Source organism: Streptomyces sp. NPDC048416, from assembly GCF_043200435.1.
GTDB lineage: Bacteria > Actinomycetota > Actinomycetes > Streptomycetales > Streptomycetaceae > Streptomyces.
On the sequence record NZ_JBICXU010000042.1, the window covers coordinates 1 to 55,984 of the forward strand.

Annotated in this window: 47 protein-coding genes and 4 pseudogenes; 28 read left to right on the forward strand and 23 right to left on the reverse strand. The window is 70.4% G+C overall.

Annotated features, from left to right (window positions below; translation table 11 throughout):
* The first annotated feature begins 140 nt into the window (after positions 1-140).
* The 8 genes from ACGFW5_RS32700 (at position 141) to ACGFW5_RS32735 (ending at position 7,658) form a co-directional block, all read left to right on the forward strand.
* A complete protein-coding gene (locus ACGFW5_RS32700; RefSeq protein WP_393837962.1) occupies positions 141-785 on the forward strand; it encodes an HAD family hydrolase in 645 nt (214 codons plus the stop codon).
* A gap of 43 nt (positions 786-828) precedes the next feature.
* On the forward strand, positions 829-2,031 hold the full coding sequence (locus ACGFW5_RS32705; protein WP_393837963.1) for an MFS transporter: 1,203 nt from the start codon (positions 829-831) through the stop codon (positions 2,029-2,031).
* Positions 2,000-3,175: an acetoin utilization protein AcuC gene (locus tag ACGFW5_RS32710; protein ID WP_393837964.1), complete on the forward strand. Its 1,176-nt coding sequence runs from the start codon at positions 2,000-2,002 to the stop codon at positions 3,173-3,175. Before ACGFW5_RS32705 ends, ACGFW5_RS32710 begins: the two co-directional genes overlap by 32 nt.
* A 574-nt stretch (positions 3,176-3,749) precedes the next feature.
* Complete coding sequence (locus tag ACGFW5_RS32715; RefSeq protein WP_393837965.1) at positions 3,750-4,565, forward strand: phosphatase; 816 nt, start codon at positions 3,750-3,752, stop codon at positions 4,563-4,565.
* A 150-nt stretch (positions 4,566-4,715) separates the two neighbouring features.
* Positions 4,716-4,928: a helix-turn-helix domain-containing protein gene (locus ACGFW5_RS32720; RefSeq protein WP_162952545.1), complete on the forward strand. Its 213-nt coding sequence runs from the start codon at positions 4,716-4,718 to the stop codon at positions 4,926-4,928.
* A 119-nt stretch (positions 4,929-5,047) separates the two neighbouring features.
* Positions 5,048-5,146, forward strand: a complete 99-nt coding sequence (locus ACGFW5_RS32725) for a 30S ribosomal protein bS22 (protein WP_003948845.1) — start codon at positions 5,048-5,050, stop codon at positions 5,144-5,146.
* A gap of 191 nt (positions 5,147-5,337) precedes the next feature.
* Positions 5,338-6,474, forward strand: a complete 1,137-nt coding sequence (locus ACGFW5_RS32730; protein WP_393837966.1) for an NAD-dependent epimerase/dehydratase family protein — start codon at positions 5,338-5,340, stop codon at positions 6,472-6,474.
* Positions 6,475-6,488: 14 nt separating this feature from the next.
* Entirely contained in the window at positions 6,489-7,658 is a 1,170-nt protein-coding gene (locus ACGFW5_RS32735; RefSeq protein WP_393837967.1) for a 1-acyl-sn-glycerol-3-phosphate acyltransferase, read from the forward strand.
* Between the two features lie 200 nt (positions 7,659-7,858).
* Here the strand turns inward: ACGFW5_RS32735 and ACGFW5_RS32740 are convergent, their stop codons facing one another.
* The 3 genes from ACGFW5_RS32740 to ACGFW5_RS32750 form a co-directional block, all read right to left on the reverse strand.
* Complete coding sequence (locus ACGFW5_RS32740) at positions 7,859-9,037, reverse strand: DUF5667 domain-containing protein (protein ID WP_393837968.1); 1,179 nt, start codon at positions 9,035-9,037, stop codon at positions 7,859-7,861.
* A 275-nt stretch (positions 9,038-9,312) separates the two neighbouring features.
* Complete coding sequence (locus ACGFW5_RS32745) at positions 9,313-10,101, reverse strand: ECF subfamily RNA polymerase sigma factor, BldN family (protein WP_053724590.1); 789 nt, start codon at positions 10,099-10,101, stop codon at positions 9,313-9,315.
* Positions 10,102-10,549: 448 nt separating this feature from the next.
* The gene (locus ACGFW5_RS32750) at positions 10,550-11,491 is read right to left on the reverse strand and encodes an HAD family hydrolase (RefSeq protein WP_393837969.1); all 942 of its coding nucleotides are present in this window, start codon (positions 11,489-11,491) and stop codon (positions 10,550-10,552) included.
* Positions 11,492-11,630: 139 nt separating this feature from the next.
* Between ACGFW5_RS32750 and ACGFW5_RS32755 the strand changes: the two genes are divergently transcribed.
* From ACGFW5_RS32755 to hemB, 6 genes are all read left to right on the forward strand, one after another.
* The gene (locus ACGFW5_RS32755; protein WP_393837970.1) at positions 11,631-11,915 is read left to right on the forward strand and encodes a glutaredoxin family protein; all 285 of its coding nucleotides are present in this window, start codon (positions 11,631-11,633) and stop codon (positions 11,913-11,915) included.
* A 394-nt stretch (positions 11,916-12,309) separates the two neighbouring features.
* Positions 12,310-13,080 (forward strand): redox-sensing transcriptional repressor Rex, encoded by a 771-nt coding sequence (locus ACGFW5_RS32760; protein ID WP_393837971.1) that lies wholly within the window; start codon positions 12,310-12,312, stop codon positions 13,078-13,080.
* Positions 13,077-14,678, forward strand: a complete 1,602-nt coding sequence (locus tag ACGFW5_RS32765) for a glutamyl-tRNA reductase (protein WP_393837972.1) — start codon at positions 13,077-13,079, stop codon at positions 14,676-14,678. Before ACGFW5_RS32760 ends, ACGFW5_RS32765 begins: the two co-directional genes overlap by 4 nt.
* The gene (gene hemC / locus ACGFW5_RS32770; protein WP_393837973.1) at positions 14,675-15,634 is read left to right on the forward strand and encodes a hydroxymethylbilane synthase; all 960 of its coding nucleotides are present in this window, start codon (positions 14,675-14,677) and stop codon (positions 15,632-15,634) included. Before ACGFW5_RS32765 ends, hemC begins: the two co-directional genes overlap by 4 nt.
* Positions 15,631-17,277: a uroporphyrinogen-III synthase gene (locus ACGFW5_RS32775; protein ID WP_393837974.1), complete on the forward strand. Its 1,647-nt coding sequence runs from the start codon at positions 15,631-15,633 to the stop codon at positions 17,275-17,277. The genes hemC and ACGFW5_RS32775 overlap by 4 nt, the downstream gene beginning before the upstream one ends.
* 574 nt (positions 17,278-17,851) lie before the next feature.
* Positions 17,852-18,841 (forward strand): porphobilinogen synthase, encoded by a 990-nt coding sequence (gene hemB / locus ACGFW5_RS32780; RefSeq protein ID WP_393837975.1) that lies wholly within the window; start codon positions 17,852-17,854, stop codon positions 18,839-18,841.
* A gap of 126 nt (positions 18,842-18,967) precedes the next feature.
* Here the strand turns inward: hemB and ACGFW5_RS32785 are convergent, their stop codons facing one another.
* Entirely contained in the window at positions 18,968-19,789 is an 822-nt protein-coding gene (locus tag ACGFW5_RS32785) for an alpha/beta fold hydrolase (RefSeq protein ID WP_393837976.1), read from the reverse strand.
* 244 nt (positions 19,790-20,033) lie between these two features.
* Entirely contained in the window at positions 20,034-20,213 is a 180-nt protein-coding gene (locus ACGFW5_RS32790; protein ID WP_393837977.1) for a hypothetical protein, read from the reverse strand.
* A gap of 375 nt (positions 20,214-20,588) precedes the next feature.
* On the opposite strand from ACGFW5_RS32790, the pseudogene ACGFW5_RS32795 reads away from it, so the two are divergent.
* The 3 genes and pseudogenes from ACGFW5_RS32795 to ACGFW5_RS32805 all read left to right on the forward strand — a co-directional run.
* Positions 20,589-20,744, forward strand: a pseudogene (locus ACGFW5_RS32795) (SDR family NAD(P)-dependent oxidoreductase); the annotation flags it as partial.
* A gap of 165 nt (positions 20,745-20,909) precedes the next feature.
* Positions 20,910-21,470, forward strand: a pseudogene (locus ACGFW5_RS32800) (SDR family NAD(P)-dependent oxidoreductase); the annotation flags it as partial.
* Positions 21,471-21,679: 209 nt separating this feature from the next.
* A complete protein-coding gene (locus ACGFW5_RS32805; protein ID WP_393837978.1) occupies positions 21,680-22,381 on the forward strand; it encodes a DUF4232 domain-containing protein in 702 nt (233 codons plus the stop codon).
* Positions 22,382-22,387: 6 nt separating this feature from the next.
* Here the strand turns inward: ACGFW5_RS32805 and ACGFW5_RS32810 are convergent, their stop codons facing one another.
* From ACGFW5_RS32810 to ACGFW5_RS32820, 3 genes are read right to left on the reverse strand one after another with little or no spacing between them, the layout of a single operon-like run.
* Entirely contained in the window at positions 22,388-22,687 is a 300-nt protein-coding gene (locus ACGFW5_RS32810) for a DUF397 domain-containing protein (RefSeq protein WP_393837979.1), read from the reverse strand.
* Positions 22,688-22,727: 40 nt separating this feature from the next.
* On the reverse strand, positions 22,728-22,961 hold the full coding sequence (locus tag ACGFW5_RS32815) for a DUF397 domain-containing protein (RefSeq protein ID WP_393837980.1): 234 nt from the start codon (positions 22,959-22,961) through the stop codon (positions 22,728-22,730).
* Positions 22,958-23,782, reverse strand: coding sequence for a Scr1 family TA system antitoxin-like transcriptional regulator (locus tag ACGFW5_RS32820; protein ID WP_393837981.1), 825 nt, complete (start codon positions 23,780-23,782; stop codon positions 22,958-22,960). Before ACGFW5_RS32820 ends, ACGFW5_RS32815 begins: the two co-directional genes overlap by 4 nt.
* Positions 23,783-23,894: 112 nt before the next feature.
* On the opposite strand from ACGFW5_RS32820, the gene ACGFW5_RS32825 reads away from it, so the two are divergent.
* Both ACGFW5_RS32825 and ACGFW5_RS32830 read left to right on the forward strand, forming a co-directional pair.
* A complete protein-coding gene (locus ACGFW5_RS32825; protein WP_393837982.1) occupies positions 23,895-24,290 on the forward strand; it encodes an ATP-binding protein in 396 nt (131 codons plus the stop codon).
* 132 nt (positions 24,291-24,422) lie between these two features.
* On the forward strand, positions 24,423-25,610 hold the full coding sequence (locus tag ACGFW5_RS32830) for a PLP-dependent aminotransferase family protein (RefSeq protein ID WP_393837983.1): 1,188 nt from the start codon (positions 24,423-24,425) through the stop codon (positions 25,608-25,610).
* Positions 25,611-25,628: 18 nt separating this feature from the next.
* On the opposite strand, the gene ACGFW5_RS32835 is transcribed toward ACGFW5_RS32830, so the two are convergent.
* Positions 25,629-25,835: a hypothetical protein gene (locus ACGFW5_RS32835; protein ID WP_393837984.1), complete on the reverse strand. Its 207-nt coding sequence runs from the start codon at positions 25,833-25,835 to the stop codon at positions 25,629-25,631.
* 173 nt (positions 25,836-26,008) lie between these two features.
* Positions 26,009-26,566 (reverse strand): helix-turn-helix domain-containing protein, encoded by a 558-nt coding sequence (locus tag ACGFW5_RS32840; protein ID WP_393838002.1) that lies wholly within the window; start codon positions 26,564-26,566, stop codon positions 26,009-26,011.
* Positions 26,567-27,094: 528 nt separating this feature from the next.
* Between ACGFW5_RS32840 and ACGFW5_RS32845 the strand changes: the two genes are divergently transcribed.
* Entirely contained in the window at positions 27,095-28,522 is a 1,428-nt protein-coding gene (locus tag ACGFW5_RS32845) for an MFS transporter (protein ID WP_393837985.1), read from the forward strand.
* A 430-nt stretch (positions 28,523-28,952) separates the two neighbouring features.
* On the opposite strand, the gene ACGFW5_RS32850 is transcribed toward ACGFW5_RS32845, so the two are convergent.
* A complete protein-coding gene (locus ACGFW5_RS32850; protein WP_393837986.1) occupies positions 28,953-29,699 on the reverse strand; it encodes a DUF4232 domain-containing protein in 747 nt (248 codons plus the stop codon).
* 340 nt (positions 29,700-30,039) lie between these two features.
* On the opposite strand from ACGFW5_RS32850, the gene ACGFW5_RS32855 reads away from it, so the two are divergent.
* The gene (locus tag ACGFW5_RS32855) at positions 30,040-31,572 is read left to right on the forward strand and encodes a helix-turn-helix domain-containing protein (protein ID WP_393837987.1); all 1,533 of its coding nucleotides are present in this window, start codon (positions 30,040-30,042) and stop codon (positions 31,570-31,572) included.
* 29 nt (positions 31,573-31,601) lie between these two features.
* Here the strand turns inward: ACGFW5_RS32855 and argS are convergent, their stop codons facing one another.
* Entirely contained in the window at positions 31,602-33,368 is a 1,767-nt protein-coding gene (gene argS, locus ACGFW5_RS32860) for an arginine--tRNA ligase (protein ID WP_393837988.1), read from the reverse strand.
* 178 nt (positions 33,369-33,546) lie between these two features.
* Here argS and lysS point away from each other — a divergent pair, with 178 nt between their 5' ends.
* Complete coding sequence (lysS, locus tag ACGFW5_RS32865; RefSeq protein WP_393837989.1) at positions 33,547-35,298, forward strand: lysine--tRNA ligase; 1,752 nt, start codon at positions 33,547-33,549, stop codon at positions 35,296-35,298.
* 94 nt (positions 35,299-35,392) lie between these two features.
* Here lysS and ACGFW5_RS32870 read toward each other — a convergent pair.
* Positions 35,393-36,403: pseudogene (locus ACGFW5_RS32870) on the reverse strand (DUF2637 domain-containing protein); the annotation flags it as partial.
* Positions 36,404-36,873: 470 nt separating this feature from the next.
* Here ACGFW5_RS32870 and ACGFW5_RS32875 point away from each other — a divergent pair.
* From ACGFW5_RS32875 to ACGFW5_RS32885, 3 genes are all read left to right on the forward strand, one after another.
* The gene (locus ACGFW5_RS32875) at positions 36,874-37,416 is read left to right on the forward strand and encodes a hypothetical protein (RefSeq protein WP_393837990.1); all 543 of its coding nucleotides are present in this window, start codon (positions 36,874-36,876) and stop codon (positions 37,414-37,416) included.
* A gap of 633 nt (positions 37,417-38,049) precedes the next feature.
* Complete coding sequence (locus ACGFW5_RS32880) at positions 38,050-40,440, forward strand: hypothetical protein (protein WP_393837991.1); 2,391 nt, start codon at positions 38,050-38,052, stop codon at positions 40,438-40,440.
* The gene (locus tag ACGFW5_RS32885) at positions 40,421-41,182 is read left to right on the forward strand and encodes a hypothetical protein (RefSeq protein ID WP_358291035.1); all 762 of its coding nucleotides are present in this window, start codon (positions 40,421-40,423) and stop codon (positions 41,180-41,182) included. Before ACGFW5_RS32880 ends, ACGFW5_RS32885 begins: the two co-directional genes overlap by 20 nt.
* A 117-nt stretch (positions 41,183-41,299) precedes the next feature.
* Here the strand turns inward: ACGFW5_RS32885 and ACGFW5_RS32890 are convergent, their stop codons facing one another.
* The 6 genes and pseudogenes from ACGFW5_RS32890 to ACGFW5_RS32915 all read right to left on the reverse strand — a co-directional run bounded on the left by ACGFW5_RS32890 (position 41,300) and on the right by ACGFW5_RS32915 (position 47,452).
* Positions 41,300-42,970, reverse strand: coding sequence for a hypothetical protein (locus ACGFW5_RS32890; protein WP_393837992.1), 1,671 nt, complete (start codon positions 42,968-42,970; stop codon positions 41,300-41,302).
* Positions 42,971-43,680: 710 nt separating this feature from the next.
* Positions 43,681-44,013 carry a helix-turn-helix transcriptional regulator gene (locus ACGFW5_RS32895; RefSeq protein WP_358291084.1) on the reverse strand — a complete coding sequence of 111 codons (333 nt, stop codon included), beginning with the start codon at positions 44,011-44,013 and terminating at the stop codon, positions 43,681-43,683.
* On the reverse strand, positions 44,010-45,134 hold the full coding sequence (locus ACGFW5_RS32900; protein WP_358291043.1) for a tyrosine-type recombinase/integrase: 1,125 nt from the start codon (positions 45,132-45,134) through the stop codon (positions 44,010-44,012). The genes ACGFW5_RS32895 and ACGFW5_RS32900 overlap by 4 nt, the downstream gene beginning before the upstream one ends.
* Before the next feature lie 169 nt (positions 45,135-45,303).
* Positions 45,304-45,660 (reverse strand): annotated as a pseudogene (locus tag ACGFW5_RS32905) (DUF2637 domain-containing protein); the annotation flags it as partial.
* A gap of 104 nt (positions 45,661-45,764) precedes the next feature.
* On the reverse strand, positions 45,765-46,541 hold the full coding sequence (locus tag ACGFW5_RS32910; protein ID WP_393837993.1) for a DUF3558 domain-containing protein: 777 nt from the start codon (positions 46,539-46,541) through the stop codon (positions 45,765-45,767).
* 32 nt (positions 46,542-46,573) lie between these two features.
* The gene (locus tag ACGFW5_RS32915; protein WP_393837994.1) at positions 46,574-47,452 is read right to left on the reverse strand and encodes a DUF3558 domain-containing protein; all 879 of its coding nucleotides are present in this window, start codon (positions 47,450-47,452) and stop codon (positions 46,574-46,576) included.
* A 200-nt stretch (positions 47,453-47,652) separates the two neighbouring features.
* On the opposite strand from ACGFW5_RS32915, the gene ACGFW5_RS32920 reads away from it, so the two are divergent.
* Complete coding sequence (locus ACGFW5_RS32920; RefSeq protein ID WP_393837995.1) at positions 47,653-48,846, forward strand: RtcB family protein; 1,194 nt, start codon at positions 47,653-47,655, stop codon at positions 48,844-48,846.
* Between the two features lie 720 nt (positions 48,847-49,566).
* Here the strand turns inward: ACGFW5_RS32920 and ACGFW5_RS32925 are convergent.
* Positions 49,567-50,607, reverse strand: a complete 1,041-nt coding sequence (locus tag ACGFW5_RS32925) for a hypothetical protein (protein ID WP_393837996.1) — start codon at positions 50,605-50,607, stop codon at positions 49,567-49,569.
* Between the two features lie 607 nt (positions 50,608-51,214).
* Between ACGFW5_RS32925 and ACGFW5_RS32930 the strand changes: the two genes are divergently transcribed.
* On the forward strand, positions 51,215-52,042 hold the full coding sequence (locus tag ACGFW5_RS32930) for a helix-turn-helix domain-containing protein (protein ID WP_393837997.1): 828 nt from the start codon (positions 51,215-51,217) through the stop codon (positions 52,040-52,042).
* Positions 52,043-52,214: 172 nt separating this feature from the next.
* Here ACGFW5_RS32930 and ACGFW5_RS32935 read toward each other — a convergent pair whose 3' ends face one another.
* The 3 genes from ACGFW5_RS32935 to ACGFW5_RS32945 all read right to left on the reverse strand — a co-directional run bounded on the left by ACGFW5_RS32935 (position 52,215) and on the right by ACGFW5_RS32945 (position 55,199).
* Complete coding sequence (locus tag ACGFW5_RS32935; protein ID WP_393837998.1) at positions 52,215-52,979, reverse strand: SDR family NAD(P)-dependent oxidoreductase; 765 nt, start codon at positions 52,977-52,979, stop codon at positions 52,215-52,217.
* A 78-nt stretch (positions 52,980-53,057) separates the two neighbouring features.
* On the reverse strand, positions 53,058-53,393 hold the full coding sequence (locus tag ACGFW5_RS32940) for a YnfA family protein (RefSeq protein WP_393837999.1): 336 nt from the start codon (positions 53,391-53,393) through the stop codon (positions 53,058-53,060).
* Between the two features lie 111 nt (positions 53,394-53,504).
* A complete protein-coding gene (locus tag ACGFW5_RS32945) occupies positions 53,505-55,199 on the reverse strand; it encodes an FAD-dependent monooxygenase (protein ID WP_393838000.1) in 1,695 nt (564 codons plus the stop codon).
* A gap of 115 nt (positions 55,200-55,314) precedes the next feature.
* On the opposite strand from ACGFW5_RS32945, the gene ACGFW5_RS32950 reads away from it, so the two are divergent.
* Positions 55,315-55,896, forward strand: coding sequence for a TetR family transcriptional regulator (locus tag ACGFW5_RS32950; RefSeq protein ID WP_393838001.1), 582 nt, complete (start codon positions 55,315-55,317; stop codon positions 55,894-55,896).
* Positions 55,897-55,984: the final 88 nt, after the last annotated feature.

The window sequence follows — 55,984 nt, forward strand, 5'->3', positions numbered from 1 at the left end:
GCTAAGCCTTTCAGCGCCGATGGTACTGCAGGGGGGACCCTGTGGGAGAGTAGGACGCCGCCGAACAAATTGTGGGGAAAGCCCCGCACCAGACCCTTCAGGGTCACGGTGCGGGGCTTTTCTGCGTTTAAGGTCGAACCATGCGCTACGACCTCATCATCTTCGACAACGACGGCGTGCTCGTCGACAGCGAGCCCATCGCGAACACCATCCTCTCCGGGTATCTCACCGAGCTCGGCCATGCCACTTCGTACGAGGAATCCCTCCGCGACTACATGGGGGCCGCCGTTCACCGGGTGCATGACCTCATCGCGGAGCGGACCGGGCGGAAGCTGCCCGCGGACTTCGACGACACGCTGCACGCGCGGATCTTTGCCGCGTTCGAGCGGGAACTGCAGCCCGTCGCCGGCGTCACGGACGTACTCGGCAAGCTCGTCGCGGACGGGGTTCCCTACTGCGTGGCCTCGTCCGGGACGCATGAGCGGATTCGGGTGGGGCACCTCAGGACCGGGCTCGACGAGTGGTTCGAGGACGAGTGGGTGTTCTCGGCCGAGGACGTCGGCCGGGGCAAGCCGGCGCCGGACCTCTTCCTGCACGCGGCCGAGCGGATGGGCGTCGCCCCCGAGCGGTGTGTCGTCATCGAGGACAGCCGGCTCGGCGTGGAGGCGGCGCGGGCGGCGGGGATGGACGTGTACGGCTTCACCGCGATGACGCCGGCCGAGCGGCTTGCCGGGGCCAATGGGTACTTCGACGACATGGGACAGCTGCTCGAATTGCTCAGGTGATCCATCTACCCAGGGGTAGGGAGCGGCCCTAGGCTGTGCGGCCATGACAGACGCACGCCTGCGGCACGGCAGGGCGTCCCTGGCGGTGAGCTTCTTCGCGCAGGGAGTGGCCTTCGCTCTGCTGGTGACCCGCATACCGGCGATCCAGGACCAGTACGGGATATCCGACGGGCTGCTGCCCGTCTTCCTCGCTGCCGTGCCGGTTCTCGCGGGAGCCGGCAGCGTCTGCACCGAACAGGTGGTCAAGCGGGTCCGGCCGAGCGTGGTGCTGCGGTTCGCCCAGCCCGCGGTGCTCCTGGCGCTGCTCGGGGCCGCCGCGGGCGGCCAGATGTGGCAGGCCGCGCTGTCGCTGGGCGCGTTCGGGCTCTCGGTGGGGGCGCTCGACGCGTCCATGAACATGCTGGGGGTCAGTCTCCAGCGGACGTACGGGCGCAGCATCATGCTCGGGTTCCACGCCACGTACAGCCTCGGCGGGATCGGGGGCGCCTCGCTTGCGTGGGCGGGGGCGCACTGGCACCTGTCGCTGCTCACCTCGTATCTGCCGGTCGTGGCGGTCCTGTTGCCGGTATGTCTGGTCGCCAGTCGGCGGTACGTGGACGGGGGGCCCGTCACCGATGCGGCGCAGGGGGGTGCCCCCGGGGCCAAGCCCGTCGTCTTCCGGCTGCTGTTGCCGCTCTGCCTGGTGATGAGCTTCGCGTACATCGGGGACTCGACCGTCTCCAACTGGAGCGCGAAGTACCTCCAGGACACGCTGGGCAGTTCCGAGCAGCTGTCCACGGTTCCGTACAACGTCTACATGGTCACCACGCTGCTCGGGCGGACGGCGGGGGACTTCGGGGTGCGGCGGTTCGGGGCGGCGGCGGTGGTGCGGTTCGGGACGGTGCTCGCGGCCGTCGGGTTCGGTGTCGTGGCGGTGGCTCCCGGGCCGTGGGTGGGGATGGCCGGATTCACCCTGCTCGGGTTCGGGCTGTGTGTGATCGTGCCGCAGACGTTCGCGGCGGCGGGGCGGCTGTTCCCGAACAGCAGCGACGCGGCCGTGGCCCGGCTCAACATCTTCAACTACGTGGGGTTCCTCGTCGGCTCGCCGCTCGTGGGGGCGCTCGGTGACGCCTGGAGCTATCGCGGGGCGATGCTGGTGCCGATGGTCCTGGTGCTGCTGACGCTGGTGTACGCCCGCTCGTTCGGCTCGGCGGGCGCCCGATACGGTGGCGGGCATGAGCGGCCGCGCACTGTTGATGTGGGATGAAGCTGTCACGGGCTACGACTTCGGGTCGAGTCACCCGATGGACCCGGTACGGCTCGCGCTGACCATGGGTCTGGTGCGGGCGTACGGGCTCGACCAGCGGGTCGATGTCGTCGCCGCGCCGGCGGCGGGGGACTCCACGCTGCGGCTCGTGCATCGGCAGGACTACGTCGACGCGGTACGGGCCGCCTCCGCGAACCCCGCGGCGGCCGACGCCTCGTACGGACTCGGGACGGTGGACGATCCCGCGTTCGCCGGGATGCACGAGGTGTCCGCCCTGATCGCGGGGCAGTCGGTGGCCGCGGCCGAGGCGGTGTGGGCGGGCGAGGCCTCGCACGCGGTCAACTTCGCGGGCGGGCTGCACCACGCGATGCCGGGCGGGGCGGCCGGGTTCTGCATCTACAACGACGCGGCGCTCGCGATCGCCCGGCTGCTGGAGCTCGGGGCCGAGCGGGTCGCGTACGTGGATGTCGACGTGCACCACGGGGACGGGGTGCAGGCGGCGTTCTGGGAGGACCCCCGGGTGCTCACCATTTCGCTGCACGAGCACCCCCGGCTGCTGTTTCCCGGGACCGGGTGGCCCGAGGAGACCGGGGCGGACGGGCCCGGCGAGGGCTCCGCGGTCAATCTCGCGCTGCCGGCCGGTACGGGGGACGAGGGGTGGCTGCGGGCGTTCCACGCGGTGGTGCCGGAGCTCATCGCCGATTTCCGGCCACAGGTGCTGGTCACGCAGCACGGGGCCGATACGCACTTCGAGGACCCGCTGGCGCATCTCGCCGTTTCGCTCGATGCGCAGCGGGCGGTGCAGGAGGCGTGTCACTTGTTGGCGCACGAGTACGTCGAGGGGGCGAAGTGGGTCGCGCTGGGGGGTGGGGGGTACGCGGTCGTGGACGTCGTGCCGCGGTCCTGGACGCATCTGGTCGGGATCGCGGGGCATGTGCCGGTCGATCCGGCGTCGGTGATTCCTTCTTCCTGGCGGGATGAAGTGTTCGCGCGTACGCGGCAGTTGGGGCCGGGGCGGATGACTGATGGGCGGGGGGTGTCCTGGCGGTCGTGGGAGGCGGGGTATGACCCTGCGGACCGGGTTGATCAGGCGGTGCTTGCGGTTCGGCGGGCGGCGTTTCCCCTGCGGGGGTTGTTGGCGTAGGGGTTTGCCCCCCACCCCGCCCCTTCCCGAAACCCTCCGGGGGCGAGGAGGGAGGCCGCTTCCTGGGGCTGCGCCCCAGACCCCGGGCGGGTTTTCCCACCCACCCGCCCGTGCAGCGCATTGAATGGGCTGAGCCCTGGGGCTGCGCCCCAGACCCCATGCGGGGGCTCCGCCCCCTGCACCCCCGTTCGCGCCTGAACGGCGCTCGTCCTCAATCGCCGGACGGGCTGAAGATGCCTCCGCTAGCACCCTGCCAGAGGCGCGGGGAACTGCGCGAGTGGCCCCGCACGGTGCGAGGGCGGGAGCGGGTTTTGGGGGCGCGGGGAGCTGCGCGAGTGGCCCCGCACGGTCCGCGGGTGAGAGCGGGTTAAGGGGCGCGGGGAACTGCGCGAGCGACGCCGCACGGGCCGCGCCCGAAAGCCGGTCCGTCCAGGGGCGCGGGGAGCTGCGCGGGCGACCCCGGACGGGGTGAACGTGGGGGCGGGGGGCCGGGCGGGGCGGGGCCGTTACGCCAAGTGTGGGGTGGGGGGCGGAAATTGGGGCGGGGCGGGGGCGGCTGCGGGAGCATCGTCGGGTGTTGAGCATCGGGGCGCTGCGGGCGCATCTTCTGGCGGCTCGGCTGGCCGGGCCGGTGGCCACCTCGCGGGAGGAGAGCCTGCGCAGCTACCGGCTTTTCGCGGCCAGGGACCCCCGGGTCACGCTGGGACTTGAGCCCGAATGGGGCTGGGACGAGCGGGACTTGCTGCGGCTCATGGCGGACAAGTGCGGGGTGAGCGCCGACCCGGACCACGTGAGCGGGCCCGATGTCATCGATCCCGAGCGGACGCTGGCCGGGCTCGACGCCTTGGCGGGGCGGCTCGGGGAGGTCGCGTCGCGCCGGGGTGCGGTGCTGCTCGGCACCGGGCATCCGCAGCGACTGCTCGGGTTCTACGCCGCCATCGCGGACGCTTTGTCGGCGGCAGGATGCCCTGTTCTCACCCCTGCGCAGGGTGGCTCTGTCGACATAACGACCCGGTTCGGGGTACGCACGTACAACCTTGACTACGTACGAGGAGTCGCGTTGGTGCGGGAACCCGGCGCGCGGGGAGCCGCGAGCGAGACCGGCGTGCACACCCATTCACCGCTGCCGATCCGGGTCGCCCTGGGGGCCGTCGCGGGGGGTTCGGGGCAGCTTCCCGATCTTGTGATCGGAGATCACGGATGGGTCTGCGGGGCAGGTCAGCTGGGCATTGAGGCGGTCGGTCTTGCCGATACCGATGATCCCGCGCTGTTCGTGGGGGAGGCCGAGGGGCGCGTGGCCGTGGCCGTGCCGGTCGATGACGCCGTGCGGTCCGACTACTACCGGCCGCTTACGCGCTATGTACTCAATCGAGCGTGTCTGTCACAGTAGGCGGCCCGTACGGGGTCGTCGAGGTCGGCTCGGAGGCTCCTCTTCCCCACTCGCACCACCCGCCCCTACTCTGGGGAGTGAGCGCACAGCGACGTTGAGTCACCGGAGGGGAAGCCGGTGCGCGTTCGGTGCGGAAGGTACAGGTGGGTCATGACTGCTGGGAGTGACAGGCCTCTCAACGAGGTCAAGTTCCTGACCGTGGCGGAAGTCGCCTCGGTGATGCGAGTGTCCAAGATGACCGTGTACCGCTTGGTGCACAGCGGTCATCTGCCGGCGATCCGGGTGGGCAGGTCCTTCCGGGTCCCGGAGCAAGCAGTTCACGAGTATCTCCGCGAGTCTTTCGTGGGGGTGGAGACGGCCTGAGGGGCCACCTGCTCCCCTCGGATTACGTCCCTCACTCGGCGGCAGGTAGGCTAGGCCGACGTAGGTCGTGTGGGCCCAGACGCCCCGCACCGAGTGAGAAGAAGTGAGCGAGGGTAGTCGTGGGCTCTGTTATCAAGAAGCGGCGCAAGCGGATGGCCAAGAAGAAGCACCGCAAGCTGCTCAAGCGCACGCGCGTTCAGCGTCGCAACAAGAAGTAAGCGAACGCAGTTCGTGAGTTCACAGCCCTCCCGCCGCATTGTCGGCGGGAGGGCTGTGGCGTACGCGGACGCGGTTTCCCGGCAGTTTCTCGGCCACGCGGGCGTACGTGGTCGCCGCCGTGCGCCATGCAGCCGCTACGGTGGCGCGGAAGGTGTTGGGGCGTACCTGAGGCCGAAGGAAGGCGCTGATCTTGGGGAAGGTCGTGCTCGTCACTGGAGTGGCCCGGCAGCTGGGGGGCCGCCTCGTGCGGCGGATCCAGCGGGATCCCGAGGTCGACCGGGTGATCGGGGTCGATGTGGTCCGGCCGGGCCATGGGCTGGGCGGTGCCGATTTCGTCCAGGCGGACATCCGCCAGCCGGCGATCGCCAAGGTGCTCGCAGAATACGGCGTGGACACCGTCGTGCACATGGACGTGACCGGGACGCCGCTGAGCTCGGGCGGCGGACGCACCGCGGTCAAGGAGACCAACGTCATCGGCACCATGCAGCTGCTCGGTGCCTGCCAGAAGTCGCCGACGGTCAAGCGGCTCGTCGTGAAGTCGAGTACGAGCGTGTACGGGTCCGCGCCGCGCGACCCCGCCGTGTTCACCGAGACGACACCGCCCAAGTCGTTGCCCAGCGGCGGCTTCGCCAAGGACGCCGTCGAGGTCGAGGGGTATGTGCGCGGCTTCGCCCGGCGCCGGCCCGACGTCGCGGTGTGTGTGCTCCGCTTCGCCAACATCCTGGGGCCGAGTGCCGATTCGCCGCTCGCCGAGTACTTCTCGCTGCCGGTCCTTCCGACGGTGCTCGGCTACGACCCGCGCCTCCAGTTCGTCCACGAGGACGATGTGATCGACGTGCTGCGGATCGCCTCGGGCGAGGCCCGGCGCGGGACGCTCAACAGCGGGACCTTCAATGTCGCCGGGGAGGGCGTGCTGTTGCTCTCGCAGTGTTCGCGACGGCTCGGACGGCCCACGGTGCCGGTGCTCCTTCCGGCGGTGCGCTGGGTCGGAACCGCGCTGCGGTCGGTCGGCGTGACGGACTTCTCGCCCGAGCAGATTCGTTTGCTCACCCACGGCCGGGTGGTCAGCACCATCGAGATGCGCGGGACACTGGGCTACGAGCCGAAGTACACGACCGCCGAGACGTTCGCGGACTTCGCCCGGAGCCGGGGGCCGGGGCTGCTGCCGCCGGACTCGCTGGCCCGGGCGGTGGACCGGGTGGCGGGGCTGCCCTTCGCCCCCTTCGCCGGCGGGACCCAGGCCGGGGCCCACGCCGGGGCCGAGGCCCACCCCGGGTCCCACGCCAGGTCCCACGCCGGGACCACCACCCCTTCGAACGCGGAATGAGGAGCGCACCAACGATGGCGGACGCCAAGGTCATCCCGTTCGACGACGACCGCTCGCGCCAGGGCGCGCAGCGCGCAACGCGCAGGCGCCCCGCGACGGGCCGCCGCAAGGCCGAGCCGGGCGCCCAGCCGCTCCCGGGCCCCACGACCCCCGTCAGCGCCCTTCCGGGCGCGCGCGGGCCCGCCGAGCAGGCTCCCGGAGGGCACGTACCCGGGGGACGCGCCGGCGGAGAAGCACCCGGGGGGCAGGGCGCCGAAGGGCCTGCTTCCCAGGGGGTGGCGGGCCAGGTCCGCGAGGGGCAGGCTTCCGGAAGCCCTGCGGCGGGGTCCGGGGCGCGCGGCGGAGCCGGCTGGGACCGGCGGGTCGCGGGCGGCCTGGCGTTCCTGCGGCGCCGGATCACCGGCGAGTACGAGGTCGACGAGTTCGGCTACGACGAGGAGCTGACCGATCAGGTCCTGATGTCGATCCTGCGGCCGTTCTACGACAAGTACTTCCGGGTGGAGGTCAAGGGCGTCGAGAACATCCCGGCCGAGGGGGGTGCGCTGGTCGTCGCCAACCACTCGGGGACGCTGCCGCTCGACGGCCTGATGATGCAGGTCGCCGTGCACGACCACCACCCCGCCGGGCGCCACCTGCGGCTGCTGGCGGCCGACCTGGTGTTCATGCTGCCGATCGTCAACGAGCTGGCCCGCAAGGCCGGACACACCCTGGCCTGTTCCGAGGACGCGCAGGCGCTGCTCGAACGGGGCGAGGTCGTCGGGGTGATGCCCGAGGGGTTCAAGGGCATCGGCAAGCCGTTCGGCGAGCGGTACAAACTCCAGCGTTTCGGCCGGGGCGGCTTCGTGTCGACCGCGCTCAGGGCGGGCACGCCCATCGTGCCGTGCTCGATCGTGGGGGCCGAGGAGATCTACCCGATGATCGGGAACTCCAAGACGCTGGCCCGGCTCCTCGGCGTGCCGTACTTCCCGATCACGCCGACGTTCCCGTGGCTGGGGCCTGCGGGTCTTGTGCCGCTGCCGACGAAGTGGACGATCCAGTTCGGCGAGCCGATCCCGACGGACGGGTACCCGCCGGAGGCCGCCGAGGACCCGATGCTGATGTTCAACCTCACCGACCAGGTGCGCGAGCAGATCCAGCACACGCTGTACAAGCTGCTGGTGCAGCGGCGTTCGGTGTTCTTCTGAGGCTGTCGCGCCAAGTCCGCCAAGTCCGCCAAGTCCGCCAAGTCCGCCAAGTCCGTCAGGTCCGCCAAGTCCGTCAGGTCCGTGCGGACCGTGCGGTCTGTCCGAGGGCTGCGACACCGGAAACGACTGACTGGAGGGGGGCCGGATGTTCCGGCCCCCCTCCAGTCGCGTACGCACGAATCTCTTACTCCGCTACTCCGCTACTCCGCCTTGTCCGCGTCGATACCCAGGCCCGGCAGCAGACCGGGCAGGAGCGGGGGCAGCGTGACGTCCGGCACGGGTGGCTTGGCCGGAAGGGCGGGCGGGGCGGGCGCCGCGCTTCCGTTGCCCGGCTCGAACAGGCCGCCCGTGTTCCCGCCCAGCAGGCCCTCGTTGGAGGGCGAACCGGAAGGGTGCTGCGGCTTTCCGCTGGTCGCGGGGGCGCCATGGCTGGACGTGGCGGACGAGCGCGGCGCGGACGGGCGGGTCGCGCCCGGGGTGCCGCCGGGGTGGGCGGTGCCCTGCCGGGTGTGCGTGGTGGACGTCGACTTGGGCAGCAGCGACTGTAGCGGCCCGACCTCCTGGTCTATGGCGGCGAAGACCGAGCTCACCTTGTCGCCCATGTCGGTCAGCTGGGCGGGCAGCTTGCCCCGCAGCTTGCTCCAGCTTTCGCGGTGCGCCTGCGAGAAGGAGTTGAGCGCGGCGATGGCGCCGAGCGAGCCGTCCTTCGCGTAGGCCTGATGCAGCAGGCGGTGGCCCTCGGAGGCGTCGTGCTCCATGCCGCTGAGGGCGCGTCTGACCTCGCCGAGCTGCTCGTGGTCGAGGTCGCCCGCCCGGCCCCGCTCCATGAGGCGGCGTGCCTCGGAGAGCCGGGTCGAGGCCTGGTCGAGATAGATCTCGCCCCGGCTCGCGTCGTCGTCGGCCATGCCGAGCTTGAGGTCTTCCATGCCGCGTTTGAGCCCGTACAGGGAATCACCGGGGAGGGCGTCGGAACTGGCAGCGGCCACGCCGCTGAACGCTCCCGCGGCCACACCGATGCTGAGACCGCCCGCCGCGATGCCCTTGGACCAGCGGGAGCGGGGTCGCAATTTCCGGAGCGACGTCGCCCGGTGGGCGCCGCGGCCGGTCCGCTGCTCGGGCACTTGAGGGTCGGCGGCACCGCCGCCGGCGAACATGCGCTCCATCTCGGCCATGAGCAGCGTCCGCTGCTCGACCTTCACCTGCGGGTCCATCTCCGGTTTCGGCAGTTCGCCGAGCCCACCCGCCAGGGTCAACATCCTGCCGGTGTCGGCCTGTTCGGCCGGGCCGGTATCGGGTGTCTCCTGGTCGGCCGCCGAGGCTTCTTCCAGGGCCTGGGCGAAGGCGTTCGCCCGCCGGTGCGCCGATACGTTCGCGATCACTGGCGGCACCTCCTCTCGTCATCACGGTCGACTCCCCAAGGGGCCTGGAAGGTTGCACGCCTTGAGCACATCCACACGAACGAGTGAGCGGCCATGGTCATGGCGTGACCACAGGGAGCCTGCATCCCGCACAACGACGGACTCGGCACTTGGGTTACGGACGAAAGATGAGACGAAAGATGATCGGACCACAACGTCATCGGGTGCTCACGGACGGTGAATTGGACCCGCCTGCGGCGGGTCGGCGGCTGGGGTCCGGACGGGCCGGGGGGCGATCAGCGGGCGTCGTCCGGCAGGAGGCGGGCGAGGGTGCGCACGGCCCGGTACTGGAGGGTCTTGATCGCGCCCTCGTTCTTGCCCATGACGCGGGCGGTCTCGGCGACCGAGAGGCCCTGGAGGAAGCGCAGGGTGACGCACTCCTGCTGCTGTGGATTGAGTTTGCGTACGGCTTCGAGCAGGGCGGCGTTGGAGAGGGATTCCAGGACGGAGTCCTCGGGGGAGCGCTCGACCTCGTTGGCGTCGAGCATTTCGCCGGTGGTCACTTCGAGCCGGAACCGGCTCGACTTGAAGTGGTCGGCGACCAGGTTGCGAGCGATCGTGACCAGCCAGGCGCCGAAGTCGCGGCCCTGCCAGGTGAAGGTGGAGATCCGGCGCAGGGCGCGCAGGAACGTCTCGCTGGTCAGGTCCTCGGCCGTCGCCTTGCCGCCGACGCGGTAGTAGATGTAGCGGTAGACCGTGTCGCTGTACTGGTCGTAGAGCCGGCCGAAGGCGTCGGCCTCGCCGGCCTGTGCGCGCTCGACGAGATCCATCATGCGGGCGCTGTCGCTGTCGGCGGTGGGCCGGCGGGCGGTGGGCGTCGCGGACGTGCCCGTGCTGCGGCCGCCGCTCCGTCTACCGACTGCGGCACCACCGTCGGCCAGGGCATAGCAGGGCCCGACGGGTGTTGCGGTGGCGAAGGCAGGGGCGCCGGCGTACGCGGTGGGGACGAAGACGCGCAGGCGGTCGACGACCGCCCCGCGCAGCGTAGCCAGGCCCGAGGCGTCAACCCCGACGTGTGGGTACACGGGACTCCCAGAGGCAGAGCTTCCATCACGTGCAGTGCGGAACCGTTCACCCATCGTGGCGATGTACGGGTTCCGGAATGCGTCTGAGGAGAATAACGCTTCGTGCAGGGAGCGCTACACCCAGTTGCTCAAATCGTCGATTACGTCGCTTCTGTTACGTCTATGCGCCTATTCAAGGCACGCATCGTGAGCAGAAGTTGATCGCATTGCTTTCGAATTTGCCCGAGCCGTGGATCTGTTGTGCCCGGGTAGGGGCAACGGGGCAGGCGGGCCAAGGGGGGTGGGCCGAAACCCCCAGATTCGAATATTCCGGCGGCTGGGAGGGGCGGTGACGGACGGTGGCGATCACCTTCGCGGCTCCGCGACGACGCATGCGGCGGGTTGACCGCGGGTGCCCTGCCAGGGACGCGGGGAACGGCGCGGGGACGGCGCGGGCCGGCAGGTCCGTTCAGCGGCGGCGGCGGTGCAGGGCGACCGCGGCGGCGGTGCCGCCGGCGAGCGCGCCGACGCCGGCCGCGGCCGGGATGCCGACCTTCGCGGCCTTGCGCCCCGTGCGGTAGTCCCGCAACCGCCACTCCCGCTCCCGCGCGTGCTTGCGCAGCTTCGCGTCCGGGTTGACGGCGTAGGGGTGGCCGACCAGCGACAGCATCGGGATGTCGTTGTGCGAGTCGCTGTACGCCGCGCACCGGGACAGGTCCAGTCCCTCCGCGGCGGCGAGCGCGCGTACCGCCTCGGCCTTGGCGGGCCCGTGCAGCGGCTCGCCCACCAGGCGCCCCGTATAGACGCCGTCGACGGATTCGGCGACCGTGCCGAGCGCGCCGGTCAGGCCGAGCCTGCGGGCGATGATCGTGGCGGTCTCGACCGGGGCGGCCGTCACGAGCCACACCTTCTGGCCCGCGTCGAGGTGGGCCTGGGCCAGCGCGCGCGTGCCGGGCCAGATGCGGTCGGCCATGTACTCGTCGTAGATCTCCTCGCCGATGGACATCAGCTCGGAGACGCGGTGGCCCTTGACGATGGACAGCGCGCTGTCGCGGGCGTCCTGCATGTGTTCGGGGTCCTCGACGCCGGCCAGCCTGAACCACGCCTGCTGCCACGCGAAGCGCGCCAGCTCGCGGCGCTGGAAGAACTGCCGCTTGTAGAGGCCGCGGCCGAAGTGGAAGAGGGCGGCGCCCTGCATCACGGTGTTGTCGAGGTCGAAGAAGGCGGCGGCGAGGTTGTCGCCGACGACGGGGAACTCGGGTTCCGACGGAGTCTCGTCCGCCAGGGCGAGCGCCAGCTCCGCCAGTTCAAGCGACGACTTGCGGGCTGCCTCGGCTGCGGCCTCGCCGGCCAGCACGCTGCGTGCTGTCGCCGAGCGCCTACGAGGGGTGAGCCATCCCAGTACGGCCATGCCGTGAGCATAGCCAGTCCGTTCCAAGGCCCCTGACCCGCCGGGATGCGGTGGCGTGAACTCTGCGCGGCCGTCGCGTTAAACGGACGATCCGGGAGGTATGGGTCCAGGGGCGGCCGGGGGCTGGACAATGGGAGGTATGAGTCCCTTGCTGCGACGTACGAAGAAGCCGGGCGGGAACCCTGCCGACCGGGTGGTCACGCTGATCGGGAAGCCCGGCTGCCATCTGTGCGACGACGCCCAGGAGGTGATCGAGGCCGTGTGCGCCGAGACGGGCGCGTCCTGGGAGAAGAAGGACATCACCCAGGACGAGGCGCTGTACAAGGAGTACTGGGAGCAGATCCCGGTCGTCCTCGTCGACGGTGAGCAGCACACCTTCTGGCGCGTGGACCCCGCACGCCTCAGGGGCGCACTGGCCGGTTGAACGTGACGCACGCAGGTCCGAGCGGCGCGCTGGTGGATTTCGCGTACGGCCGGGCGGCGCGGGGATGAACTTCGCGCGGCGGTGAGCGGTGAGCGGTTGAACAGCCAAATGATGGGGTTCGCGATGGTTGCGGTTACCATCATGGTCGTTTTGCTGTGATTCGGGGGTATCGCTGTGAGGAGAGTGTGCGGCTTTGCCCCCTTCGGGTCCTGAACGGACTGAACCCGTCTGTGGTTCCGCGATTCTCTCCCCGACTCGCGTGAGCCCGGTCACTTTGCTCGGACAAAGCGGACACCATCTTTGTGCACGCGTTCACAAAGACATAGCCTGCATCCGACGGGGCGGCCCTGGGACATGTGGCCGCCTACAGCCCCGCTCATCCCGCAGGAGCACCGTGGCAACTGGCCGAACTCACCGACCGGCGACCCGAAGCCGAGGAATCCCCGAGGCCACCGTCGCCAGGCTTCCGCTGTATCTGCGTGCGCTCACCGGACTCTCGGAGCGCTCCGTGCCGACGGTCTCCTCCGAGGAGCTTGCGGCCGCGGCCGGCGTCAATTCCGCGAAGCTGCGCAAGGACTTCTCGTACCTGGGTTCGTACGGCACCCGCGGTGTCGGGTACGACGTCGAGTATCTCGTCTACCAGATCTCGCGTGAACTGGGTCTGACCCAGGACTGGCCGGTTGTGATCGTCGGAATCGGTAACCTCGGCGCCGCCCTCGCCAACTACGGCGGCTTCGCGTCGCGTGGTTTCCGGGTCGCCGCGCTGATAGACGCCGACCCCGCCATGGCCGGAAAGCCGGTCGCCGGGATGCCGGTGCGGCACACCGACGAGCTGGAGAACATCATCAGCGAGAACGGGGTCTCGATCGGGGTCATCGCGACTCCGGCGGGCGCCGCGCAGCAGGTCTGCGACCGTCTGGTCGCCGCCGGAGTGACCTCCATCCTCAACTTCGCGCCGACCGTCCTGTCGGTGCCCGACGGCGTCGACGTCCGCAAGGTCGACCTGTCCATCGAGCTTCAGATCCTCGCCTTCCACGAGCAGCGCAAGGCGGGCGAGGACGCCGCCGTCGCCGAGGCGGCCGCCGCCGCGGTGCCGCCCGTGCGCGCCGTCGGCAATGGCCGGAAGGGACCGGACGGGGACATGCCCGCCGTGATGCCGGCATGAGCCTCCTGGTCGTCGGCCTCAGCCACCGCAGCGCCCCCGTCAGCGTCCTGGAGCGGGCCTCCCTCTCCGCGGACGCGCAGGCCAAGCTGCTCCACGACACCCTCGCCGCCGAGCCCGCGGCCGAGGCGGCGGTGCTCGCCACCTGCAACCGCATCGAGCTGTACGCGGACGTGGACAAGTTCCACGCCGGTGTCGCCGAGCTCTCCACGCTGCTCGCCCAGCACAGCGGCGTCGGCCTCGAAGAGCTCACCCCCTATCTGTACGTGCACTACGAGGACCGGGCCGTCCACCACCTCTTCTCGGTGGCCTGCGGCCTCGACTCGATGGTGGTGGGCGAGGGCCAGATCCTCGGCCAGATCAAGGACACCCTCGCGCTCGGGCAGGAACTGCACACCGCCGGGCGGCTGTTGAACGACCTGTTCCAGCAGGCCCTGCGGGTCGGCAAGCGCGCCCACAGCGAGACCGGCATCGACCGGGCCGGGCAGTCGCTCGTCACCTTCGGCCTTGAGCAGCTGGCCGCAGGAGCGCCCGTCGAGGACTGGGCCAAGGGCAAGCGGGCGCTGGTCATCGGCGCCGGTTCGATGTCCTCGCTCGCCGCGGCGACGCTGGGCCGGACCGGGATCGACGAGATCGTGGTCGCCAACCGCACGCACGCCCGCGCCGAGCGGCTGGTCGAGATCCTTGGCGAATCGGGCACGGCCGCGCGGGCCGTCGCCATGGCCGATGTCGCACGCGAACTGACCCGGGTCGACATCGCGGTGTCCTGCACGGGAGCCACCGGCCTCGTGCTGACCGGCGAGGCCGTCGCCCTCGCGGTCGGCGAGAGCCTGACCGCGCCCGAGGCCGCCGCCCCCGCGAGCACCGCGGCGGCAGCGGGCTGCCCGGTGGGCTTCCCCGCCACGGCGGCCGCGGGTGCCGCGATGGCCGGGTTCGGGGTGGTCGACGAGGCGCTGAGGGCCGATGGCGCGGCCGCCGCCACCCCGGGTGTCGATGCCGACTCCCTTGAGCTGCACGGCAGTTGGGCCGAGAACACCGAGCGCAGGATCGCGCGGGTGCGCGGTGACGTTCCCGTACCGTCCGGGCCCGTGAAGCTGGCGCTGCTCGACCTCGCCATGCCGCGTGACATCGACGCCGCCGTGCACCGTGTGCCCGGCGTGCGCCTCGTCGACATCGAGTCGCTCGCCGAGGCGTCCGCGGACGCCCCGATGGCCGCCGATGTGGACCAGGTGCGCGCCATCGTCGCCGACGAGGTGGCCGCCTTCGGCGCCGCCCAGCGGGCCGCCCACATCACGCCCACCGTGGTCGCCCTGCGCGCCATGGCCGCCGAGGTCGTGGCCGGCGAGGTCGCGCGTCTGGAAGGCAGGCTCCCGGGCCTCGACGACAAGCAGCGCTCCGAGGTCACCCAGACCGTGCGCCGCGTCGTAGACAAGCTCCTGCACGCGCCGACCGTGCGGATCAAGCAGCTCGCCGCGGAGCCCGGTGGCGCCGGGTACGCGGACGCGCTGCGCACACTCTTCGACCTCGACCCGGACACGGTGGCCGCCGTCTCCAGGGCCGACCTGAACGACGCAGATGTCAAGAACCGAGGGCGGTCATGACCGAGAAAGCACTGAGACTCGGGACCAGGCGCAGCAAGCTCGCCATGGCCCAGTCCGGCCAAGTGGCCGACGCCGTACGGCAGTTGACCGGACGTCCCGTCGAGCTCGTGGAGATCACCACGTACGGGGACACCTCCCGTGAGCAGCTTGCGCAGATCGGCGGCACCGGTGTGTTCGTCGTGGCGCTGCGCGAGGCGCTGCTGCGCGGCGAGGTCGACTTCGCGGTGCACTCCCTCAAGGACCTGCCGACCGCCGGGCACCCCGACCTGACGCTCGCCGCGATCCCGGTCCGCGAGGACCCGCGCGACGTGCTGGTGGCCCGCGACGGGCTGACCTTCGCCGAGCTTCCGGCCGGCGCCCGCGTGGGCACCGGTTCGCCGCGGCGGATGGCGCAGCTCAACGCGTACGCCCGCAGCCACGGCATGACGATCGAGACGGTTCCGATCCGCGGCAACATCGACACCCGCGTCGGCTACGTCACCAAGGGCGAGCTCGACGCGGTGGTTCTGGCCGCCGCCGGGCTCAACCGCATCGGACGCAGCGACGTCGTGACCGAGTTCCTTTCGGTCGACACCGTTTTGCCCGCCCCCGGCCAGGGGGCCCTGGCGATCGAGTGCACGGCGGCCGACGCCGACCTCGCCGCCGCGCTCGCCGAGCTCGACGACCCGTTCACGCGGGCCGCCGTGACCGCCGAGCGATCCCTGCTCGCCGCCCTGGAGGCCGGCTGTAGCGCACCTGTGGGCGCGCTGGCCGACATCCTGGTCGACGAACGGGCTGTTCATGAGATGCGCCTGCGCGGAGTTGTCGGTACCACCGACGGTTCCTCGCTGGTGCAGCTGTCCACCACCGGTCCCGTACCCACGTCGCACGACGAAGCGATGGCCCTCGGACGCGAACTCGCGGACGAGATGCTCGCCAAGGGTGCGGCCGGTCTTATGGGGGAGCGAGCACTTTGAGCCCCACCACCCACCCCACCGCAGCCGGAATCGTCACCTTCCTCGGTGCCGGTCCCGGTGACCCCGGGCTGCTGACGCTGCGCGCCGTTGAGGCGCTGGCGTCGGCGGACGTCCTGATCGCCGAGCCCGCAGTGCTCGACGTTGTTCGCGCGCATGCGCGGGCAGGCGTGGACACGCCTCAGCTGACGGTCATTGACGAGGCGTCAACAACCGCCGGGATCCCCGTGTTGAGGGACGCCGCCAATCTTGTCATGGAGGCCGCGCGCTCCGGCAGGCGGGTCGTCCGTGCCGTCGCCGGTGACCCGGGTCTCGACGGCGACGCCGCCGGCGAGATGCTGGCCTGCGCCTCCGCGGGCATCCCCTTCGAGGTGGTGCCGGGCGTCGCCTCCGCGGTCGGCGTACCCGCGTACGCCGGTGTCCCGCTGAGCGGCGCGAGTGGCGCCGACGTCCGCTTCGTCGACGCCCGTACCGCCTCCGAGCGGTGCTGGACCGAGGTCGGCGCGAGCGACGGCACGGTCGTCGTCTCCACCACCCTGGAGACGGTCGCCGCCGCGGCCGGCGAGCTGGTGTCGGCGGGCCGTAAGCCCGACACCCCGATGACCGTGACGATCGCGGGCACCACCACGCGCCAGCGGACGTGGTCCGCGACGCTCGGCTCGGTCGCCCAGGTGCTCAAGCAGGCCAAGGTGCTGCCCTCGCCGGACGGGCACCAGGCGGTCATAGCCGTGGTCGGCGAGCGCAGCGCGCCTGCTCAGCGTGACCAGCTGTCGTGGTTCGAGTCCAAGCCGCTGTTCGGCTGGCGGGTGCTCGTGCCGCGGACGAAGGAGCAGTCCGCCTCGCTGTCCGACCAGCTCAGGTCGTACGGAGCCGTGCCGCACGAGGTGCCGACGATCGCCGTCGAGCCGCCGCGCACGCCCCAGCAGATGGAGCGCGCGGTCAAGGGCCTGGTGACCGGACGGTACGAGTGGATCGCGTTCACCAGCGTCAACGCGGTGAAGGCGGTGCGCGAGAAGTTCGAGGAGTACGGGCTCGACGCGCGGGCCTTCGCCGGGATCAAGGTCGCCGCTGTCGGCGAGCAGACGGCGGCCTCGCTTGTCGAGTTCGGCGTCAAGCCGGACCTGGTGCCCAGCGGCGAGCAGTCGGCCGCCGGTCTCCTGGAGGACTGGCCGCCCTACGACCCGGTCTTCGACCCCATCGACCGTGTCTTCCTGCCGCGCGCCGACATCGCCACCGAGACGCTGGTGGCGGGTCTGATCGAGCTCGGCTGGGAGGTCGACGACGTCACGGCCTACCGGACGGTACGGGCCTCGCCGCCGCCGGCCGACACCCGTGAGGCGATCAAGGGCGGCGGCTTCGACGCGGTGCTCTTCACGTCGTCCTCCACGGTGCGCAACCTGGTCGGGATCGCGGGCAAGCCGCACAACGTGACCGTCATCGCGTGCATCGGCCCTGCCACGGCCAAGACGGCCGAGGAGCACGGGCTGCGGGTGGACGTCATGGCTCCGGAGCCGTCCGTCCACAAGCTGGCGCAGGCGCTTGCGGACTTTGGGGCGGCTCGTCGTGACGCGGCGGTGTCTGCGGGCGAGCACGTCACTCGCCCCAGCGAGCGCCGCCCCGGCGCCCGTCGCCGCCGCACGACGTAACCCGGGGTGCCCCCCGACCCCCTGGGGCTCCGCCCCGGGGGGTTCTCCCACCCACCCACCCGTGCGGCTACTTGAGGGTGCAGCGCCCTGGGGCTCCGCCCCAGACCCCCTTTCGCGCCTGAACGGCGCTCGTCCTCAATCGCCGGACAGGCTGAAGATGCCCCCGCTCGCACCCTGCCAGGGGCGCGGGGAACTGCGCGAGAAGCGACCACGGTGCGCGGACGAGAACGGGTTTTGGGGGCGCGGGGAACTGCGCGAGAAGCGACCACGGTGCGCGGACGAGAACGGGTTTTGGGGGCGCGGGGAACTGCGCGAGGAGCGACCACGGTGCGCGGTCGAATGGCGGGGTTGCCGGGGCTGCGCCCCAGACCCCTTTCGCGCCTGAACGGCGCTCGTCCTCAATCGCCGGACAGGCTGAGGATGTCCGCGCTGATCGGCATCGAGTAGTTAGGGGCGCGGGGAACTGCGCGACCGGCCACCCGCGGTCCGCGGCCGGAGGCAGGCACCCCCGGCGGGTTTCGGGAAGGGGCGGGGTGGGGGAAAGCCCCCTTCGCGGCGGCGTAGCGTATACGCCATGACTGTGTACGGATCCTTCCCCGGGGCCCGGCCCCGTCGGCTGCGCACCACCCCCGCCATGCGCCGCATGGTCGCGGAGACCCAGCTGCACCCCGCCGACCTCATCCTCCCCGCCTTCGTACGGGAAGGAATCACCGAACCCGTCCCGATCCAGGCCATGCCCGGCGTCGCGCAGCACTCGCTCGACACCCTGCGCAAGGCCGCCGTCGAGGCCGTCGACGCGGGAGTCTCGGGGATCATGCTCTTCGGCGTGCCCGAGGACGAGAAGAAGGACGCGGCGGGCACGGCCGGTACCGACCCCGACGGCATCCTCCAGGTCGCCCTGCGCGCCGTACGCGAAGAGGTCGGCGACGACCTGGTCATCATGTCCGACCTGTGCCTCGACGAGTACACCGACCACGGCCACTGCGGCGTGCTCGACGCGCAGGGCCGGGTCGACAACGACGCCACCCTGGAGCGCTACGCGGAGATGGCCCAGGTCCAGGCCGACGCCGGCGCCCACGTCGTGGGTCCCTCCGGAATGATGGACGGCCAAGTCGGCGTCATCCGGGACGCGTTGGACCAGACCGGGCACGAGGACGTGTCGATCCTGGCGTACACCGCCAAGTACTCCTCCGCGTTCTACGGCCCGTTCCGCGAGGCCGTCGGCTCCTCGCTGCGCGGCGACCGCAAGACATACCAGCAGGACCCGGCCAACACCCGTGAATCCATGCGGGAGTTGGCGCTCGACCTGGCCGAGGGCGCCGACATGGTCATGGTCAAGCCGGCCGGCCCGTACCTCGATGTCCTGGCCAAGGTCGCCGAGTCGGTGGACGTGCCGGTCGCGGCGTACCAGATCAGCGGCGAGTACGCGATGGTCGAAGCCGCCGCGGAGAAGGGCTGGATCGACCGCGACCGGGCGATCCTGGAATCCCTGACCGGCATCAAGCGGGCCGGCGCCCACATGATCCTCACGTACTGGGCGACCGAGGTCGCGCGCGGCCTCTGAGCCCACGCGGGCGCCGAGTCCACGCGGGCGCCGAGCCCGCGCGGGCGCCGAGTCCGCGCGGGCGCAGCGCGTCGGGCGCCGGTACCTGCCTCGGCGTCCGCCGCTCCCCGCGCGCCGCGACGCGGTTCAGGCCGAGGGGAAGTCGGCCGTCAGGTGGGCCAACAGCTGTCCCGGCGCGTCCTCCTGGAGGAGGTGGCCCGCGCCATCGACCCAGTGCAGTTCCGCGTGCGGGACGCGTTCGTGCAGCCACTCCGCGTACGGCGGGGGAAGGATGCGGTCCTCGCGGCCCCAGACGATCCGTACCGGAATCGACATGCCGCCCAGCAAGTGCTCGTACGCGGCGGTGTCCGCCTGCCTGATCCGGCTGTACTGGCGGTAGAACGCCGCCTGCCCGGACTCCCCCCGCCACGGCGCGAGGAACGCGTCGAGAACTCCCGGCCTGAAGCCGAGGTGCGTGGCGTGCCGCAGATGGCTCGCGACCAGCGCTTCGTGCGCGTAGCCCGGAAGTTTCCGGAAGACGTCCTCGTGGTCCAGGAAGAGCTGGAACAGGCCGCGCTCCCACGCGCCGCCGCTCACCGCGTCGAAGAGGGTCAGGTCCCGGTAGTTCCGCTCCTCCAGGAGCAGGGTGCGGAGCGCCACCGCTCCGCCGATGTCGTGGGCGACGACGCTGGGGCGCGACAGCCTCCAGTGGTCGAGGAGGTGGGCGAAGTTCCGCGCGTGGGCCGCCAGGCCGAGGTCCTGGCCCTCGCGCTGCTCCGACTGCCCGAAGCCGAGATGGTCGAAGAAGTAGACCTTGCGGGTACGGGCGAGCGCCGGCGCGATGTCCCGCCACAGGAGAGACGAGTAGGGCGTGCCGTGCACCAGCACGACCGGGTCCCCGCTGCCCAGGGTGTCCCACCGCACCACGCCGTCAGGCGTCTGGAATTCCTCGCCGAGTACCCAGTCCATCACTGGCTCCCTTCCTGCCTCATGAACAACACCACCCTGGGCGCCTTCCACGGGGAAGATGCCGGGATGCCTCATCAGCACGAACTTCCCGCCGGGGAGCGAGTGGCCCGGGCGCAGGCGAATCGGTCCAGCACAGGCGGACCAGCCCCGGCACAGGCGGACCGGCCCCGGCACAGGCGGACCAGCCCCGGCACAGGCGGACCGGCCCGGGCGCAGGCGGACCGGCCCGGACCTGCCGGCATGGTCAAGGGCGTTGATCGCGGCGCGCCTCTTCGATGTCCCGCATGTGTTGTCGATCGCGATGGTCCGCATGACGCCGCATCCATGCCAAGACAGGCATGATCGCCAGGTAGCCGATGGCGAACATGAGGCACCGAGTCACCAGCGCGGAGCGGTCCCCTGAGCTGCCGTCGATCTGGGTCACCAGGACACCAGCCACGATCCCCAGGACGACCGGAGCACCCACCCACTTCCACCACCGCTTCATGCACGACGGGTACCCCCTCGCATGACGGCGTCACCTGCACGGCGCGGTCCGAGCGGGCCGCAACCCAGCCGGGCCGAGCGGAGGCGCGCCCGCTGAGCCGAGCGGGGGCGCGCCCGCTGAGCCGAGCCAAAGCGGGTCCGGTGTCCGGGTGCGTGGACCGGACGTGTCTGCCAGATCTGCCCGAACTCCGCGCTCCCGGCGTGCAGTTCCCCGCCAGGCGGAACAGGTGGCTGTGTTCGGCCGGTGTGAGCCGCAGAGCCTGGTACAGGTTGTCCCTGGCGGGGCACCCACGACCGGGGAATCCTGGGTGTCATGAATGAACGCACAGCTCTGGTCACCGGTGCCAACAAGGGCATCGGCCACCATATTGCCCGGCTGCTCGCCGCCGAGGGCTTCGTCGTGTACGTGGCTTCCCGTGACCCCGGGCGCGGGCAGCGGGCCGTCGCGGAGATCGGCGCCGGGGCCCGTCCGCTAGGGGGTGTCTGGTGGATCAGGGTCGGTCAGGGTGCGGCGCCTGGTGCGGTGCATCGCAAGGCGCCGGAACGTCGTGATAGCGGAGCTATCGGGGCGTTTCGGCAACGCCGCGAGGTGCCGTGCCAGGCGCCGCACCCCCGGCCATGATCCACCAGACACCCCCTAGTCCTGGACGTGACCGATCCCGAGAGCGTCGCGCGGGCCGCGGCCCAGGTCGACCGCCTGGACGTGCTTGTCAACAACGCCGGTATCTCGCCGTCACTGGCAGCGCCGGCCGACACCGGCATCGAGGAGTTCCGGCGTACGTACGAGACCAACGTGCTCGGCGTGGTCGCGGTGACCAATGCCTTCCTGCCCGCCCTGCGCCGGTCCCCGCGCCCGCGCATCGTCAACATCTCCAGCGGCACCGCCTCGCTGACCTGGAGCACCACCCCCAACCCCCAGTTCACCCCGGGAAGCGGCGGAGCCGCCGCCTACCGGTCCTCCAAGGCCGCCCTCAACGCCCTCACCCTCCTGTACGCCCAGACGCTGGCCGAGGACGGCTTCAAGGTCAACGCGCTCGCCCCCGGCCTGCGGGCCACCGGCCTCAACCCCCGTGCCACCGCTGCCGGAGGCGACCCGGCCGAGGCCGCCCGGGGTGCCGTCCGACTGGCCCTGCTGCCGGACGACGGCCCCACCGGCGGCTTCTTCTCCTGGGACGGAACGCCCGTGCCGTGGTGAGCCGTCACGTGGAAGCACCCCAACTGGTGTGTGGTGGGCGGTAGTTGTGTGGGCGCCCCGTTCCGGCGGACGCGGGCCGTCCTGAAGGCCGTTCATGTGAGACGCCTGTGACAGAACGAAGACCTTGTGGGAGACCTCTCGTAACTCGCTGCGAGTTACAAATAGTTCTGACCGAACGAACGAACGAACGCCTCTCCAGGGGGAACACCATGAAGCTCACCCGCATCGCCGCTGTCGCCGCCCTCGGTGTAGCCGCCACGTTCTCGCTCACCGCCTGCAACGGCGACGACTCCTCCAACGGCCAGGCCGCCACCGGCTCCGCGTCCTCCCCGGCCCCGAACGCCCCCGCCACGGGCTCCTCCGACTCCTCCGGCTCCTCCGCGTCGTCCAACGGCGGCGCGAAGACCTCGGGCGGCGGCGGCTCGACCTCCGGCAGCGGCAAGTCCGGCGGCGCCAAGGGCTCCGCCAACGGCGCCGTGAACGGCACCGGCAAGGGCGACGGCAAGACCACGTTCTGCAAGACGGCCGACCTCGCCATCGACGCCCAGAACGCCGCGCCCGACAAGACCTCCGGCCGCATCAACATCACCATGATCAACCGGGGTTCCACCACCTGCTCCGCCACCGGCTTCGCGGGCGTCGACATCAAGGACGGCGACCACACCTCGAACCCCATACCCCGGGGTCAGGCCCAGCCGCGCATCACCACCCTCAAGCCCGGTGACGCCGCCGTCTTCGACCTTGCGTACACCATCGACTCCAGCGGCAAGAGCCTGTCGCACCCGACCAACATCCTGGTGACCCCGCCGAACGAGACCCACACCATCACCCTGGCCTGGCCGTCGGGTGCGGGCGCCGTCAAGGGCTCCTACGCCGACGTCGAGGTCTACCCCACGCACAACGCCAACTGAGTCGGCTCAAAGCGCGGTGAGGAAGCCCTGCCAGGTGGTGGGGTTCAGGGTGAGGGTCGGGCCCTCGGGCACCTTGGAGTCCCGGATGTGGACGCAGGTTGCGGAGGGATGCGTGCCGACCTCGACGCACTGGCCGCCGTCGCTGCCGCTGTAACTGGACGTGCGCCAGACCCGTGCGATCTCGACGCAGGCGCCGCCCTCGTCGCTGCTGTAGCTCGACTTCCGCCAGTCGCAGGCGACTTCGAGGCAGTTGCCGCCCTGTTCGGTGCTGTAGCTGGACTTGAACCACGTACGTGCGATGCCCATGGCTCTCCTAATGGTCGGCCCGCGCCGGGGCGTTCCCGTCTCAGAGTGCGGTGAGGAAGCCCTGCCAGGTGGTGGGGCTCAGGGTGAGGGCCGGGCCCTCGGGGTTCTTGGAGTCGCGGATGTGGATTGCGGAGGGGTGGGTTGCTACCTCGACGCAGGCGCCGCCTTCGCTGCCGCTGTAGCTCGACTTCCGCCAGTCACAGGCGACTTCGAGGCATGCGCCGCCCTCGTCGCCGCTGTAACTGGACTTGAACCATGCAAGTGCGATGCTCATAGCTCTCCTAGCAGCCGGTCCAACAGGCCCCTTGTCTGCTCGGAGTTGAGGGCCTGCGTTCGCAGCATCGCATATTTCTGGGCGAGGATACTGACCTCGTCGGGCTCGGAGATGAGCTGGCTGCCCCGCTGCGTCTCGGCGTAGGCGAGGTGCTGATGGTCTGGTGTCTCTATGAGGATGAAGGGCCCGTTAAGCCCGGCGTGCGTGTGCCTGCCGAGCGGCATCACCTGGAGGGTCAGCCCCGGCAGGGTGGCGCACGCGCGCAGATGCCGCAGCGTCTCCGCGTACACCGCGTCGCTGCCAAGCCGGTCCCGCAGGATGGCCTCGGAGACGACGAAGCTGATCGTCGGCGGCTCCTTCCGGTGCAGTATTTCCTGCCGCTCCAACCGCGCCGCGACCTGCGCGTTGATCTCGTCCTCGCTCATCGCGGGCACCTTGCTGAGGAACACCGCCTGCGCGTAGTTCTCCGTCTGGAGCAGGCCCGGCAGTACCTGGTTCTCGAACCAGGACAGCGCGATGGCCTCGCGCTCCAGGTCCATGTACTCCTCCGCCCACGCCGGGATCAGATCAATCTCCGGCATGTTGGCGACGGCCGTTTCCAGCGCGCCCTTCGTCTCAAGGATGCCGTCCAGCGAGCGGGCCAGGTCCGGTTTCAAAGGGCGGCGGCCCTGCTCGATCGAGGCGATCATCTCCTCGTGCAGGAGGGCGTGATGGGCGAGCTCACGCTGGGTCATGCCGGCGGCTACCCGGAAGGTCGCCACGAGGGCGCCGACCATCCGCATCGCCGACGCGTTCTTCCGGGGTCGCTTCCTGGAGTGCATGTCTGTCAACTCCCCACCCCCACCCGTACGTTACGCGTCCACCACCCGTACAGAATTTGTGTACGGGTCGGGCCACTGCGCCTGGCCACCTCCCCTCCGCAACCCTCCCCCCATGACCGAGAACGAAATCCGCGAACACCTCTACGCTCGGCGGCGCCAATCCGTCCCCGCCGCAAGGGAGTTCGCGGAAGTGGCCCTCTCCGACTGGGGGTTCGCGCACCGGCGGGACGACGTGCTGCTGTGTGTCAGTGAGCTCTGCACCAATGCCCTTGTGCACGGGGTGCCGCCGGGGCGGGGGTTTCTGTTGCGGATGGGGCTGGTCGGCGGGGGCCTCCTGCGGGTCGAGGTGCAGGACAGCGGGGGCGGGGTCCCCCGGGTCGCGGACGCGGCGGACGAGGGCGGGCGCGGGCTGCTGCTCGTCGAGGCGGTGGCCGACAAGTGGGGGGTGGGGGAGCGGGACCCCGGGAAGTCGGTGTGGTGCGAATTCGGGTGCCCGGGTACGGGCTGAGCGGGGCAGGGGCCGAGGGGAGAGCGGAAATGAGACGGGCGCCCGGATGCTGGAATGGCCGGAAGTGGACTGGCCAGGGCTACGTAGGGTGCCGGGTAGTAGGACGCCCGAGCAACCGACAGGAGCCGCCCCATGCCCGCCGCCGCCGTGCCCCCGCTCGCCGCGCGTGCCATGTCCGTCGGGGCCTCGCCCGTACGGGAGATCCTGGCGCTGACCGCCCGGCCCGAGGTGATCTCCTTCGCGGGCGGGCTCCCCGCGCCCGAGCTGTTCGACGTCGAGGGCATGGCCGAGGCATTCGGGGCGGTGCTGCGGGACCGGGCGACGACGGCACTCCAGTACTCGACGACCGAGGGGAGCCCGGCGCTGCGGGCCGCCACCGCCGCGCGGCTGGCCAAGCGCGGGCTCGCCACCGACGCCGACGACCTCCTGATAACCACCGGCTCCCAGCAGGGCCTCACCCTCCTCGCGTCCGCGCTGCTCGAACCCGGCGACGTGGTCCTGGTCGAAAACCCCTGCTACCTCGCCGCGTTGCAGGTCTTCGGCTTCGCGGGCGCGCGCGTCGTCGCCGTGCCCTGCGACGAGGACGGTCCCGACCCCTCCGCCTTCGACGAGCTGGTCGCGCGCGAGCGGCCCAAGCTGTTCTACTCCGTGCCCACCTTCCAGAACCCCACCGGCCGCACCATGACCGCCGAGCGGCGCCGCGCGGTCGCCGACGTGGCGGTGCGGCGCGGGCTGTGGATCGTGGAGGACGACCCGTACGGCGAGCTGCGGTACGAGGGCGAGCACGTGCCGTGGATCTCCTCGTACGAGGACGCCGCCGACCGGACCGTCCTGCTCGGCAGCTACTCCAAGATCATGGCGCCGGGCCTGCGGATCGGCTGGCTACGCGCGCCCCTGGCGCTGCTGCGTGCCTGCGGGATCGCCAAGCAGGCCGCCGACCTGCACACCCCGACCGTCAACCAGCTCGCCGCCGCCCGCTATTTGGCGGACCGCGACCTCGACGCGCACGTCGCCACCATCCGGGCCGCCTACGGCGAGCGCCGGGATGCCATGCTCGCCGGGCTCCCCGACGCACTGCCCGCCGGCTCCACCTGGAACCGGCCCGAGGGCGGCATGTTCCTGTGGGTCAGGCTGCCGGGAGGTCATGACGCGACTGCCCTGCTGCCACGGGTGGTGGAGCACGATGTCGCCTACGTTCCCGGCGCGCCCTTCTTCGCCGGCGCCCCCGACGCCGCCTCCCTGCGACTCTGCTTCGTGACCTCGGCCCCGGACGAGATCCGCGAGGGACTCGCCCGGCTGGGCCGCGCCTTCAACGAGTGAGGGAACAGGCTCGGGTGATCAGTGCTTCTGCGGCTTGACCCAGCCCTTCTTCACCAGCTGGTCGCAGTGCCACTTGCCGTAGGAGGGGGACTCGCCCTTCTGCTTGGTGGCGGCCAGGCAAGACGCGTACGAATACGGCGGTGCGGGCTTGGAGACGGGGGCGGCGCTCGCCATCGGGGCGGCCAGGCCGATGGCCACGACCGCCGTGGCCAGGGCCATGCTCATGTGACGCACAGGAGTTCACCTCTCGCTCAACACGGGATGTTCGTGAACGCCAACGATTCCGGCCGCCCTATGACACGTTCTCCTGGCTGCGGGATCGCTCCGGCACGGTCCGGTGAGCGGCCCCGTGAGCGGTGCGGGGGAGCGGTGTGCGGGAGAGCGGTGCCGACCGGGCGTCAGGTCTTCGGCTTCGCCCGTACATGCATGCGCTCGCCCTGCCGGCCGAACAGGCTCAGTACCTCCACCGGGCGGCCGTCCGCGCTGCTGAACCAGTGCGGCACCTTCGTGTCCCACTCGGCGACCTCGCCGGGGCCCAGGACCAGGTCGTGCTCGTCGAGGACGAGGCGCAGTCTGCCGTCGAGGACGTACAGCCACTCGTACCCGTCGTGCGAGCGCAGGTCGGGTTCGGTGCCCCGGTGCGGGATGAGGAGCTTGTACGCCTGGAGGGGGCCCGGCGCGCGGGTCAGCGGGACGAACGTGCCGCCGTTGGGCAGGTGGCGTGGGGTCATCCGGACCCGGGGGTCGCCGACCTCGGGGGCGCCCACCAGGTCGTCGAGCGGCACCCCGTACGCCGTGGCCAGCGGCAGCAGGAGCTCCAGGCTGGGGCGGCGCTGGCCCGACTCAAGGCGGGACAGGGTGCTCTTCGAGATGCCGGTCGTCGCCGAGAGCGCCGACAGGCTGAGCCCGCGCCTGGCGCGCAGCCACTTGAGCCGGGGGGCGACCCCGTCGAGCACGGCCTGGTGGGGCGACGGCCGGGGGGACGGATCGGGGGGCGTGGCGTCACCTGGTGCGTCGCCATCCGGTGCGTCCGCGCCATCCGGTGCGTCCGCGTCCTCCGGTGCGTCCGCGTCCTCCGGTGCGTTCTCGCCGGCCGGTGCGTTCTCGTCATCCGGTACGTCCGCGCCGAGGGGGGCCGTTTCCGGCTTCGGGCTTTTCATACGGGCCATGGGGGCATTTCACCCCGACCGTTCCGGAACTGGCAACAAGCGTTGCTCATCCGGAGGCATGGGCGCACCTTCCTCGGCGGGAGCCCCGCCGGTGGGCTCGGTCGGAGAGCGGGGTTGATGGTGGAGTCCAACAGCACGTCCAGCAACAGAGAATCGCCTGAGGCGGCGGCGGGGCGACCCGCGCGCGGCCCCGGGCGTCCAGCGGCGGGAACGGGTTCGAAGGCGGGGGCTCGTACAGAGGTAGGGGCAGGTCCGGAGGCGGGGGCTCGTACGGCGGAAGGGCGCGGCGCGCAGGCGGGTTCGGTTCGGTGGGCGATGGCCGGGCTCTCGCTGTCGATGCTGCTGTCCTCGCTCGGCACCAGCGTCGCCAACGTCGCCCTGCCGAACCTGGCGCATGCGTTCGGCGCGTCCTTTGCGCAGGTGCAGTGGGTCGTCCTGGCCTATCTGCTCGCCGTCACCGCGCTGATCGTGGGCGCCGGGCGGCTCGGTGATCTGATCGGGCGCCGACGGCTGCTCCTGGCCGGCATATCCCTGTTCACGGCGGCCTCGGTGCTGTGCGGCGTCGCGCCCACGCTGTGGCTGCTGATCGCGGCGCGGGCCGCGCAGGGGCTCGGCGCGGCGGTCATGATGGCGCTCACCATGGCGTTCGTCGGCGAGACGGTGCCCACGGCGCGGACCGGCCGGGCGATGGGTCTGCTCGGCACCATGTCCGCGACCGGCACCGCGCTCGGGCCCTCGCTCGGCGGTGTGCTGATCTCCGGGTTCGGCTGGCGGGCGATCTTCCTCGTCGGTGTGCCGCTCGGCCTTGTGAGCCTGCTGCTCGTGCACCGCCATGTGCCCGCCGACCGGCAGCGGCCGGTCGGGGCCCGCGTCCCGTTCGACCGGGTGGGCACGGTGCTGCTCGCCCTGACGCTCACGGCGTACGCGCTGGCCATGACGCTGGGGCACGGCCGGATCGGCTGGCTCGGCGCGGTCCTGCTCGGGGCCGCCGGGGCCGGGGCCGCCCTCTTCGTACGGGTCGAGGCGCGGGCGGTGTCGCCGCTGGTCCGGCCCGCCATGTTCCGCGATCGGGCGCTGAGTGCGAGCCTCGCGATGAGCACACTTGTTTCCACGGTGATGATGGCGACCCTGGTGGTCGGCCCGTTCTATTTGTCCCGCGCGCTCGGCCTCGACGACGCCCTGGCCGGGCTCGTCCTGTCCGCCGGGCCCCTCGTCGCGGCGCTGACCGGTGTGCCCGCCGGGCGGGTCGTGGACCGGCTCGGCGCGCACCGCACGACCGTCGCCGGGCTCGTGGTGTCGGCGGCGGGCTGTGTCCTGCTGTCCGTGACACCCACCGCGCTCGGCGTCCTCGGGTACGTTCTGCCGCTCGCGGTCGTCACCGCCGGGTACGCGGTGTTCCAGACGGCCAACAACACCGCCGTCCTGTCCGGGGTCGCGCCCGACCGGCGGGGCGTCACCTCCGGGATGCTCCAGCTGTCGCGCAACCTCGGTCTCATCACCGGCACTTCGGTGATGGGGGCGGTGTTCGCGGCCGCGTCGGGGGCCGGGGCCGGTTTTGGTGCCGCGTCTCGTGCCGGGTCTCGTGCCGGGTCCGCCACGGGTGACGTTGCCACGGCGGGGGCGGGGGCGGTGGCCAACGGGATGCGGGTGACGTTCGCTGTCGCGGCGGTCCTTGTCCTTCTTGCGCTGGTTGTCGCGGCGGTGGGGTGGGTGCGGAATCGGGGTGCTGTGCGGGGGTGTTGAGGGGCATGGGCTTGGCGCCCTTGGGGCCCGCCTACGGTTGCGGGCCGCGGTGGGGCGGTGGTGGGCTGCGGGCCGTGCGTGGCTGGTCGCGCAGTTCCCCGCGCCCCTGGCTTCGCTTGCGGCTGCGGGCCGTGCGGGGTTGCTCGCGCAGTTCCCCGCGCCCCTGAACCCGTTGTCCTCTGCGGGGCGTGGTTGCTTTTCGCGCGGTTCCTCGCGCCCCTTGAGGGGCCGGTTTTCGGCTGCGGGCCGTGCGTGGCTGGTCGCGCAGTTCCCCGCGCCCCTAAACCCGTCGTCTTCTGCGGGGGCGTGGTCGCTTCTCGCGCAGTTCCTCGCGCCCCTGAGCCCGTTGTCTTCTGCGGGGGCGTGGTTGCTTTTCGCGCGGTTCCTCGCGCCCCTTGAGGGGCCGGGGCCTTTGCGTAGCGCCGGGCGGCTACCACGCGTCGATCGCGGACAGGTCCGACTGCCAGTACGTGACCATGGCCTGGCTGTTCACGACGGCGACGCTCTTGGCGAGCGAGGCGTGGGCCGCGGAGCCCGTTGACCCGTTGTCGTCCCGGTTCTGGAAGTACACCGAGACGTGCGTGGAGTTCTGCGGCTCGCTGCCGTCGTCCTCGCCCTGGGTACGCACCATCGCGTACGCGGAGGCGCCAGGAGACAGGGAGACCACCGCCTGCGGGGTCGTGTCCTTGTCCACGGCGATCGGCGACTGCTGGTCGTCGAAGAAGGCCACGGACGGCGCGTAGTACGCGTTGCACAGGGTCGAGCCGGTGTTGGTGACCGTCAGGAGGATGTGGTTGATCGGGCGGCTCACCGGCGTCGCCGTCAGCTTCACGTTGGCGCCGGTGCAGGACGCGTCGGAGGAGCCGCCTGCGGGCGCGGGCTTCTTCCCGGACTTGCCTGCGGAGTTCGCGGCGCCGCCGCTGCCGGAACCGCCGGTGTGCTGGGTGGAGGCCGAGCCCGCGCTCTTGCCGGACCCGGTACCCGTACCCGATCCCTTGCTGCCGCCCGACGCGGGTGTCGGGGCGCCGCCAGTGGCGGGGGTCGAGACGGCGGACGGCGCCGACGGCTTCTCGACCGCCGCCGAGGCGTCCGAGTCGTCACCGCCGCAGGCGGTCAGGGCGAGTGCGGCGACGAGGGTGGACGTCGCGGCGGCGGCGATGCGGAAGGTGGTGCGCATGATGGTCGTGCTCCCCGTGTGAGTAGGTGATGCCTGGGCGACGGCGTGAACGCGTCAGCGGTGGTAGTGGTGGATCAGCGTGATGAGAGTGGCGATGGACGCGGCCAGGACGACCACGGCCATGGAGTCCGCCACGTTGAACCGGATGCGGAATCGCATGGACTGCTCCCCGGAGCGAGCTGTTCGGCTGCTTGCTGCACCTACCTTGCGGGCCGGTCCGACGGCCCGGCAACGAGCAAGGGACAATGGGGGAAGCTGGAACGCTGGAACACCCATTGACCTGGGGAAACAACCTGTCCCTGGAATGCGTTCCTGGGATGGATGGGGAGGGAACCGGGGCATGGCGACAACCGAGTCCGAGCAGTTCGCGGCGCTGCTGCGGGAGTTGAAGGACCGCTCCGGGCGGAGCTACGGCGTGCTCGCGGGCCGGCTCCACATGAGTACGTCCACGCTCCATCGGTACTGCAACGGTGACGCGGTCCCCAACGAGTACGCGCCCGTCGAGCGGTTGGCCCGGCTGTGCGGGGCGAGCCCCGAGGAGTCCGTCGAACTGCACCGGCGCTGGATCCTGGCGGACGAGGCGCGCCGCCGCTCGCGCGCGGCGGGCCAGACGCCGGCCGCCGCCGAGGCCGCCCCCCGCGTCCCCGAGCCGGGGCCGGGGCCGGGGCCGGGGGCGGCCGCGCCCGGGCCGTCGCCGGTTCCCGGTCCCGGTCTCGCTCCCGGTCCCGATGCCGCCCGCCACGCCGGTCCCGGTGCCGGTCCCAGCGCCGCTTCCGCCGGGGAGTCGACGGCGGGCGGGCCCACCGGGTCCGCCGGGCGCGCCCCCGACGCCGAGTCCGGCGACGGCGAGCTGCCCGCCGTCGGCCCGGTCGTTCCGGCCCCCGGCGCGGGACGCCGTGGCCTGGGCGGGCTCGTCCCCCGTCGGCTGCCGGGGAAGCCGGGGAAGCTGGGGAAGAGGACGCGGCTCGTGCTCATCGGCGCCGCCGTCGTCGCGGTCGCGGTGCCGGTCACGGCTGTCGCCACCCTGTCGGGCGGCCCGGCCGGGAGCGACACCGTGGCCGACGCCAGGACGAGTTCACCCCCGGCCGGGGCCGGCGCCTCGCCGTCGGTCCGTACGAGCGTCGGCCCCAGCGCCGGAGCGAGCCGGAGCCCGTCCGGCTCGCCCTCCGCCTCCCTCGCCCCGGACGCGGCGAGCCCGTCCGGCGCCGCCGCGCCCAAGGGCGAGAAGAAGCACGTTCCGGCGGGGAGCGCGCCGGTGGGCGTCGGCATCAGCTCGTACGACTGGGACACGCCGTGCGGCAAGTTCTATCTGCTCGACCAGAAGCCCGGTGCGGTGCCGCCGCCCCCGAACAACGTGCAGGACCGGCGGTCCTGGGCGCGGGCGCTCAACGGTGTCGACGGCGGGAATCTGAAACTGGAGCTGACCGCGACCGGCAAGAGCCAGCAATCGGTGGTGATCACCGGGATCACCGTGCGGGTGGTGGGCCGTCAGGCGCCGCTCGGCTGGACGGCGTACTCGATGGGTTCGGGGTGCGGGGGCGGGGTCGTCCCGCAGAGCTTCGACATCGACCTGGACGCGGCCCAGCCGGTCAGCAAGCCGGTCGCCGGCCACCAGGGCGACGACAAGGTCCCGGCCCGCGACTTCCCGTTCAAGGTGTCCACGAGCGACCCCGAGGTCTTCGACCTGAACGTGCACACCGAGGCGCACGACGTCAGCTGGTACCTCGAGGTCTCCTGGAGCGACGGCGACCGCTCGGACAAGATCCGCGTGGACGACAACGGCAAGCCGTTCCGCACCAGCGCGACCAAGGGCCGCCCCGCCTACGAGTACCGCCTGGACACCAACGTGTGGGACCACCTGGACATCGGGTGAACCAGGCGGCCCCACACGGGCGTTGACCGTCAGAGGCGCTCGGGCGTCCGGATGCCGAGCAGGGCCATGCCCTGGTGCAGCGTCCGGGCCGTCAGGTCGCAGAGGAAGAGGCGGTTCTCCGCGACGTCGAGGGCCGGCTCCGGCTTGATGACCGGGCACTTGTCGTAGAACGTCGTGTAGAGCGAGGCCAGCTGGTAGAGGTAGGCGGCCAGCTTGTGCGGCTCGTAGGAGGCGGCCGCCTCGGTGACGACCTCGCCGAACAGGTCGAGGTGCAGGCCGAGCGCCCGCTCGGCCGGGGCCAGTTCGAGCTCGGGGTGGGCGGCGGGCCCCCGCTCGCCGGCCTTGCGCAGGATCGACTGGATCCGGGCGTACGCGTACTGGAGGTACACGGACGTGTCGCCGTTCAGCGACACCATCTGGTCCAGGTCGAACTTGTAGTCCCGCGCCGCCGACGTCGACAGGTCGGCGTACTTGATCGCGCCGATGCCGACCTGGGTGCCCCGCTCGGCGATCTCGTCCTCGCCGAGCTGCCCCTGCCCGTCCTTCTCGCGCACCACGGCCGTCGCCCGCTCGACCGCCTCGTCGAGCAGGTCCACCAGCCGTACGGTCTCGCCCTCACGGGTCTTGAACGGCTTGCCGTCCTTGCCGAGGACCGTGCCGAAGCCCAGCTGGTGCGCCTTGACGTCGTCGATGAGCCAGCCCTGCCTGCGGGCCGTCTCGAAGACCATCTTGAAGTGCAGCGACTGGCGGACGTCCACGACGTACAAAAGCGTGGACGCCTTGAGGTTCTGGACCCGGTCGCGGATCGCGGAGAGGTCGGTGGCCGCGTAGCCGTAGCCGCCGTTGGACTTCTTCACGATGAGCGGCGTCGGGTTGCCGTCCGGGCCCAGCACGTCGTCGAAGAACACGCACAGCGCGCCCTCGGAGCGCACCGCGACGCCGGACTCCTCAAGGAGGCGGCAGGTCTCCTCCAGCATGTCGTTGTAGCCGGACTCGCCGACCACGTCCGCGTCCGCGATCTCCATGTCCAGCTTGTTGAAGACCGAGTAGAAGTAGATCTTCGACTCGTCCACGAACCGCTGCCACAGGGCGAGCGTTTCCGGCTCGCCCGCCTGGAGCGCCACCACCCGGTCGCGGGAGCGGGCCTTGAACTCCTCGTCGGAGTCGAAGAGCACCCGCGATGCCTTGTAGAGGCGGTTCAGGTTGGACATGGCGGCCTCGCCGTCGTCCTCGGCCGCGCCCTCGTGGTCCAGCTCGTGCGGGTGCTCAAGCAGGTACTGGATGAGCATGCCGAACTGGGTGCCCCAGTCGCCGATGTGGTGGCGCCTGATCACGTTTTCGCCGGTGAACTCCAGGATCTCGACCATCGAGGCGCCGATCACGGCGGACCGCAGGTGGCCGACGTGCATCTCCTTGGCCACGTTCGGCTGGGCGTAGTCGATGACCGTGGTGCCCGCGTGCTCGGCGAACGGCACGCCGAGCCGGCCGTCGGCGGCCCGCGCGGCCAGCGTCTCGATGATCGCCCGGTCGGCCAGCGTGATGTTGAGGAAGCCGGGTCCCGAGACCTCGATCTCCTTGATCAGGTCGCCCTGGACCTGGTCGACGACCTTGGTCGCCAGCTCGCGCGGGTTGCCCTTCAGCTTCTTCGCGAGCGCCAGGATGCCGTTGGCCTGGAAGTCGGCCCGGTCGCTTCGGCGCAGCAGCGGGTCGGTCGGGCCGGCCTCCGGCAGGGCAGCCGAGAGGGCGTCCGCCAGGCGCTGCTGAACGGTGGAAGCGAGGGAAAGGACCGAGGCCATGAGGTGCCGTTCCTGTCGGTGGTGACGTGGGGTGACGATGATTGCTCCCCGATTCTCCCATGCGGCCCCCCGCCCTTTCTCCTGAGATACGGGCAACCCCGGAGGAGGTCGTTCCGTCTGGGAGAATGGGCCTGCCGGCCTCCCCCGGGCAGACGAGGGCATTACGAGAAAGAAGGACGTGCCGACCGTGGCTCAGAGCAGCACCGAGACCGACTGGGTCTCCCGTTTCGCGGACGATGTCATCGCCGAGTCGGAGCGACGTGCGCCTGGCGCTGCGAAATCTCCCGCCGAAGCCCCGGTGGTCGTCGTCGCGTCCGGCCTGTCGCCGTCCGGCCCGATCCACCTGGGCAACCTGCGCGAGGTCATGACGCCGCACCTGGTGGCCGACGAGATCCGCCGCCGCGGGTACCGGGTCCGTCACCTCATTTCGTGGGACGACTACGACCGCTACCGCAAGGTGCCGAACGGCGTCCCGGGCGTCGACGAGTCGTGGAACGAGCACATCGGCCGTCCGCTCACCTCGGTCCCGGCGCCGGTGGGCTCGGCGTACCCGAACTGGGCCGAGCACTTCAAGGCCGCCATGGCCGCGGCCCTGGACGAGCTCGGCGTCGAGTACGACGGCATCAGCCAGACCGAGCAGTACACCTCGGGCGTCTACCGCGACCAGGTGCTGCACGCGATGAAGCACCGCGGTGACATCGACGCGATCCTGGAGCAGTACCGGACCAAGAAGGCCCCGGGCAAGAAGTCGCAGAAGCCCCTCGACGAGGCCGAGGTCGAGGCCGCCGAGGGCTCGGGCGCCGCGGCCGAGGACGACGGCACCGGCTCGACGGGCTACTTCCCGTACAAGCCGTACTGCGGTGGCTGCGGCAAGGACTTCACGGTCGTGTCGGCCTACGACGACGAGAGCACCGAGCTGACCTACACCTGCTCGGTATGTGCCTTCTCCGAGACCGTCCGGCTCAAGGAGTTCAACCGCGGCAAGCTGGTCTGGAAGGTCGACTGGCCGATGCGCTGGGCGTACGAGGGTGTGATCTTCGAGCCGTCCGGCGTCGACCACTCCTCGCCCGGCTCCTCGTTCCAGGTCGGCGGCCAGATCGTGTCGATCTTCGACGGCGTCCAGCCGATCGGCCCGATGTACGCCTTCGTCGGCATCAGCGGCATGGCCAAGATGTCCTCTTCCAAGGGCGGCGTGCCGACCCCGGCCGACGCGCTGAAGATCATGGAGCCGCAGCTCCTGCGCTGGCTGTACGCGCGCCGCAGGCCCAACCAGTCCTTCAAGATCGCCTTCGACCAGGAGATCCAGCGGCTGTACGACGAGTGGGACAAGCTGGAGGCGAAGGTCGCCGACGGCTCGGCGCTGCCGGCCGACGCGGCCGCCCACGCCCGGGCCGCCCGCACCGCCGCCGGTGAACTGCCGCGCACCGTGCGCCCGTTGCCGTACCGCACGCTGGCCTCGGTGGCGGACGTCACCGCGGGCCACGAGGACCAGACCCTGCGCATCCTCAGCGAGCTGGACCCGGCCAACCCGGTGACCTCGCTCGACGAGGTGCGCCCGCGCCTCGACCGCGCCGAGAACTGGATCACCACCCAGGTCCCGGCCGGCCAGCGCACCCTGGTCCGTGAGGAGCCGGACACCGAACTGCTCGGCTCGCTCGACGACGAGGGCCGCGAGTCGCTGCGCCTGCTCGTCGAGGGCCTGGACTCGCACTGGTCGCTCGACGGGCTCACCACGCTCGTCTACGGCGTGCCGAAGGTGATGGCAGGCCTGGAGCCGGACGCCAAGCCGACGCCCGAGCTGAAGGTGGCCCAGCGCTCGTTCTTCGCGCTCCTGTACAAGCTCCTGGTGAGCCGCGAGACGGGCCCGCGCCTGCCCACGCTGCTGCTCGCCGTGGGCGCCGACCGGGTGCGCAAGCTGCTCGCCGCCTGAGCGTCACACAAGGCCGAGGGCCGCCACCCGATGCGGGTGGCGGCCCTTCGCGTATGCCTCAAGTCGGCTCAACGGTACGCCTGGTGACGCTTTGTCAGGCGATGTAGTCCTCGGCGTCCCGGGTCGTCTCGAAGTGGCGCTTGAACTGCGGGTACAGCTGGCGCAGCAGCGTGGCGCTGCCGGGGTAGCCGACGCCGTGCTCGTCCGTGAGCCTTATGTCGAGCGTTTCGACGGTGGGGTAGTCGCCCTCGGTGTTCACGTGCTGGCGAAAGACGTCGTAGGCGAGCTCCGCGAACGCGGCGAACTCGTCCTCCGTCGGCGCAGGTGCGGCGCCGGGCTCCTGCTCCGGCACGGGGTGCGGGCCGCCCGCGCGCGGGGCGGGCACGCCGAGCGGGCGTTCACGGCCGGGGCCCGACGGGACCATCACCGGCTCCGGCGCCTGCTGGGGAGCGCCCGTCTGCTCCGGGGCCCGTCCCTGCCGCGGGTCCGGTCCCTGCTGCGGGTCCGTCTCCTGCCGCGGGTCCGGCTCCGGCTCGGGTCCGGCTCCGGCGAAGGCCGGGTCGTACGTGCCCTCGTACACCTCGGGCGAGACGTGCTGGGCCGCGAACCACGGGCTCTCGTGCGTGGTGGGCTGCGCCGGCCCGGCGTACGCCTGCTCCTGCCCGGGGGCCGGTCCCTGGAGGGCGGGTTCCTCGGGCGCGGCCTGGGTGTGCGTGGGGGGCAGCTCCGGCTGCGGCTCGGGGCGCGGGGGCGCCGACGGCAGCAGCACCGGGTCCATGCCGGCCGCGGCGAGACCGGCGGGGGCGGTGTCGGCGAGCGGGACGCCGAACTTGGCCAGGCGCAGCGGCATCAGGGACTCGATGGGCGCCTTGCGGCGCCAGGCGCGGCCGTAGACGGCCTGGAGGCGGGCGCGGTAGACCAGGCGGTCCTGTTCGAGCTTGATGACCTGCTCGTAGCTGCGCAGTTCCCACAGCTTCATCCGCCGCCACAGCCGGAACGTGGGGATCGGCGAGAGCAGCCAGCGGGTGAGGCGGACGCCCTCCATGTGCTTGTCGGCGGTGATGTCGGCGATCCGCCCGACCGCGTGCCGCGCCGCCTCGACGCTGGCGGAGTGGCGTTATTTGTGAGGTGCGCTATTCATGAGCGATCTACCGCCGGATAGTGATCGTCTGTTGCGGTGGAGCGCCCTGATCACTGCTTGGGGTATGGCGGAGCGTCTGGCCCCTGCTTGGGCTGTCGAGAGGCATGGAGGACATAAGGCATCTCATCTGGGTGTTGGCGTAGCCGAACTGTCTGCCAAGCGATCTCGTGGGAGTAGGTTCCGCCATGCCCTCTGACCAGGCGTCGGGCTCGCCAGCTGCTGACAGGCGCCAGCAGCCAGCGGGTAGTTGATGTCTTCACTGTCCGAACTCTCGCACGCGGTCAGTGCTCAGGGGACTGTCCAGCATCTTGCCTTGCACTGATGTAGCGTTCTCGGCCAACTTCAGGGGTGTTTGAGGACGAGGACTTGTCCTCCTGATAGTCATAGGGGCACTCCGGCGTGGAGAACGCCGTGGCTTCACAGGGGTGGGCAAAGTGAGCGAATTGGACTTTCCGGTCTTGGCGGCGTCTGCTGCCACTCAGGCCTTCGGGTTCCTCTACGGTCAGCTGGGGGCTCTCTTGCAGCGCCGGCGAGACAGGCGAGCCGGAGTGGCCGTGCCGGCGGAGGAAGCTCCGGTAGCGGGAACAGAGATCGTGGCCTCGTCGGTTGACCGTTTCCGGCCCGATGACACGATCCTTGAACGGCGGGGTCAAGAGCTCGAACTCTTGGCGGAAGCCTTGGAAGAGTACGTAGGGGCGACTGAGCTTGACGGCCAGGATGTACGACTTCGACGCAATCTCGGGCGTGTGCGTCGTGCTCTGGAAGAGATCTACGGTCTGGAGTTCGCAATTTCTGCCGATGACTCATCCGAGTCTGGAATCAGGATCCGGCAGAAAGTCTCCAACGCTCACGACGAGGTGACCGGCATCGACGTGGAGTCTGCTGGGGCATCGGCTCGGGCCGAAGTGAACCAAGACATTGATACGGCGCACAAGGGATCGAAGATTGTTGGGGCCCGCATCAAGCGTCTTGGATAGCAGAGCGCCCTGCTGAACTATGGATAGTCGCTTGAAATTCGGGGGAATTGAATGAATACGGAAAATGAAGACCGCGACGGTGGGATCCCCATAGTTGGCAGGTCGGCCGGACGCTGGAGGCCTGGCTTCTTCAGTCGAGACGCCTCGGATCGTGCAGCCGATCAAGACGTTACGGAAGAGCAAGACTCGCAAGAAAATGACACCAGTGATGGTCACCCTCTCCCGGTAGACGGCAAGCGGGATATTGAGAATCCTTATGCCGCGCCGCCGAATGCCCCTGTGCCAGGGGCGGCATCTTTTCCCGGCCAGGCATACAGTGATCAGGCGCCAGGCCGAGACGGCTATCCCATTGGGCAGGGGCCGGAAAATACTGGGGTAGGCGCAGGTCTAAGTCGCGAAGGGGCTTCGGAGGTTGAGAAGCCGGACGAAAGTATGAATCCAAGCCCCTTTGGTCGATCCGGAAGAGGGTGGCTTGGTGAGAGCGCGGACGGAGCTGATCGAGCTTCTCCCGAGGTTAGCCAGACCGCTGTAACGGGAATCGATGCTGGAGAAGAAACCCAGCCCGATGACTCTGGGATCCCGCAAGATATTTCGGAAGAGTCGGGGAGTTATCTAACCCCTGCAGCTTCAGGAGTGGGTGCTGACGAATCTGCCACCGACGTGGCGGCGGCCTACTCCGACTGGGCGGCGGAGACGGCTGGAACAGTTGGGTCGGCAGATAATGCCGAACGCGCTTCGGAAAGCGGCGTGTGGCTCTCGACTCCGGAACCCGGTGATTCATCGATTCCAGTCGGTGGTAGCAATTTGCCGGAAGGTGAGAACTCCCTTCACGAGTCGCTGCCAGGTGTTCCGGCTGAACTGCTGACAGAGATCCCTCGCCTGGCGGAACTCGCTGCCCTGGTACGGCAGGCTGTTGGCTTCAACTTCGGCCGCGTTACTGGCGTGGAGCTCACAGCGGTAATCGATCAGATGGCTGATCATCAGCAACTGGATGATGATCACCTGGATCTGATTCGGGCAGTGTTTGTTCGTCCTCGAGGGTATGAAAAGGTCCGTGCGGACCTGGCGGCCCCCGGTTCCATTTCGGTCATCTCGGGTGACATGGGATCTGGGCGAAAGACGGCTGCAGTCCACTTGCTTGCTGAGCTCCGCCGCGCCGGAATGTCTGTTCGTACCCTCAGCTACGGCATTGACAGTAACTTTCAAGCGCGCCGAATGCCGCGTATAGACAACTGCGCGTTCCTGCTCGAACTACCTCCGGATGAGGACGAGTTCTCGGTTTCGACTAAGTTCGGGCGAACGCTGGATGAGATCGCTGGGATCCTTCGGAGTACGTCGTCCCGGCTCGTCGTCCTTACTGACACGGATCAGTGGGAACGCGTGGGAGGCGGCGCATCCGTCATTGCCCGGGAGCTGCAACGGCCGGATGCAGTCAATATCGCCAGGGCGTGGCTTCGCCTAGATCTCTCCGATGGCACTGCTCGCCGGTGGACTGATGACCACCGGATCCAGCCGTTCCTGGTCGGCCAGAGTCCGAGCGCGGCCATGGAAATGGTCGATCTCATTCTCCAGGCGTGCAGCGCATCATTTGAGGATCTCTCCGATGTCGATTCGGATGTTGAATCGACTGACGGAGCTTTGGGTGTGACGGATGATGAGGAATTCAATAGAAGAGTCCTCAGTGTTGTGTCAGCCCGCAAGAACTGGTTCTCGCAACTTCTCAAATGGCACAAGAAGCCTCAGCGCACAGGATTTGAGCGCAACTTCCTTGTGGTGGCAGCGGCCTTGCGCGGGGCGCCGATCGGCCATATCTACAGTCAGACCGGTGCGCTGGCAGAATTGATCGGAGGGCAGAAGCCCGAGCTGCAGGGGCAGGATGACATCGGCGTGATCCAACTCGTCGATTCCGTCGATGCCCGCCTGAGTGGTGATTACGTCGAGTTCTCCAAGCCTGGATGGGATGAGGCTGTCCTGGATTATTTCTGGCGAGATCGGCCCCTCGGGCGGGAAGGCTTTCTGAAATGGATGGCGAAGGCGCCTTTGCGGTCCACCACTCAAGGTGTCAAGGAATTCAACTCTGATGAGCGCGCTCTTCTGGCAGAGCGCATGGCGTTCTTCACCCTTCGGTGGGCTGCACGTCACGGCACACCGGAGAATCTGTCAACGATCGTTACTGCCTGGCGCAAGGAAAACACACTAGAGCAGGCCGTCGTGCGCCTGGTCACAGCAGCCGCGCTCCATCCTGTGATCGGTCGTGACACCCACCAAGTTCTCTACGATTGGGCGAGGAAGCCCAACGAGGATGCTTCGTTGAAAGCGGCCGTGGCCGACGTCTGTGCCGGAGAATTTGGAATTACCTATCCGGGCAAGGCTCTGGTGCGTTTGCGTCACGTCGCTACCTCTTCGGATCCGGACGTCATCAAGGCAGTGAACACAGCTGTCCAGAAGCTCTGGGAAGAAGACTCGGTACGCAGCACACTCTTCAGCGAAGTGATCAAATGGTGCGCTTCGACTGACGAAAGCCGCCAGGCCGCCGGCCGTCGAGGTTTCGTTGCGCTGGCCGAACTTGCAGTGGACGAGCAAGGAGCTCCGCTCCCGGCTCTTCTGGCTGGACAAGATTCCATGGGTTGGACACCGGCAAGAGATGACCTCTCCACGGGCTGGCGGGCCGCTCTTGACCCGAGCGTCGATGAGGAGCAATGCCGTGGCGCGCTGGACCTTTGGTTGAACGCAGCACTGGAAGATGCGGAGATCCGCGAGACCACGGTCAGAGTGCTGCGCAGGGCAGTCCAAGACGAACCTGGAGATACGCGGCAGGCTCGCCCGAGGCACAGGCTGATCGACCGCATGAACATCTGGCAGCCTCCGTTCCCCAAGACGGAAGAGCAGCGACGGAGGGAAGATCTCCGGCGTGAGATAGAAGATGCAGTGCACTCCGACAAGGCCCGCGCGCTTGACCTTCTCCCGCAGGCGCAAGGCCTGGACTCCCGCGAGGGAGTGGAAGTTGAGCGGGATGATCGGTAGGAGACAACGCCGGAGCGCCCAGGGTGATGTCATTAAGGAGCCTGCCCTCACCCCCAGGCAATGGGGGTACGAGTTCCAGGATCTCTGGCCAAGCCGGGACAGTGAGCTGCACTTTCGGGCATGCGTCCGTATTGAGTGGGAGGTTCTGGGAGAATTCGCAGGGACTGACTCTCGAGTTGCCGTCTCGATGTGGGTTCAATTGATCGCCGAGAAGATGGCCGGGGAGGCCACAGTTCTCCGGAGAGAGGCCACGGAGAATGCGATCAATCACGAATTGGCAATTCGACTTCCTCACGAAGACGGCTCGGTAAGGGTGTTGAGAGCTAGCGTCACCCTGGACGTCGAGGAAGGCGTCCTAGAACAGGCAGAAAGGCGCTTGGCTATGCGGCGCCAGCTGGAACTCGACAACCTGACCCGCCAGCAGAGCTCGGCCCAAGTCGCCTTCATGCGCGAGGAGATACTGCGCGATCCTGTGAATGCTCGCCTGCACTGGCTGCTCAGGAACCCAACGTCGGAGATTGCGGATGAGGGGACCTGGCTCGAGCTTGTTGGACAGGCGAGCATGTGGAGCAACGACAGCCGGTGGGTCCACGTCGCGCACCTGGTGGAGAAGTTCCTTTCCGGGCTCAGCGTAGAGAATCGCCGTGATCTGCTCGGCGTCCTGAAGAAGGTATTCGCCGGCTACGGAGGAGAGGATCTGGCCGCGGAGATCCCGGACGAGTGGGGGCGTGACGACGAGTAGGTAGCACGGCGCATTCGGGACCCGCCGTTGCACGGGTGCGGTGCAAATGCGCCATGCATGCGCAGGGTTGGCGATCTGCCCCGCGCTGGCGGTGGGGACCCGGTGGGCCACCATCCACTAGCCGCCGGGAGTACGCACCAGCGTTGGCGTGCCTGAGTCGCTGGAGCCTGCGCGATTCTTGGTGTCTTCGGTGCGCGCGGCGACGTAGGTGGCCCAGTCCTTGCGGATGTAGTTGACCCAGCGGGTGGTGGTGCTGATGTGCATGCCGAGGTAGTCGGCGACGATCACGGCGGGGAAGTCTGAGGCGAGGGCGACGAGGGCTGAATTGCGGGTGGGGCGTGCGGTGATGCCCAGGCTCTTGAGGCGGGAGCGGATGGTCTGCGGGCTGACTGGGCGCCCGGGGGAGACACCGGGGAACAGGTAGGCGGGCTGCGTCTCGCCGTCGGGGGACTGGAAGGCCGAGCGGCGGCGGGGCGGGGGAGCGGTGGCCAGGCGGGTCAGGAGATCGGCGAGCGGGGGCGGCAGGGGCAGCGGGCTGGAGCCGATCTTCAGGACGGTGTCGCCCTTCGCTGTCCGCTCCAGTTGATCGCACGTCAGATGCCGCAGGCGTTGCAGGGGTAGGCCGTACAGCAGGCTGAGGGCCGCGATGCAGCGGGTGTCGAGGGGCAGGGTGGTGTCGGTGAGGCAGCGTTGCAGGAGGGGCCACTGGTTGTCTTCGTCGAGGAAGGAGGTGGGCTGGTCCGCGGGGCGGGGCGGCACCGTGAGGGATCCGGTGAGGCGGCGTGCCGCGGTCCAGGTCAGGAAGTAGCTGATGTCGCGGCGGGCGGTGGTGCCCTCGGAGAGCCAGATGTCGAGGACATGCTGGTTCAAGGCGTTGAGGGCGAGGTACTGGTCGTCTAGCCACTTCAGCAGGTGCAGGGCCTGGCCGAGGCGGGCGCGCAGTCCGTATTCGTCGCTGGCCTTGTAGGGGCGGTTGGTGGCGCGGCGGCGGGCGCGCTTGAGGAGGAACCAGTGCAGGAAGGGGCGCATGAGGGTGCCGTGGTGGGCGGGGCGGGTGGCGAGCTGGGTCTCCAGCCAGGCGGGGATCCGCTCGACGTCATCCGCCTGGGGCGGCAGGACGCGGCTGTGGACAAGCAGGTCGCGGAGGTAGTTGACGCTCATCCCGGAGCCGAATGCGTCCAGGCTCTCGTGGGTCAACGGTTCCCCGGATGCGGCTAGTTGGGCGAGCAGGCGAAGGGAGGGGCTGCCGGCGCAACGCTCGATGGCATCGGCAGGGTTGTCGACCTGGGAGAACACCTCTAGAAGTGGGAGGAGTTGCGCGGTGATCTGTCCGTCGGGGCCGGTGAGTAGTGTGCGCAGGCGGTCGTCGAGGACGCAGTAGGCGCAGCGGCCGGCGGCGTGGAGGTAGCCGGTGCGGCCGCAGCAGGCGCAGGCGTAGTCGACGGGGTATCCGGCGCACGGTCCGCACAGTCCGGCTCCGCTTGCGGTCCGGCCGGTCAGCGGGTGGGTGCCGTGGCAGAGGGCGCACTCGGCCGGGGTGTGCAGGATCTTGAGGTAGCAGGTCTGGCATACGGCGCCCAGGGGCCAGTGTGCGGAGATGGGCCGCTGGCGACGGCAGCGGGTGCAGGTGGCGGCGGGGCGCTCCGTGCAGGGGCCGCACACCGGTTTGTCGGTGCGGGCGTGGTAGCAGGGCCGGGTGCGTCCGCAGCGATGGCATACGGCTTCGGGGGTGCGGTAGCAGTCCTGGCAGAGGGCGGGCTCGCCGTTCCGGGCACGCTGGACGATCACACGCGGCTCACCGCAACCGCCGCAGAGGAGGCGAGCGCGGCGAAATCCGCTGAAACACTTCGGGCATACCTTCGCCGGGCGTGCCTCGGTGGGCGGCGAGCCCGCGCAACTGTCGCAGGGTTCTTCGGGCTTGGCGTGACAGCGTGGGCACAGCGACGTGCCGTCGGGCAGCCGGGTGGACACGCGTTGGTTCCGGCCGCACTCCCGGCACGGTTCCCGTTTCTGGGCTAAATAGCAGGCCTGGCACCAGTCGCCGCCCGGCTGCTTGGAGTGCAGACGAATGTTCTCGCGACCACACCGGGCGCACGTGCCCACCGTGTGGCGCGCCTTGCTGATGCAGCCATTGCACAGGCGGCCCTCCGCCCGCACGAGGGGCAGGTCCTCGCGTACCTTTCCGCAACCCGCGCACGCCGGGCGCGTCACTGGGTACCCGGCCGCGTACAGCACCCAGATCACCTTCAGCAGCAGCTTCGGCCCGCTCGAGCGGCCTGACGTCAGCGCATCCCCGTGAGCGCCCAGGTGGGCGGCTAGATCCTCCAGGGTGCGCGTGGTGAACGGTCGGGACCGCTCCAGCAGGTTCACCGCGGCAGGTTGGGTCAACCCCGGAACAGCGGCGGCGAGTTGGGACGCGACCGACGATTCTGCATCCTCGCGCCTCTGCGCTGACGCTGCCCGTTTCGCTGCGTTCCGTGCGGTCCGGTCGACCACTCTCACATCCCCTCCGGACGCCGGATCGACGTACGCCGCACCATCGGAATGGGCGCTGACGGCTCCCCACCGCCGTCCGCGGTCTTGCGGACCTGTTGGTTGACGACCTGCACTTCCACGAGGTCGTTCGGGGTGCAGCCGAGGATGTCGCACAGCGCAGCCAGGGTGTCCATGGACATTCGCTGTGGTGGCTGAGTGACCAGCCGGAATACCTGCTCGCGCGAGAGCACGATCCCGCGCTCCGCGAGCAGCGGTACCAGATCGGTCGTCTGGTACATCTCCTGCTCGGCCATCAGACGGCGCAGATGCCACTGATAGCCCATCTTCTTGATCACTTCGAATCCTCCCATAGGCCGGGGTACCTCTGGGACAACTGCTTGCGCACTAGCCGGTTGCGGAAGTCGTCTCCGACCCCGGAATAAAGAGCCGTGGTGCTGGCGTAGGCGTGGCCGGCCTGGTCCTGCACGAACTTCTCCGGGTACCCGAACTCGATCGCATGCGTGATGTACGAGTGCCGCAGGCAGTGCAGGTCCAACTCCTTCTCCAGACCCGCCGCGTCCCGGGCGGCGGCGAACGCCTCGTTAACCGACCGCTTCGAGATTCGCCCCCGCCGCTCGGTCATCCAGATGGCAGGATGCGCCCCCGGGCTGAATCGGGGCCGTACCTCGGCCAGGTAGTGCTCCAGCACCTCCACGATCCAGTCCATCTCCGAGATCGTGAACACCGTGCGCCGCTTGGGCGGGCTCCCCTTCGACGACTTGCCCCACCGTACGAACACCGCCCCGTGCTTCCCGTACTGGGTGATCTTCGGGTTGCGCCGTAGGTCCGCGAGATCGAGCCCCAGGCCCTCACGACGCCGCAGCCCGTAGGCGTAGTAGGTCTTGATCATCGCGGAGTCCCGCAGCGCACACAGCACCCCCTTGCGCTTCAGCGCCCGGATCTCCTCCACTCGCCCGTCGAGCGCGTCGAACAGCTTCTGTACCTCGTCGTACGACAGCGGCCGACGGCGAGGGTCACCTTCGTACTCGGACGTGTGCGTGGCGGTGTTCAGCTCGTGCCAGATCTGCACCGGCACCCGCCCGAACTGCTCATGGCACAGCGCGAGCCACCCGTAGCGCGGATCGGTCACGTACTCGAGGAACATCTTCAGCTGGTTCTCGTACCCACGCCCGGTTGAGCTCGCCAGCCCCTTCTCCCGGGTCTGCAGCTGGCTGATGAAAGCCTCGCCCTCAGCCGGCTCCCACTGCCAGGGGTACTGGTTCGTGTACCGCCAGAATCGGCGCACCATCTGCAGCCGAGGCTTGATCGTCGAATCCCACTTCAGGAACCGCGACCGTTGCTGCCGGGCCCAGCCCTCCAGCATCGCATCGAAGACCGCCGACTCCGGGTTGAGTCGCATCTCCACACCGGCCAGCACGAGGTGCGCGGAACCCGTCAGATCCACCGCCTGATTCATGTTGCTTCTAACGCAACATCGTTGAATCGGTTACGCGAGCCTATGAAAGCCCAGCTCAGGCCGCTACCGCGAGCCGCCCACCCTCGTTGACCCCGCCGAGTTGACCTGCGCTTACGTTTATCACTCGCATCGTGCGGAATGCCGAACCAGATGCAACTCCGCCCATTCCGGAGACCACGAACAGGACCGGGATGACGGCGTGCATGCCCACACCCAGCGGGTCCGGCCAGGCGGCGGCGCCGTTGAAGGCGATCGTGGCGGCCGTGAGCAGCCAGGCGGTCTGGCGCAGCAGCGGGAACGGGATCCGCATCCAGGTGAGCAGCAGGTCGAGCGCGAGCAGCACACAGATGCCCGCGTCGACCCCGACCGGGAAGACGTAGGAGAAGTTCCCGAAGCCCTTGTGCAGGGCGAGCTCGCGGACCGCGGCGTACGAACCCGCGAAACCGATCCCGGCGATCACCACGGCACCCGCGACCACCACGCCGATCAGAATGCGGTGCGTCCGTGTCAGCTGAGTCGCGGCCACCCGCGTCCCCTCCCCTTGTCAAGCAACTGGCGGGCACAGCCTGGCACATGCGTACGGAGTCCGGCCCACAGGGGAGGGCCGGACTCCGTACGGTTGCGCGAGCGCTACTTCTTGTTCGCGGCGGCCACCGCCGCCACCGCCTCCTTGGCCGCTCCGGTCGCGCCGTCCTGCACGTCCTTGGTCTCCGGGGCGTCGGCGCCCTGGTAGCCGGTGCCGTTGTAGTCGACGGCGACCACGGCGTTGGCGGTGCGCACCACGACGACGGCGTACCTGAAGTCCGCGTCGGTCTTCTTCAGGTCGAACGTGACGGCGGTCGCCTGGTCGCCGAGACCGGCGACCGGGGCGGTCTTCACGTACTGGGCGTCGGCCGTCGCCTTGGCCGCCGAGACCGCGTGCTCGAACTGCTTCTGCGCCAGCGCCTCGCCGCTGCCGAGCCCCGGCGTGGAGTCGTAGCGCTTGAGGTCGACGTCGAGCCAGCGGTACTGCGAGCCGTCGACGCCCTTGTCGTCCAGGCCGTTCCAGGTGCAGCTTGCCTGGGACTGCGGGTCCGACGACTTGCCGACCTCGCCCGCCTTGGTCTTCGCCTTCGGTACGTACGTGTCGATCGAATCCTCGCTGATCGACTGGCACGCCTCGGGGAGCTTGGTGAACTTCGCCGGCGCGAGGGAGGGCGAGGCGCCGGGCTGCTTGCTGCCGGAAGCCGACGCGGAGGCCGAGGCGGACGCCGGGTCCGCCTTCTTCTTGGCGCCGCCGGAGTCGGAGGAACAGCCCACTGCGACGAGCATCACAGGGACGGCGGCACAGGCGAGGACACGGGCGAGCCGGATGCGCGGGGCCGGGGCGTGGGCCTTTTCGGGGGTGGCCGGGGCTGATCGGTGCATGATTCCTTCGCTTCGTTCTTCGCGCTGGAGCGCTATTCGCTGAACTGCTCGACGAGCCGGCCGGCCAGGGCCTGGGCCTGCTCCTGCAGCTCCTTGCTGTCGGGGACCGGGGCGGGTGCCATGGTCTGGGCGGTGTACTCGATGGTCACGATGACGTTGGACGTACGGAAGACCACTGTGACGGTACGTTGTCCGCCGCCCTGGCCGGCGCCTGCGCCGGACGGGGACGATACGTCGTCGAGGAACGCGGCGTCGCCGAGCCCGCTGAGCCTGCGCGGCTGGAGGCCGTCCGTGCCGGTGCCGTCCGACGGGCTGGGCGACGTGGAGCCGGCGGTGGAGGGGGACGCGGAGCCCGCGGTGGACGGCGGGGCCGAAGAGCCGGGGCTCGCGGAGGCGCCGGGGGGTGTGGAGGCGCCGGGGGAGGCGGAGGCGCGCGGGCCGGCCGGGGGCGTGACGGGCGCGGAGCTCTGGGGGGCCGGCAGGTCGGCCGCCGACTCCTTCTTCCCGTACAGCTCCTTGGTCTGGTCGTCGTCGCTCACCGTGGGGTCGTACGACACGACCCGCTCGAAGTCGACCATGAGCCTGCGCACACCGTCGGGCGTCTCGTCCTTCCAGCGGCAGCCGACCCTGCGGTCGGTGTCGTAGGTGAGGTCGGCGGTGCCCGCGTACTCCTTCTCCGCGTCGGCGTCCGCCAGTCCGGCGGCGCCCGGCAGCATGTCCTTGAGCACGGTCTTGCTCACGGCGTGGCAGGGCTCGGGCAGCGTGCGGTACTTGCCGGGCGGCGCCGGGGCGCCCTTGGTCACACCGCCCTTGGAATCGGTGCTCGAACCGTTGGATCCGGACGCCGCGGAACAGCCCGACGCGAGGGCCACCAGGAGCGCGAGACCGGGCACGTACGCCTTTCGCTGCACGGTTCGAAGGCTCCTTCCAGCGGGACGACGGAGAGAAAAACGGTTGCCGCCGCGGGGCGGTGGCCGAACACAATGTGTATCGCACGCGCACCTGTGAACGCCGGTCCACTGTCCTTGTTGTGGGGTTTGGCGCCGTTTTTTGCCCTACGCGCGGTTTCGGGCCTTGCTGCCGTTTTTCACTCTCGGGGGATCGAAGAATTATGTCGTACACGGAAATGCCCGGCGCACGGGTGCCCATCAGGATGTGGACGGACCCGGCGTCGGTCGACGCGGGGGCGATGCAGCAGCTGCACAACGTCGCCACCCTGCCGTGGATCAAGGGTCTCGCGGTGATGCCGGACGTCCATTACGGCAAGGGGGCCACCGTCGGCTCGGTCATCGCGATGCACGGCGCGGTGTGCCCGGCGGCGGTGGGCGTCGACATCGGCTGCGGCATGTCCGCCGTCAAGACGACCTTGACCGCCAACGACCTGCCGGGCGACCTCTCCCGGCTCCGCTCCAAGATCGAGCAGGCGATCCCGGTGGGGCGCGGCATGCACGCCGACCCGGTGGACCCGGGCCGGCTGCACGGCTTCGCGGCCTCGGGGTGGGAGGGGTTCTGGGAGCGGTTCGGGGGGATCGCGGAAGCCGTTAGGTTCCGTGCGGAGCGCGCCGCGAAGCAGATGGGGACGCTCGGCTCCGGCAACCACTTCGTGGAGTTCTGTCTGGACGAGTCGGGTGCGGTCTGGCTGATGCTGCACTCCGGGTCCCGCAACATCGGCAAGGAGCTCGCCGACTTCCACATCGGCCAGGCGCAGAAGCTGCCGCACAACCAGGGCCTGGTCGACCGCGACCTCGCCGTCTTCGTCGCGGACACCCCGCAGATGGCGGCGTACCGCAGCGATCTGTTCTGGGCGCAGGAATACGCCACGTACAACCGGGCGATCATGATGGCGCTCTTCCAGGACGTGGTCCGCAAGGAGTTCAAGAAGGCCAAGGTCGGCTTCGAACCGGTCATCTCCTGTCACCACAACTACGTGGCCGAGGAGCGGTACGACGGCATGGACCTGCTGGTCACCCGCAAGGGCGCGATCCGGGCGGGCGCGGGGGACTTCGGGATCATCCCGGGTTCGATGGGCACGGGCTCGTACATCGTCAAGGGCCTCGGCAACAAGGCGTCCTTCAACTCGGCCTCGCACGGCGCAGGACGCAGGATGAGCCGGAGCGCGGCCAAGCGGGCGTTCTCCACCCGGGACCTGGCCGAGCAGACGCGGGGCGTGGAGTGCCGCAAGGACTCCGGCGTCGTGGACGAGATCCCGGGCGCGTACAAGCCCATCGAGAAGGTCATGGACCAGCAGCGCGACCTGGTGGAGGTCGTCGCGAAGCTCAAGCAGGTGGTCTGCGTCAAGGGCTGACGGGGACGGGCCGGGACCGGATTCGGGGCGCGTGGCCGGGCCGGGCCGGGGGCCGTATTCGTTCGGCGGGGGAGCACGGGCGCGTCGAGGGCCGGATTCGTATGCGGGCGCGCGGGCGTGCCGGAACGGCCGGATTCTTCGGGGGAGCGCGGCCGGGCCGGGGGCCTGGGCCCCCGGCCGCCGCCTCTTCCCGGCCCGCATGCCGGGAAAGCGCCGGATGTGGCGCACGGCTGTGCCTTCGGCGAGCCGAGGCCTGCCGAGCACTGCCCGTATCACGAGGACGTACCGGGGAGGGGTCCGGTTTTCGTCCGGGCGGCACTGGCAGAAGCCGCTCGGTGTCCGCGGGACGCCCGGCAGGGCATCGTCTGCCCATGCCCTGCACTGCCGGTTCTGGCGTACGCGGACAACGTCCTCGTGACAGCGGACGTAGGGACGGTCCAGCACCGCCCGGTACGGGATGTGCCGTTGATCGTCCTCACTCAGCATGCAGGAAGCGGCGATGGTTTTCCGCTGAAGATTTATCCGCTGAAAAGCCGGGTGGGAAAAGATCCGGCCTGGTCGGCGGGATACCGGTGAGCGGTGGCCGAGATTCCCGGGCCGGGACCGGACCCGGGTTGGGGTGCTGGCCCGAGGTCGGATCGGTGCCGGATCGGTGCTGGTTCGGTGCCGGACCGGGGCTGGTTCGGGGGCGCCGCGCCGCGGCCCGGTCGTGCGGGTGTCTCAGGCCGTGGCCCGGCCCTGGCGGGGCGGCCGGTCGTCGATGAGCCGTTCGTCGGACAGCGCCCACTGGTAGGTCAGTTCCTGAAGGGTGGACGCTCCGAACAACTCCCGCAAGGTGTGCACCTCCTTGGAGAGGCTGCGCAGTCCGATGCCGAGGCGCTGGGCGGTGAGCCGCTGCTCGATGCCCCGCGCCATGTCGCGCAGGATCTCGCGCTGAAGCAGCGTCGTGCGCGTGCCGCGCGCACCCGCCGGCCCCGCCGCGCCGACGTACGGATCGCCGTTCCAGGGGTCGGCGCGGCGCCAGCACTCCTCGAACACCTCGGCGATGAACGCCACCACCGCCCGGTCCCGCACATGCCAGGAGGCATGGCCGGGCGCGGAGTTGACGACGTGGTCGGAGATGAACGCCTGCCGCCTGTCGATGATCACGCAGCGCTGGAACTGGGTGACCTGGGTACGGAACTGCGCGCCGCGCCCCGTCATCGCGGTCACATACCCGCGGGTCACCGCGTCGTCCCGGCAGGTGTCCAGGTAGAGGCTGCGGATGTGGACACCCCGGGTGAGCGCCGCGCCGTCGCGCTCCTCGACGGCCGTCAGCCGCTCCCGGGTGCGCGGGCCGCAGGGCTGCGCGGTGAGCAGTTCGGCACGGGCCCGGCCGACGGCCTGCTCGATGCGGGCCTCGACGAGTTCGGGCTCGCCCAGGAATTCCGAGCCCCGGCCCGAACGCCATTTGGCCCGCTCGAAGTGCAGGCCGAGCTCGTCGGTGACCTGGGGGATGCGCGCCATGAGTGCGGCGTTGGCGGCCATCCGGCGCAGCTCGTCGTCCAGCCGGCGCCGGCCCGCCTCCTGGGGGTCGAGCGCGATGACCAGATGTGGCAGCTGCGGATCGGTGCTGACCAGGCCCCATGCGGTGAGCTCGGCGAGCGCCCGGGCATCGCGCTGGGGGTCGACGTGCTCGTGGCGGGTCACCCGGCCGTAGACGTCGACGGCCTCCGGCGACAGCGCTCCGGCGTCGGCCGCCCGGCCGTCCGGTTCGCCCATGTCTGCTCCCGTTGCGCCGCTGCGTGTGTGCGCCCTGCGTACGTGCGCATCCCGCTACCGCTTGCTCCGTGCAGGGCCCGTCGGCCAGCGTACCCGTGGGGTCTCTCGTGACGGGTGCCTCGGCGGGCCCTGAGCGGCGGCCGCCAGGGGGTGTCCGGTGTCCGCAGGGCCGCCCGAACCCCGACCCATCCATGAAAGGGCACACCTCGCCAAGCACCTCCCGGCCCCCGATGCGCCCGCGCCCGCCGTCGTCCCCGCCCTGCCCGCGGTGACCGGTCCCTCAGCCCCGACGCCCGCGCCCGGGGCCGTCGTGCTGCCGTACGCGCCGCGCCCCGCACGGCCCCCGGCGGCCGGCGATCACCCCGCGGCCACCCGCCGCGTACCGGCCAAGAAACCCGCTCGGGCCACGGGGCGTACATCGATCATGGAACGTACGCCGACAATGGAACGTACGCCGACCATGGGGCACGCGCCGACCGCACGGTGCGCGCCGACGGCCCGGTCCGGATCCGATGGCAGAGTCGGGGCAGGAGGCCGGGAGCGGCTGTTCCAACCGCGCGGCCGACGGCGACGTCGCCGGCCGCCCGTCACCGGGGGAGAACCACAGATGGACAAGCCCGCTCTGCGCTCTCTGCTGCGCGAGCGCCGCGCTCTGATCAAGCCCGAGAGCCATGGGCTGAGCAGACCCACCCGGCAGGGGCGGCGAGCGCCCGGCCTGTCCCAGGCCCAGATCGACCAGATCCTGCACCGCGCCCCGGACACGTACGGACGCCTTGAGTCCGGCCGCTACCCCAACCCGCCCGCGGACCTGCTCCAGGACGTGGCGCGCCTGCTCGGCATGAACGAGCAGGAGTGGATAGCGCTCTGGCGGTACTGCCTGGGCCAGGACCCGCCGTTCCCCCTGAACTCGCAGTCGGGGGAGGAGATCCCCGGTGTGTGGCAGGAGGCGGTCGACGGCATCGTGCACATGGCATACGTCAACGACCGGTCCTGGAACCTGCTCGCCCACAACGAACGCTGGACGCAGATGTTCCCCGGCGGGAAGGTGCCGCAGAACATCATGCGGTGGATGGCGCTCGACCCGTGCGCGCGGGAGACGCTGGCCGACTGGGAACACTCCTGGGCGCCGCTCGTGCTGCCGCAGCTGCGGGCCGCGCTGGCCGCCGACCCCGCCGATCAGACGCTGGCGCAGATCGAGAAGGAAGTCCTTGAGGACCCGCTCGCCTCCCGCATCTACAACCGGGCCAGCGCCTATCTCCATCTGGACGGCGACGAGCGGCCCCTCAACCACGCCGCCCAGGGCCCGGGCTGGGTGACGATGTGCGCCGCCCAGCCGATGGCCGCGCCGGGCGCCCGCCTGATCATCCTGGTGTTCCACGCGGGCGAGAAACGCCGCCACACACGGACGCCGGTGCTGCGGGCGGCCGAGCGGTAGCGAGAGCTGGAGCTGGAGCTGGTGCTTGAGGGGGCGCGGGCCGGGCTGGTTCGTGTGTGCCGGGGGCCGGGCTGGTACGCGTGCGACACCGGGCGGCCCGGTTCGTGTGCGACGGGGGCCCGGCCGGTGTCGCGGGGAGGGGCGAGCGGGCCGGCGCCCTGGGGCCGTCGCTCTACAGCTCCCGGTGGACCTTGGAGTTGGAGGCCTGGGCGCGGGGGCGGACCACCAGCAGGTCGATGTTGACGTGGCTGGGACGGGTGACCGCCCAGGTGATGGTGTCGGCCACGTCCTCGGCGCTGAGCGGCGCGGCCACGCCCGCGTACACCTTGGCGGCCTTCTCGGTGTCGCCGCGGAATCGGGTCGTGGCGAACTCGTCCGTCTTGACCATGCCGGGCGCGATCTCGATGACCCGTACCGGACGGCCGACGATTTCGAGCCGAAGCGTCTCGGCGAGCACCCGCGCGCCGTTCTTGGCGGCCACGTAACCGCCGCCGCCCTCGTAGGTGGCGTGGCCCGCCGTGGAGGAGAGGATGACGACCGCGCCGTCACCCGACGCCTCAAGCGCGGGAAGCAGCGCCTGGGTGACGTTGAGCGAGCCGATGACGTTCGTCTCGTACATCTGCCGCCAGTCGTCCGGGTTCCCGGTCGCCACCGGGTCCGCGCCCAGCGCGCCGCCCGCGTTGTTGACCAGCACTCCGATGGCGCTGAAGGCGGTGGCGAACTCGTCGACGGCGGCCCGGTCCGTCACGTCCAGCGGGTACGCCGTCGCCTGGTGGCCCGCCGCGTTGATCTCGGCGGCCAGCGCCTCGATGCGGTCCTTGCGGCGGGCGGTCAGCACCACGCGGTAACCGGCGGCGGCGAGGCCGCGGGCGGTGGCGGCACCGATTCCGCTGCTCGCTCCGGTGACGACGGCGATCGGGGTCCCGGCGGCAGTCATGTCGTGCTCCTCGCGCGTGTGGTGAGTACGCCGCCAGGATAGGCGGGCCGGGGTGCGCCCGGCCGGGGCGGGGCGCCTTCAGCGGCCACGCGGCGCGTACATGATGACGGCCATCCCGGCCAGGCAGATCAGCGCGCCCGTGACGTCCCAGCGATCGGGGCGGTAGCCGTCCGCGACCATCCCCCAGGCGAGCGAGCCCGCCACGAAGACACCGCCGTACGCGGCGAGGATCCGGCCGAACTCGGCGTCGGACTGGAGCGTCGCCACGAAGCCGTAGATGCCAAGCGCGAGGACGCCGGCGCCGATCCACACCCAGCCCCGGTGCTCCCTGACACCCTGCCAGACGAGCCACGCGCCCCCGATCTCGAACAGGGCGGCCACGACGAAGAGAAGAGCTGAGCGTGCGACGAGCATGAGGTCAGGGTGGCACGCCACGGCCCGGCGCCGGGCGGGGCGGGCACCCCGGTGCGCCCGGCGCCGGGCGGGCACCCCGGTGGCGTCTTGGAAGGGCGCGCCCGCCGGGGGTCACCGTTGCGCGCGCCCCGTCCAGCGCCTGAGGGCCGCGTGCAGCCCGGCCGGGTCGGGTCGGTCGCTCGCCCAGGCCACGTATCCGTCGGGCCGCACGAGCAGAGTGCTGCCGCGCCCGCTCCTCCAGTGCGCGCCCACCACTCCCTCGGGCGTCACGGGCCGGCTGTCCCGCGGCGTCACCAGGACGAACTCGGCCCGGCGCAACATCTCGTAGAGGCGGCCCCCGGTGAGGTCCAGGTCCGGGGCGCGCTTTCCGGTGAGCGGGTGGGCTCCCCGCTCCGCCCGGTAGGCGATGCCGATGCCGCTGATCATCCCCAACGCCTTGTCGGCGGCCGGGCGCACGGCGCCGAGGACCCCGACGGCCAGCGAACGGACGGCGCGTTGCAGGGGGCTGTGCGCCATGGCGAGCCGTACGAGCGCCCCGCTGCTGCGCAGCACCGACGCGCCGACCGGGTGGCGCTCCGCCTCGTAGCTGTCGAGCAGTGCCTCGGGCTCCGCGGTGCGGCCACGCAGAACGGCGGCGAGTTTCCAGGAGAGGTTCGCGGCATCCTGGAGGCCGGTGTTCATGCCCTGGCCGCCGGCGGGCGAGTGGACGTGCGCGGCGTCCCCGGCGAGGAAGACCCGGCCGACGCGGTAGGACGGGGCCTGGCGTTCGTCGCTGTGGAAGCGGGAGATCCAACGGGCGTCGTGCAGCCCGTAGTCGGCGCCGAACGCTTCGCGGGCGATGGTGCGGAGTTCGTCGAGGTCCACCGGGGTGGTGTCCGGGACCTGACGGTTCCGGTTCCATCCCATGACCCGGTAGTAGCCGTCGCCGAACGGGGCGACGAGGGCGAACGAGTCGCCGGAGCCGCTGACGGTGAGCATGGCGTCCGGCTCCCTGTCGAGCCGGACGTCCGCCAGCACGATCGAGCGGATCACGGCCGTACCGGGGAACGGCAGCCCGAGCGCGTCGCGGACCCTGCTGCGCGCACCGTCGGTGCCGACGAGATGGCGGGCCCGGGCCGTGAGGTGTCCCTCGCCCTCGGGGCCGCGCAGCTCGGCCGTCACTCCGTCGTCGTCCTGGCGCAGGCCCAACAGCTCGGTGCCGTACCGGAATTGGACCCCTTCGGACAGCGCCCGCCGTTCGAGGAGCCGTTCCATCTCGTACTGCGGGGTGACCAGCAGGAAGGGGAAGCGCGAGCGCAGCCGGCTCAGGTCGATGGTGAGCCGGCCGAACATGTCCATGTGGCCGACGGTCGTCCCGCCCTTGACCAACTCCTCGGCGAGCCCGCGGGCGTCGAGCAGTTCCAGGGTGCGCGCGTGGACGCCGAAGGCGCGCGTCATGTTGCTGATCCCGTGCGCCCGGCGCTCGACGACCGTGACACGGAGACCCGCCGCGGCCAGGTCGCCCGCCAGGAGCAGCCCGGTCGGCCCCGAGCCGACGACGAGGACGTCACTGGTCAGCGCCTCGTCATGCCGGGGCGAGGGGGTTGCGTGCGGGGAGGAGGGGGCGGGGGTGGCGGAGCCGGCCGGGATGGCGGGGGTGGTCTTCGTGGCCGAAGCGGGGGCCGGCTGGTCGGCGGAGCGGGAGCGGTCGGAGTCGGCGGGGCTGGAGTCGGCCGGGCCGGAGCTGGTGGGGCCGGAGTCGGCGAGACCGGAGTCGGTGGGGCCGGACGAGTCCGTGGAGCCGGGCGCCTGCGGGGTGTCGCTCATGGCTGCCTCCTGGGTGCCAACGGTTGTTGGTCAACGGCTGTTGGTCAACGCTCGTTGGCAAATGTAGGGCGGGCTCGACTGGCATGTCAACAGGTGTTGGCCTACAGTCGTTGGCATGACGACAGAAGCCCCATCCGGTGGCCCCCGCCGCACCTCCCTGGCCACCAAGGACGCGATTCTCGTCGCCGCCCGCGAGCGCTTCGCCGCCGATGGATACGAGCGCGCGACCATTCGGGCCATCGCCCGGGACGCGGGGATCGACCCGTCGATGGTCATGCGGTACTTCGGGAACAAGGAGGGGCTTTTCGCCGCCGCCTCCGCGATCGACCTGCGCATTCCGAAGTCGGATACGTTGCCCGTCGAGAGCCTGGGCGAAGCGCTCGTGGCGCACTTCCTCGACCGCTGGGAGAGCGACGACGTGCTGACCGCCCTGCTGCGGGTGGGCGTCACCAACGCGGCGGGCGCCGAGCGGGTGCAGGCGATCTTCGCCGAGCAACTGGTCGCGGTGGCGGCCGGTGTCACCCCGGACCCGGACGAGGCCCCGCGCAGGGCCGCGCTGGCCGCGTCGCAGATCCTCGGCATGGCGATGGCCCGCTATGTGCTGCGCTTCCCGCCCGCCGTCGCGCTGACCCGCGAGGAAGTGATCGGCTGGCTGGGGCCCACCCTCCAGCGCTACCTCACGGCCGAGGGGCCTTAGGGGGTGTCTGGTGGATCATGGCCGGGGGTGCGGCGCCTGGCACGGCACCTCGCGGCGTTGCCGAAACGCCCCGATAGCTCCGCTATCA

Excerpts from the sequence above, each read along its gene's own strand:
- ACGFW5_RS32705 (WP_393837963.1), top strand. The coding sequence starts at position 829 with ATGACAGACGCACGCCTGCGGCACGGCAGGGCGTCCCTGGCGGTGAGC.
- ACGFW5_RS32950 (WP_393838001.1), top strand. The coding sequence starts at position 55,315 with ATGACGACAGAAGCCCCATCCGGTGGCCCCCGCCGCACCTCCCTGGCC.
- ACGFW5_RS32935 (WP_393837998.1), bottom strand. The coding sequence starts at position 52,979 with ATGACTGCCGCCGGGACCCCGATCGCCGTCGTCACCGGAGCGAGCAGC.
- ACGFW5_RS32810 (WP_393837979.1), bottom strand. The coding sequence starts at position 22,687 with ATGGGCATCGCACGTACGTGGTTCAAGTCCAGCTACAGCACCGAACAG.
- ACGFW5_RS32940 (WP_393837999.1), bottom strand. The coding sequence starts at position 53,393 with ATGCTCGTCGCACGCTCAGCTCTTCTCTTCGTCGTGGCCGCCCTGTTC.
- ACGFW5_RS32945 (WP_393838000.1), bottom strand. The coding sequence starts at position 55,199 with ATGAGCGACACCCCGCAGGCGCCCGGCTCCACGGACTCGTCCGGCCCC.
- argS (WP_393837988.1), bottom strand. The coding sequence starts at position 33,368 with ATGGCCTCGGTCCTTTCCCTCGCTTCCACCGTTCAGCAGCGCCTGGCG.
- ACGFW5_RS32765 (WP_393837972.1), top strand. The coding sequence starts at position 13,077 with ATGAGCCTCCTGGTCGTCGGCCTCAGCCACCGCAGCGCCCCCGTCAGC.
- ACGFW5_RS32930 (WP_393837997.1), top strand. The coding sequence starts at position 51,215 with ATGGACAAGCCCGCTCTGCGCTCTCTGCTGCGCGAGCGCCGCGCTCTG.
- ACGFW5_RS32700 (WP_393837962.1), top strand. The coding sequence starts at position 141 with ATGCGCTACGACCTCATCATCTTCGACAACGACGGCGTGCTCGTCGAC.
- ACGFW5_RS32825 (WP_393837982.1), top strand. The coding sequence starts at position 23,895 with ATGACCGAGAACGAAATCCGCGAACACCTCTACGCTCGGCGGCGCCAA.
- ACGFW5_RS32815 (WP_393837980.1), bottom strand. The coding sequence starts at position 22,961 with ATGAGCATCGCACTTGCATGGTTCAAGTCCAGTTACAGCGGCGACGAG.
- ACGFW5_RS32835 (WP_393837984.1), bottom strand. The coding sequence starts at position 25,835 with ATGAGCATGGCCCTGGCCACGGCGGTCGTGGCCATCGGCCTGGCCGCC.
- ACGFW5_RS32805 (WP_393837978.1), top strand. The coding sequence starts at position 21,680 with ATGAAGCTCACCCGCATCGCCGCTGTCGCCGCCCTCGGTGTAGCCGCC.
- ACGFW5_RS32785 (WP_393837976.1), bottom strand. The coding sequence starts at position 19,789 with ATGGACTGGGTACTCGGCGAGGAATTCCAGACGCCTGACGGCGTGGTG.
- ACGFW5_RS32850 (WP_393837986.1), bottom strand. The coding sequence starts at position 29,699 with ATGCGCACCACCTTCCGCATCGCCGCCGCCGCGACGTCCACCCTCGTC.
- ACGFW5_RS32855 (WP_393837987.1), top strand. The coding sequence starts at position 30,040 with ATGGCGACAACCGAGTCCGAGCAGTTCGCGGCGCTGCTGCGGGAGTTG.
- ACGFW5_RS32735 (WP_393837967.1), top strand. The coding sequence starts at position 6,489 with ATGGCGGACGCCAAGGTCATCCCGTTCGACGACGACCGCTCGCGCCAG.
- ACGFW5_RS32720 (WP_162952545.1), top strand. The coding sequence starts at position 4,716 with ATGACTGCTGGGAGTGACAGGCCTCTCAACGAGGTCAAGTTCCTGACC.
- ACGFW5_RS32845 (WP_393837985.1), top strand. The coding sequence starts at position 27,095 with ATGGCCGGGCTCTCGCTGTCGATGCTGCTGTCCTCGCTCGGCACCAGC.
- ACGFW5_RS32910 (WP_393837993.1), bottom strand. The coding sequence starts at position 46,541 with ATGCACCGATCAGCCCCGGCCACCCCCGAAAAGGCCCACGCCCCGGCC.
- ACGFW5_RS32925 (WP_393837996.1), bottom strand. The coding sequence starts at position 50,607 with ATGGGCGAACCGGACGGCCGGGCGGCCGACGCCGGAGCGCTGTCGCCG.
- ACGFW5_RS32710 (WP_393837964.1), top strand. The coding sequence starts at position 2,000 with ATGAGCGGCCGCGCACTGTTGATGTGGGATGAAGCTGTCACGGGCTAC.
- ACGFW5_RS32750 (WP_393837969.1), bottom strand. The coding sequence starts at position 11,491 with ATGGCCGTACTGGGATGGCTCACCCCTCGTAGGCGCTCGGCGACAGCA.
- hemC (WP_393837973.1), top strand. The coding sequence starts at position 14,675 with ATGACCGAGAAAGCACTGAGACTCGGGACCAGGCGCAGCAAGCTCGCC.
- ACGFW5_RS32920 (WP_393837995.1), top strand. The coding sequence starts at position 47,653 with ATGTCGTACACGGAAATGCCCGGCGCACGGGTGCCCATCAGGATGTGG.
- hemB (WP_393837975.1), top strand. The coding sequence starts at position 17,852 with ATGACTGTGTACGGATCCTTCCCCGGGGCCCGGCCCCGTCGGCTGCGC.
- ACGFW5_RS32820 (WP_393837981.1), bottom strand. The coding sequence starts at position 23,782 with ATGCACTCCAGGAAGCGACCCCGGAAGAACGCGTCGGCGATGCGGATG.
- ACGFW5_RS32830 (WP_393837983.1), top strand. The coding sequence starts at position 24,423 with ATGCCCGCCGCCGCCGTGCCCCCGCTCGCCGCGCGTGCCATGTCCGTC.
- ACGFW5_RS32900 (WP_358291043.1), bottom strand. The coding sequence starts at position 45,134 with ATGAATCAGGCGGTGGATCTGACGGGTTCCGCGCACCTCGTGCTGGCC.
- ACGFW5_RS32755 (WP_393837970.1), top strand. The coding sequence starts at position 11,631 with ATGAGTCCCTTGCTGCGACGTACGAAGAAGCCGGGCGGGAACCCTGCC.